Below are 57,671 nucleotides of genomic sequence, written 5' to 3' on the forward strand. Positions count from 1 at the left end.
CTTCCGTTACGAACCGCCGCCCGCCCTCACCCGGACGCTGGTCCGGCGCGCGGTGTGGCTGCGAGGGCGTGCGGTGCGTCTGCTGCCGCCGCGCACCACCCCGCACTACGCCCGGCAGAACCGTGAGATCAAGGGCTACCCGGACGGCTACCGGGTCGACGAGCTGGGCACGCGCCCGGTGCCGGGCGTGCGCGGCTGCCCGGTGCGGCACGAGGGGCTGTCGACGGACTGACCGCGGCGCGGGAGGCGTCAGCCGAGTGACGCCAACGTCTTGCGCAGCCAGGCGAGTTCCGCCCGGCTCGTGGCGCGCGCGATGGTGAGGATGCCCTGGCGGAAGGGATCGTCCAGCTCTTCCGCGCGCAGCGGGCGGTCGCCTTCGTAGAAGAAGCTGGCCGGTTCCTGGAGGAAGTCGAGACGGCGCCGCAACACGGCGGCCTGGGCGGACGCCTCGTCCAGGTGGCGCAGGAAGGCGAGCACCGTGAACCAGCGGTTCTCGTCGGTGATGTCCGCCCGCGCGGGCTCCGCGAGACGACGGCGCAGCTCGTTTCTGCCGGCGTCGGTGAGGCTCAGGACGTGGCGAGGAGCGGCGACGGCGCCCGGCTGGGTCTCACGGGCCAGCAGACCGGCCTTCTCGAGACGCTTGATGGCGGGGTAGAGCGTGCTCTCCGCGACCGGGCGCACGTGCCCGGTCAGGGCGGTGATGCGCTTGCGCAACTCGTAGCCGTGCAGCGAGTGGTCGTAGAGGAATCCAAGGATGGCGAGCTCCAGCATGCCCGTATTCTGCCGCACGCACGGAGTACATCGTTGTCGTAGTACTTCGAGTCCGATGTATTGTGTGACGGAATGCGGGACAAAGACGCGGCACACGGCACTCAGGGGGAGCGGAACATGACGATCCGGGACGCGCGGTTCGACGCGGAGGGCAGTCTGATCCGGTGGACCGAGTTCGAGGGCGAAGGGCCCGCGCGTGTGTACGTGCACGGTCTCGGGGCGGCGTCGGCGCCCTACCACGCGCACATCGCCGCCCGGCCCGAACTGGCGGGGCGCAGATCGCTGTTCGTGGACCTGCCCGGTCATGGACTGAGTGACCGCCCCAGTGGCTTCGGCTACACCCTGGAAGACCACGCGGACGCGTTGGCGGCGGCCCTGGACGAGGCGGGCGTGCGCGAAGCGGAGATCGTCGCGCACAGCATGGGCGGCTCCGTGGCCATCGTGCTGGCCCACCGCAGGGCCGACCTGGTGGCACGCCTGGTCCTCACGGAGGCCAACCTCGACCCGCACCCGCCGAAGACGGCGGGCAGCAGCGGAATCGCGGACTACGAAGAGGACGCTTTCGTCACCGAGGGCCACGCGCGCGTGCTGGAGAAGGTCGGACCGGAATGGGCCGCGACCATGCGCCTCACCGACCCGCGTGCCCTGCACCGCAGCGCCACCGGGCTCGTGCGCGGGACGCACCCCACGATGCGCGCGATGCTGACGGCGCTCTCCGTGGAGCGTGTCTATGTGCAGGGCGCGCGGAGCGGGGACGTCCCGGGTGGGGACGGCCTGGAGGCGTCCGGCGTGCGGGTCGTCACCGTGCCGCACGCCGGGCACAACGTCATGCTGGACAACCCGGCCGCCTTCGCCGCAGTGCTCGCGGGACGCTCCTGAACGACGCCCGCGTATGCCCGCGTGTGCCCGCGGGGCGTCAGCCCTGCCGTACGGCCAGGGCGAGGAAGCGGGCGTCCTCGTCGACGTACGACGTCATCTGCCAGCCCGACCCGGCAAGCAGTGGACGGAGGTTGTCCTCGGCGCGCAGGTCGTCCGGAGTGATCTGACGGCCCTGGCGGGCCGCCAGGGCCGCGCGCCCGATGGGGTGGAACAGCGCGAGCAGCCCTCCCGGGCGCACCACCCGTGCCAACTCCCGCAGGTTCTCGGCCGGGTCGGGCAGGTGCGAGATGAGGCCCGCACCGAACACGGCGTCGAGCGTCTGCGCGCGCACGGGCAGCCGCGCCACATCCGCGAGCAGGAGCCGGCCGCAGGACTGCCTGCCCGCCCGTACGGCGGCCTCCAGCATGGCCGGAGTGAGATCCACCCCCAGGACCGTCCCGGAGGACGTCACCGTGTCCCTCAGCGCTGGCAGGGCGCGGCCCGTGCCGCAGCCGGCGTCCAGGACCCGGGCGCCCGGCCGCAGGCCGAGTTCGGCCACGGCGGCACGGTAGGCCGGGCCGTCGTCGGGGAAGCGGCTGTCCCAGTCGGCGGCACGTGCCGCGAAGAACTCCTGGACGTGTGTGTGGTCGTCAGTCATGGGCTCATGATCCCGCAAGCATCCGGAAAGGGCCGGGGTCGTCCGTCCCCGCCCGGGGTGCCCTTCAGGCTCAGGAATCCCGCGCCAGTTCCTGCGGCCGTACGGGCTGCTCGACCGGTTCGCCCCAGCTCTGCGGCGAACCGAAGTGCCGCTCCACCCACGCGGGGTCGTACACGGAGTCGAGATAGCGCTCGCCCTGGTCGGGGGCGAGTGCCACGGCGGTGAGGGCGTGCGCGTCCGCGCGCGCGGCCAGCCAGCGCAGCGCACCGCTGACCACCGTGCCCGTCGAACCACCGAACAGGAACCCCTGCCGCGCCATCGCGTGACAGCTGTCGACGGTGTCCCGCTCGGGCACCATCACCACGTCGTCCACCAGGCTCGCGTCGAGCAGCGGAGGCCGCACCCCCGCGCCGAGGCCCGGAATCATCCGGGGCAGCGCGGGACCGCCGAAGGTCACGGAGCCGACGCTGTCGACGGCCACGATCGTCACGGGCCTGCTCCGCTCACGGAAGTAGCGGGCGCAGCCCATCAGCGTGCCGCCGGTGCCCGCTCCCACGAAGAGGACGTCGAGCTCCGGGAACTCGGCCGCTATGGCGGGCGCCGTACTGCGGTAGTGCGCCCGCCAGTTGTTCGGGTTCGCGTACTGGTTCAGCCAGACGTACCGCGAGTCCTCCTCGCACATCCGCTGCACCAGGTCGATCCGCGCGCCCAGCAGGCCGCGGCTCTCGTCCGCCTGCGTGACCACGCGCACCTCCGCGCCGAGCGACTCCATCAGACGGCGGCTCGCCCGGTTGCACCGGGAGTCCGTGACGCAGACGAAGCCGTAACCCCGGTGCGCCGCGATCATGCTCAGCGCGATGCCGAGGTTGCCCGAGGACGACTCGACGATCACGGACCCAGGAGTGAGAACACCGTCCCGCTCGGCCGCACGCACCATCTCCAGGGCGGCCTTGAGCTTGATGGAGCCCGCGAGGTTGAAGCCCTCGCACTTGAGATGGAGCGGCACCCCGAAGACCGACGCGAGATTCACGAACACGTCATCCGCGTTGATCTCGTAGGGGGCTGAGACAACCGGCACTTCATCACCCCTTTCGCTCGCGCGCCGACTAGGCGCCGGTACGTCCGTAGCGGTCGAGCTCGTGGAAGAAGCCCTCCACGACTCCGAGCCGGCCCGCCTCCCGCAGCTGGTCGTGGACATGCCTGCCGAGAGCGATGTCGAGGACACCCAGGCCGAACGGGGAGAAGATCACCGGCCGGTCCGTCGGCACCTGGGCCCGGCCCTCCAGGACGTCGTACAGAGTGCCGTCGATGAAGTCCCGGTTGCCCGTCCGCTGTTCGGTGAGGTGGACGGAGGTGTCGGCCTTGAGGCAGTGCTCCACGTCGTCGACGAAGTTCGCCGCGGCCAGGACCACGTCCGGGGCCACGTCCCGCAGCGACACGTTGAGCACCAGCGGGTTGTGCGCGAACCACGCGGGGTCGTGCACGTGCGGAGTCGCCGCGACGGTGGCGAAGACCACCAGGTCGCTGTCCCGGATCACGTCCTCGGCGGTACGGCCGACGGTGACGCGGGCGCTGCCCGGACGGCCGTTCAGGTACTGCGCGAACGCCGCCGCGTGGTCGTCGGACAGGTCGTGGACGCCCACCTCGTCGAAGGTCCAGCCGGTGGCCTCGAAGTAGTGGTGGATGTAGCGGGCGATGAGCCCGGTGCCGATGAAGCCGATGCGGCGCGGCCGCTCACCCGGGCTGAGCCGGCCGGCCGCGAGCACCGCCGAAGCCGCGGTCCTGGAGGCGCTGATGATCGAGCTCTCCAGACACGCGAACGGGTAGCCCGTGGCGTGGTCGTTGAGGATGAGGACCGCGGACGCGCGCGGGATGCCGGACGCGACGTTGTCGGGGAAGCTGGAGATCCACTTCAGGCCGTCCGTCGGCTGCTCGCCGCCCACGGACGCGGGCAGGGCGATGATCCGGGACTTGGGCCGGTCCGGGAACCGCAGGAAGTACGACGGGGGATTGACCGTGGAGTTCCGGCCGTGCAGCCGGTAGACCTCCTCGACCAGATCCACCACCTGCGTCTCGCCGCCGGTGAGCACCTGGGCGACCTGCTCGCCGGTGATCACGGCGAATGACGGCACGACGGGCTCGTGGGACAAGGCTGACTCCAACTGTGAGGGATGCGTGGACTTGGGGACTGCTGGGTGTTCGGTATTCGGCGAGGCTGAGGCGCACGCCGCCGCCGTGGCGGTAGGGCGCGCGGCAGCCCGGAAGCACCCCGGTGTCAGGACTGCGCCGGGCCGGGGAAGGCCGGCAGCGCCACGGGGTCACCGAGGACGACCGCGACCTCACGGCTCCCCTCGTACGGCTCCCGGCTGTGGGCCATCCGCAGGTTGTCGACGATCATGAGGTCCCCGGCCCGCCACGGCTCACGCAGCGTGCGCTTCTCGTACACCTCGTTGATGGCGAGCACGGTGGCCTCGTCGATGGCGGCGCCGCTGCCGTAGCGGGTGTTGAAGGGCAGGCCGTCGTCGCCGAACTCGAACTTCAGGTACTCGCGGATCGCCGCGTCGAGCGTCCACTCGCTGAGGAACGAGACCTGGTTGAACCAGGCCCGGCGGCCGGTCACCGGGTGGCGCAGCAGGGCCGCGGAGCGCTGGCGCGTGCGCAGGCCGCCGTCGCCGGCCCAGTGGGTCTCGATGCCGCGGGCGGCGCAGTACGCGTCCACGGCCGCACGGTCCCCGGTGCCGAACGCCGCCGCGAGACCGATGCCGGTGAGGTCGGTGTAGTTGCGGTCGAGCAGCCACCCCTCGCTCTCGAACCGCTCCACGAGGCCGGCGGGCAGCGCCTCCAGTACGTCGTGGGAGTCCGCCACGGCCGTCACGCCGCCGGAGGACGGCGCCGTCAGACAGGCGAACATCAGGGTGCCCGGCACCTCACGGGCGTAGCTCAGCTCGTGGTGCATGCACATCGGCTGCTCGGCGGGCCACTCCGAGGACGAGTACACGCCGTCCGCGAGGACGCTCCGCGCCGCGAAACCCTCCCGCTCGGTCATCACCTCGTGCAGCAGCTCCCGGCCCACCCGCCCGACCGTCCGCGCGTCCCGCAGGCCCAGGCCGCGCACCAGCAGGGCGCCATGCTGGGCGACGGTCACGTGCAGCCGTGCGCGGTGTTCGGCGGCCCAGGCGACGGGGTCGGACGGGGCGGCGGGGCCGAGGTCGAGGACGGCAGGCCGTCCCTCGGTCCGGACCACGTCGAACGGCGCGTTCGCGGCGGGGATCGACGTCGGTGTCATGGTGTGCTCGGATCCTTCGTCTCGCTGGCCGTCCCGGGCTGCTGACGGCGTACTGGCATCGGATGCGGGCGTACTGACGTCGGATGCGGGGGAGGGGGAGTCAGCCGCGGCAGAACGGTCCTCCGCAGTGCCCCGCAGAGCGGTGAGGCCGGCGAGCGTGGGGTGCTCGCGCACGTCCCGCAGGGTGAAGGCCCGCTCCGTCCGTACGACGAGCCGGATCGCCGACAGGGAGGTCCCGCCCAGGGCGAAGAAGTCGCTCTCGCGGCCGATCCTCTCGACGGGCACCCGCAGCACCTCTGCCCACGCCTCGGCCATCCGGCGTTCCTCATCGGTCCGCGGCGCGTCCTGCGCCTCCTGCTCGGTGGCCGCGAGGAGTTCCTGGGCGAGCGCCCTGAGGGCCCGCTTGTCGGTCTTGCCGTTCGACGTCAGCGGCAGCGCGTCCAGACGGACGACCGTGCGCGGCACCATGTACACCGGCAGGCTCCGCGCCAGGCCGTCGAGCAGCGTTTCGGTGGGCAGTTCGGAGCCGGTCTGGAAACCGACCAGCTCACGGCCCCCGTCGGCGTTGTCGACGACCACGACGGCGCCGTCCCGGACACCGGGCAGCCGCAGCAGTTGGTTCTCGATCTCGCCCATCTCGATGCGGAAGCCCCGGATCTTGATCTGCGCGTCACGCCGTCCGAGGAACTCGAGCGAGCCGTCCGGCAGCCAGCGCCCGAAGTCACCCGAGCGGTACAGCCGATGGCCCGGACGGTGCGGGTCCTCGCCGAACGCCTGGTCCGTACGCGCGGGATCGTTGACGTAGCCGCGCCCCACGCACACCCCGGAGAAGACGATCTCACCGGGCGCGCCGAGGGGGACCGGGCGCAGTTCGTCGTCGACCACGTAGACCGTCACGTTGCGCACCGGCGGGCCGAGCGGCACGGAGTCCCGCTCCGGGACCGCGGTCAGCACCGCGTGGTTGGTGTCGTCCGACGTCTCGGTGAGCCCGTAGGCGTTCACCAGGGCGATGTCGGGGAACCGCGCGAACCAGCGTACGGTCAGCTCCTTCTTGAGCGCCTCGCCCGTGACCGACACGCAGCGCAGCCGGGAAAGGCGCCCTGGCGCGTCCTCAAGGCGGGACAGCAGCACCTCCAGATACGACGGCACGATCTGGAGCACGGTGACCCCGCCCCGCTCCACCGTCTCCAGGAAGCGGTCGACGTCGAGGACCGCGTCCTGCTCGACGATCAGTGTGCGTCCACCGACCACGAGCGCGGCGACGAGCTGCCACAGGGAGATGTCGAAGGACTGCGGCGCGGTCTGCGCGACGACCTGCCCCTCCTCGATGCCCAGGTCGTCGATCTTCGCGTACAGGTGGTTGACGAATCCCTCGTGCTCGCACATGGCGCCCTTGGGTTCGCCGGTGGAGCCCGAGGTGAAGTACAGATAGGCCAGTTGGCCGGGGGCGACCTGGATCGCGGGGTTGTGCTCGGAGCGGTCTTCGGCGACGGCGGCCGCGACGGTCAGCACGTCCAGGTCCGCAGGAGCGGCCTGCGTCAGCTGCCCGGAGCTGCCTTCCTCTGTCAGGACGAGGCGACAGCCGCTGCGCTCCAGCATCCGGGCCATCCGCTCGGCCGGGAGACCCGGCTCGACGGGCAGGTAGGCGGCTCCGGCCTTGAAGGTGCCGATCACCGCTGCCTGCCAGTCGAGGTGACGCTCGGTCACGACGGCCACGACCGCTTCCGGACCCAACTCCCGGGCGAGCAACGCGTGAGCGATGCGGTTGGCCTTCGCGTTGAGCTCGCCGTAGGTGTGGCTGTCGCTCCCGTGCACGGCTGCGATCGCGTCCGGCCGCAGCGCCGCCTGCTCCTCGAACAGCTCGTGGAAGCGGCGGTCGGGCAGCTCGCGGGCGGGTCCGGCCATGCCGTGGAGCTGTCGGTGGAGCTCGTCCTCGGACAGCAGGCCGCGGCTGCGGCACGGTGCGTCGGGCGCGGCCGCCATGTGCTCCCATGCGGTCACGTAGTAGCCCGCGATGCGCTCGGCCGCCTCGGCGTCCAGGACGTCGGTGCGGTAGCGGAGGTGCAGCGCCGGTCCTTCCGGGCCGCTGCGCAGGGCGACGGTCAGGGCGGCGTCGGGGCTGCGGTGCGGCTGCCCGGGGCCGAGGTCGAGCACGGTCTCGAAGGCGCCGTCCACGGCGTTCCCGGCGGCGCGCGCGGCCGTGGTCAGGAGCGTCCGCCAGCTTCCGTCGTCCAAGGTGAGGGTGCACGGCCGGACTTCGGCCGACGGGGCTCCGGCGTCGGTGGCGGGGGCCGGGGGGACGTAGCCCGTCACGAAGGCCTGTTCACCGCTGAGCGCGCCGAGGACCGCGGTGTGCGCGGCGAGCGCCGCCGCCTCCCAGGGCGCGGCGGAACGGCGGGCCAGGAGGCGGACGCGAGCGGCCAGGCGCACGGGTATCGCCCGGGACAGCTCCGCGTGTCCGGGGCGGGCACTGGCCGGCGGCGCCCAACGAGGTATCAGCCGCTGCGGTGCTCCAGTGATCGTCATCGCTCTCTCCTGTGGGGCCGGACGCCGACGGGGAGGGGTGAACGGCGCATCGAAATCTGGCTGGAAGAAAGCAGCTTGACGCCCCGTGGAACGGCTACGAATGTCGGGCCCGTGCCCGATCCCCCTGAACTACTCGCAGCCGAAGACGGTCAAACGTTACCTCACCGATCTATGCCGTCGGGAGGGCGTTCCGCACCGCACCGAGTATGCCGCCGGGAGGGCGTTCGGTAGAGCCTTCGGCCCGTGCCCGACAGGGAACTGACGGCATGTCCGGTGCGACCCGAAGCGGCGGCCAATGAATTTTGTCCAGATCGGGTCTTCGTGGCAGTGTCGTGGGGTGCGACCGATGACGTTACGTCAACTGGGCGCGACCAACCTGATGTTGCGAGGCGGCATCGGTGAGTAATCTCACAGGGCCTTGGATCGGCGCTGACCTGCGGGCAGGATCTGCACGCGGTCCGCGGTAGGTGTCGAGGCCGTGAAAACAGGCAAAACGGGGGAAGACTTGATGGGTTTCAGCGATTCGGCGTGTACGGCGACATCGGCTGTCGGAAGGGGAGTCGCCTCTCCATGGGCAGTGTCCCGTTGAGTAAGGCGTCACATCGGGGCAGCCGGACAAGGAATGGCTGTCCCGGCGCTCTCCGTACATCCCAGGCTTATTGAAGAAACCATGGCACATGCTTTGCGATAACGATGCCCTGGCCGACCGCTGGTTCCGGCGAATCACCAAGTGGAGCGGAAGCCCGCGGGCCCGCCTGATTTGCTTTCCCCATGCCGGCGGCACCGCGAGCTATTTTCGGGGCTGGGCCCGCCTTGTCCCGCCCGATATCGAGGTGCTGGCGGTCCGATACCCCGGCCGGGAAGACCGCCTCATGGACCCCTTCGCGGAGTCCATGGAGGAACTGGCCGACGAGGTGTCGTCCGCTGTTCAGTCGTTGTCCGACAGGCCGTTGGCGTTCTTCGGGCACAGCATGGGGGCCTCCGTCGCCTACGAGGTCGCGGCGCGGCTGCACACGAAGCGCGCTCCGTTCCACGGCCCCGCGCCCGTGGCGCTCTTCCTCTCCGGACGCGCGGGCCCCGGGCACGAGCACGTGCGAGATCTGGGCGGCGCCGACGACCGGGAACTGATGGACGAAGTCATCGGCATGGGCGGCACAGAGGCACACGCCTTCAGCGATCCCGAACTCCGTGACCTGGTCCTTCCCGTCATACGCTCGGACTTCCGGCTGGTGGAGCGCTACGGAAGAACAAGCCCCGGCGGCCGCCTCCTGAGCACCCCGGTCTTCACCTACTACGGCGACCACGACGCTCACCTCGACGTGCCGGCGATCAAGGCGTGGTCGGCCGTGACGAGTGGTCCGTTCGCCACGCGGAGCTTCGACGGCGGCCATTTCTACCTGGCGCGGCACGCCGAGGAACTCGTCGGTGACGTCGTCGGCCGCCTCCGGCCCCTCCTGGGCAGACCGGCGCGCTGACCCGCTGCCGTCGACCGGTCGCCAGGCCGTACGGCACCACTTCATCCCGCACACGACGTCGGCGCGGCCCGCCGGCGAAAGCGCCCCGAAGTTTTGCCGCGCCTTGACCGGTGCCCGGTGCATCGGATTCCCGGACCGCCGACGCGCCACGAATTCCGCACAAGATCACACGCAGGCCCCACGCAAGTCCGGTGCAAGCCCCACTCAAGATCCCACGCAAGAGGAGAAATCGATGAGCAACCCGTTCGAAGACGCCGACGGTACGTACGTCGTTCTCGTCAACGACGAGGGCCAGCACTCGCTCTGGCCCACTTTCGCTGACGTCCCCGCCGGTTGGACAAAGGCCTTCGGTGAGGCCGGACGTACCGAGTGCCTGGAATTCGTCGAGCAGTCCTGGACCGACATGCGCCCGAAGAGTCTGATCGCCGCCATGGAAGCCGGAGTTGACGCCAAGGGCTGACCGACGTCAACCCTTTCCATGCTTTTCGGGTGCCGACTCCCGATTCCCCGGCAACCCGTCTTCTCGTGACAGTCGGTGTCCAGGAGCGGCCGGCCCCCATTCAGGGCCGCGCCGACTTCCGGCGTGTCACAGGAATGCCCGGACGGCCGCATGCGGACTGCCTACCGTCCGAAGAACTCTTTGAACAGATCGATTAGGGGTATTGGTGTGTCTGAGCAGGACGGCGTCTTCCACGAGTTGATGGCTGCGCAGCTGGGAATCTGGACTGCTCAACATCTGCACCCCGACAACCCCATTTACAACGTCGGCGAATACATGGAGATCAACGGCGAACTGGACGTTGAACTCTTCGAGCGGGCCCTGCGCTCCGCACTGCGCGAAGCGGAGGCCATCCACACCCGTTTCGTCGGCGAGGGCGAATCCGTCCGGCAGCACGTCAAGGTGTCGGACGACTGGCCCTTCCACAAGATCGACCTCAGCGGCGAGCCCGACCCGCGGGCCCGCGCCGAGGAATGGATGCGGACGGACATGCGCCGCCCGGTCGACATGCGCACCGGCGCCCTCTTCACCCAGGCAATGCTCCGGCTCGGCCCGAACCACGTGTACTGGTACCAGCGTTGCCACCACATCCTCGGCGACGGCTTCTCCGGACCGCTGGTCAACAACCGCATCGCGCAGATCTACGCGGCCCTCAGCGAGGGCAACGCCTACGACGAGGGCGCGCTCGCGCCCTTCTCCAACCTGCTCGACGCCGACCGCGCCTACCGCTCGTCGGAGGAGCAGGCGAAGGACCGCGCGTACTGGGGCGAGATCTTCGCCGACCTGCCCACCCCCGTCAGCCTCAGCGGCCGACTCGCCTCCGGCACCCCGCACCACCTGATCCGCGGCACGGCCGCGGTGCGCCCCGAGGACGCCACCGACCTGCGCGCCACGGCACGCTCCCTGCGCACCAGCATCTCCGGCATGGCGATCGCGGCCGCCGCGGTGTACCTGAACCGCGCCACGGGAGCCGAGGACGTCGTCGTCGCCCTCCCCGTCTTCGGCCGGTCCGGCGGCCCGCAGCGCCAGACCCCGGGCATGGCGACCAACCTGCTGCCGATCAGGCTGGCGGTCCGCTCCTCGATGACCGTCCAGGAACTCGTACGACAGGTGTCCGTCCAGGTGCGCGGCGCCCTGCGCCACCAGAAGTACCGCTACGAGGACATGCTCAGGGACCTGCGGCTCATCGGCCGCGGGAACCTCGCCAGCATGGTCGTCAACGTCGTCCCCTACGCCTACGACTTCTCCTTCGGCGACTGCGAGGTCCGCGCCCACGCGCTGAGCAGCGGCCACTTCAACGACGTCGCGTTCTGCGTGTACGACCGGTACGCGGACGGCCGCATCGAGATCGCCACGGACGCCAGCCCCGAGCTGTACTCGCAGGACGAGAACCAGCGCCACACGGACCGCCTCCACAACGTCCTGACCTGGCTCGCGACGGCCGCCCCGGAGGACCACGTCGGCCGCGTCGAGATCCTCGACGAGACCGAGCGCCGACAGGTCCTCCAGGACTGGAACGACACGGACAGGACCGTCCCCGCGACCACGCTGACCGCGCTCCTCGAGGAGCAGGCGACGCGGACCCCCGACGCACCCGCCGTCTCCTCCCGGGGCGTGGAGCGCTCGTACGCGGAGCTGCACGCGAGCGCGAACCGTCTGGCCCGGCTGCTGATCTCCCGCGGTGTGGGTCCTGAGTCCCTGGTCGCCGTGTCCATGGAACGCTCCGTGGACCTGGTGGTGACGCTCCTCGCGGTCCTGAAGGCGGGTGGCGCGTACGTGCCGGTCGACCCGGAGTACCCGGCCGACCGCATCGCCTACATGCTGGAAGACGCGCGGCCCGTCCTCGTGCTCACCAGCGAGGCGGTCGCCGCGTCCCTTCCGGACGTGGCGGGCCTTGAGCGCGTCGTCGTCGACGAGCCGCGCGTCACGGCCGCGCTGAACGACCTCGACACCGCCGCCCTGACCGCGTCCGAGCGACGCGGCACGCAGCTGCCGTCCCACCCCGCGTACGTCATCTACACCTCGGGTTCGACGGGGCGCCCCAAGGGCGTGCTGATCACGCACCAGAACCTCGTCAACTACGTGACCCGGTGCACGGAGGCGTACCCCGACCTCCATGGGACCACCCTGCTGCACGCGTCCATCTCCTTCGACGCCGGCGTGACCGCGCTGTACGGCGCCCTGACGTGCGGCGGCCGCGTGATCGTCGCGCCCATGGACGAAGACCTGCCCGCCACGCTGCGCGCCCAGGAACTGACCTTCCTGAAGGCCACGCCGAGCCACCTCGCGTACATGGACGGATTCGACGAGAGCTGCGCCCCGAGCGGGCAGCTCATGGTCGGCGGAGAGGCCGTCGGCGGTACCCAGATACGTGAATGGCGCCGCCGCCACCCGTCCGTGGCGGTCGTCAACCACTACGGTCCCACCGAGGTGACCGTCGGCTGCACCGACTACGTGGTCACCTCCCAGGACGACACCGAGACCGGCACGCTTCCCATCGGCCGCCCCATGTGGAACACGCGCGCCTATGTGCTGGACGCGGCTCTGCGGCCGGTGCCGGCGGGTGTCCTGGGTGAGCTGTACCTGGCGGGCGACCAGCTCGCGCGCGGCTACCTGGGCCGGCCCGGCCTTTCGGCCGAGCGCTTCATCGCCTGTCCGTTCGGGGCGGCCGGTGAGCGGATGTACCGCACCGGTGACGTGGTGCGCTGGCGTGCGGACGGGAACCTGGAGTTCCTCGGCCGCGCCGACGACCAGGTGAAGATCCGGGGATACCGGATCGAGCTCGGTGAGATCGAGGCGGCCCTCGAGGCACACGCGGATGTCGCCCAGGCGGCGGTGCTCGTACGCGAGGACGTGCCGGGGGACAAGCGCCTCGTCGGGTACGTGGTTCCGGCCGAGTCCGGCGACACGCTGGATGTGGCGGCGCTGCGGGCGCAGGTGGGCCGGGTGCTGCCGGAGTACATGGTGCCGTCGGCGATGGTCGTGCTCGACGTGCTGCCGCTGACGGTCAACGGCAAGCTCGACCGCCGCGCACTGCCCGCACCCGAACACACGGCTACAGAAGGCGGCCGGGGACCCGCCTCCCTCCAGGAGGAGATCCTCTGCGCGGTGTTCGCCGACGTCCTGGGCGTTGCCGGAGTGGGCGTGGACGACAACTTCTTCGAGCTGGGCGGTCACTCCCTCCTCGCGGTGTCGCTGATCGAGCGGCTGCGGGAGCGGGGCGTGTCCGTGAGCGTGCGGGATCTGTTCGCCGCTCCGACGGCGGCCGGTCTGGCCGCTGCCTCGTCGGCCGCCGGCGCCGTCTCGGTGCCGGAGAATCTGATTCCGGCGGGTGCCGAGGCGATCTCGCCGGAGATGCTGCCGCTGGTGGAGCTGACGGCGGAGGAGATCGGGCGGATCTCGGCCCGGGTTGAGGGCGGGGCGGCGAACATCGCCGACATCTACCCCCTCGCCCCCCTCCAGGAGGGCATCTTCTTCCACTCCGTGCTGGGCGGTGAGTCCGGCGCGGACGTCTACGTACTGCCGACGGTGCTCGGCTTCGATTCGCGTGACCGTGCCGAGCGATTCCTTGGGGCGTTGCAGGCGGTCGTGGACCGGCACGACATCCTCCGCACGGGCTTCGCATGGGAAGGCCTGCGCGAGCCGGTGCAGGTAGTGCTGCGCAAGGCAGCCATTCCTGTCGAGGAACTCCAGCTCCACCCGCAGTCGGACACCGACGCCGTGCAGCAGCTCCTTGACCTGTGCAGCCCGTCCATGGACATCCGGCGTGCTCCGCTGCTGCGAGCCACTCTCGCGGCGGAGCCCGGCAGCGACCGCTGGCTCCTCGCCCTGCAGGCGCATCACCTCATCCGCGACCACACCACCCTTGAGGTACTGCTGGGCGAGGTGCGTGCGTTGCTCGGCGGTGACGCGGAGGCTCTGCCTGCGCCTGTTCCGTTCCGTGAGTTCGTGGCGCAGGCGCGTCTTGGTGTGTCGCGTGCGGAGCATGAGCGGTTCTTCGGTGAGCTGCTTGGTGGTGTGAGTGAGCCGACGGCGCCGTTCGGGTTGTTGGATGTGCATGGTGACGGTTCGGATGTCGCGGAGGCGGCGGCGCCGTTGGATGCGGGTCTTGCTGCTCGTCTTCGGGAGCAGGCGCGGCGTTTGGGCGTCAGCCCGGCCACGCTGTTCCACCTGGTGTGGGCGCGGGTCGTCGCGGTGACGTCGGGCCGGGATGACGTGGTGTTCGGCAGTGTGCTGTTCGGTCGTATGCAGGCGGGCGCGGGTGCGGATCGTACGCCGGGTCTGTTCATCAACACGCTCCCGGTACGTGTGCCCACGGGCCGGGTGGCGGTGGGCGATGCGGTGCGGGGGATGCAGAAGCAGCTCGCCGACCTCCTCGTCCACGAGCACGCGTCACTGGGACTGGCTCAGCAGGCCGCTGATCTCGCGGCGGAAACCCCGCTGTTCACCTCCCTGCTCAACTACCGCCACAGCGCCGGCACACCGGGCGACGAGCCGAGCATCGACCTGGACGGGGCCGAGCTGCTGTCGGCTCGCGAGCGCACGAACTACCCCGTGACGGTGTCGATCGACGACACGGGTGACGGCTTTGGCCTGACGGTTCAGACGGCTGCTCCGATTGATGCCGAGTCGGTGTGCGGCCTGCTGGGCGCTGCGGCCGAGGGCATCGTCGCGGCGCTGGAGGAGGAGTCCGAGGATCTGCTTCTGGACCGGGTGCCGGTTCTGGGCGAGGCGGAGCAGGACCAAATGGTTCAGGAGTGGAGTGGTGCTTCCCGCCCGGTCGCCGAGGCGTCGCTGACGGAGCTGTTCGCGGCTCAGGTGGGTCGTACGCCTGACGCGACTGCGGTCACCTTCGGTGGCACTGAGTGGTCGTACGCCGAGTTGGACGCGCGGGCGAATCGCCTGGCGAGGCTGCTGATTTCGCGTGGTGTGGGTGCGGAGTCGTTGGTTGCGGTCTGTATGGAGCGTTCCGCTGATCTGGTGGTGGCGCTGCTTGCGGTGTTGAAGGCCGGTGGTGCGTACGTTCCGATCGACCCGGAGTATCCGGCTGACCGCATCACGTACGTCCTGGAGGACGCACAGCCGGTCCTGGTGCTGACCAGCCAGGCGGTCGTGCCGGTGGTGGACGTTGTGGCGCGCGTGGTGGTGGATGCGCCTGAGGTGGTGGCGCAGTTGGAGGCGCTGTCTTCTGAGCCTGTCAGCTCTGTGGAGGTCTCGCCGTCGCATGTGGCGTATGTGATTTATACGTCGGGTTCGACGGGGCGTCCGAAGGGTGTGGCGGTTCCGCATGGGAATGTGGTGGCGCTGTTCGGTGGTACGGATGGCTGGTTCGCCTTCGGGGCGGGGGATGTGTGGGCGTGGTTCCACTCGTTCGCGTTCGACTTCTCGGTGTGGGAGCTGTGGGGTGCGCTGCTGCATGGCGGGCGTCTTGTGGTGGTGCCGCGTGAGGTGTCGCGCAATCCGCACGAGTTCTTGGAGTTGCTGGTCGCTGAGCGTGTGACGGTTTTGAACCAGACGCCGTCGGCGTTCTATCAGTTGATGGCGGCGGAAGCGCGGGAGCCGTCGTTGGGTGAGCGGTTGGCGTTGCGGTGTGTGGTGTTCGGTGGTGAGGCGCTGGATCTGTCGCGGCTGCGGGAGTGGTATGTGCGGCATGCGGCGGATGCGCCGGTGCTGGTGAACATGTATGGCATCACCGAGACCACGGTCCATGTGAGTTACATGGCCTTGGATGAGGCTGTCGTCGCGGGTGGTGCGGGCAGTGTGATCGGTGTGGGCATCCCGAACTTGCGGGTGTTCGTGCTGGGTTCGGATCTGCGGCCGGTGCCGGTGGGTGTCGCGGGTGAGTTGTATGTCGCGGGCGCGCAGTTGGCCCGCGGTTATCTGGGTCGCCCGACGCTGTCCGCGGAGCGGTTCGTCGCCTGCCCGTTCGGGGATGCCGGTGAGCGGATGTACCGGACCGGTGATGTGGTGCGTTGGCGTGCGGACGGGAACCTGGAGTTCCTGGGCCGTGCGGATGACCAGGTAAAGGTCCGAGGCTTCCGGATCGAGCTGGGCGAGATCGAGGCGGCGCTGGAATCGCATGCGGATGTCGCGCAGGCCGCAGTGTTGGTGCGTGAGGACGTGCCGGGGGACAAGCGTCTCGTCGGGTACGTCGTTCCGACTGCTGCTGGCGACATGGTGGACACGGCGGTACTGAGGGCACATGTCGGTGGTCTGCTGCCGGAGTACATGGTTCCGGCGGCGATGGTGGTCCTTGAGACGCTGCCGCTGACGGTCAACGGCAAGCTTGACCGCCGAGCGCTGCCCGCACCGGAGTACACCGTGTCGGTGGGGCGGGCTCCGTCGGGTGTGCGGGAGGAGATCCTGTGCGCGGTGTTCGCCGAGGTTCTGGGCGTTCCCAGCGTGGGTGTCGACGACAACTTCTTCGAGCTGGGCGGTCATTCGCTCCTCGCGGTGTCGCTCATCGAGCGGCTGCGTGAGCGGGGCGTATCGGTCAGCGTGCGGGACTTGTTCGCTGCCCCGACGGTGGCCGGCCTGGCCGCTGCTTCGGCCGACGGCGAGTTGGTCTCGGTACCGGAGAATCTGATTCCGGCGGGCGCTGAGGTGATTTCGCCGGAGATGCTGCCGCTGGTGGAGCTGACGGCGGAGGAGATCGGGCGAATCTCGGCCGGGGTGCAGGGTGGGGCGGCGAACATCGCCGATGTCTATCCGCTTGCTCCGTTGCAAGAAGGCATCTTCTTCCATTCCGTGCTGGGTGGTGAGTCCGGCGCGGACGTGTATGTACTGCCGACGGTCCTGGGCTTTGACTCGCGTGAGCGTGTCGAGCGGTTCCTTGAGGCACTGCAGGCCGTGGTGGACCGGCACGACATCCTCAGGACGGGCTTCGCGTGGGACGGCCTGCGCGAGCCGGTGCAGGTCGTGGTGCGTCACGCCGACATCCCCGTACGCGAGGTGGACCTCGAGGACTTCGACGGGGACCTGGTTCAGGGACTGCTTGGCCTGTGCAGCCCGTCCATGGACATCCGGCGTGCTCCGCTGCTGCGAGCCACTCTCGCGGCGGAGCCCGGCAGCGACCGCTGGCTGCTCGCCCTGCAGGTCCATCACCTGGTCCAGGACCACACCGCCCTGGCTGTGCTTCTGGGCGAGGTGCGTGCTCTGCTGCGCGGTGAGGCAGAGGAACTCCCTACCCCGGTTCCGTTCCGTGAGTTTGTGGCGCAGGCGCGTCTTGGTGTGTCGCGTGCGGAGCATGAGCGGTTCTTCGGTGAGCTGCTTGGTGGTGTGAGTGAGCCGACGGCGCCGTTCGGGTTGTTGGATGTGCATGGTGACGGTTCGGACGTCGTGGAAGCGGCGGTCATGCTGGATGCGGGTCTTGCTGCTCGTCTGCGGGAGCAGGCACGGCGCTTGGGCGTGAGCCCGGCGACGTTGTTCCACCTGGTGTGGGCGCGGGTTGCTGCGGTGACCTCGGGTCGCGATGACGTGGTGTTCGGCAGTGTGCTGTTCGGTCGTATGCAGGCGGGCGCGGGTGCGGATCGTACGCCGGGTCTGTTCATCAACACGCTGCCGGTACGTGTGCCGACTGGGCGGGTGGCGGTGGGCGATGCGGTGCGGGGGATGCAGAAGCAGCTCGCCGACCTCCTCGTCCACGAGCATGCCCCGCTCACGCTTGCCCAGCAGGCGGCCGATCTCGCGGCGGAGACCCCGCTGTTCACCTCCCTCCTCAACTACCGGCACAACGACCGTCCGCGTGAGGAGATGGGCCTCGACCTCGGAGGCGTAGAAATCGCCTACACGCGTGAGCGCACGAACTACCCGCTCACGCTGTCAGTGGATGACACCGGCGAAGGCTTTGGCCTCACGGTCCAGGCGAGTGCTCCGATTGACGCGGATTCGGTGTGTGGCCTGGTCGATGCTGCGGCCGAGAGCATCGTCGCGGCACTGGAAGACGAGGCCGAAGGCCTGCGTCTGCACCAGGTTTCGGTCCTGCCCGAGGTGGAGCGGGATCGGTTGGTGTGTGGGTGGAATGACACGGGTCGGTCTGTTCCTGAGGTGTCGCTGACGGAGTTGTTGGCGGAGCAGGTGCGTGAGACGCCGGATGCGGTCGCGGTGGTCTTCGAGGGCACTGAGTGGTCGTATGCGGAACTGGATGCGCGGGCGAATCGCCTTGCCCGGCTGCTGATTTCGCGTGGTGTGGGTGCGGAGTCGCTGGTTGCGGTCTGTATGGAGCGTTCCGCTGATCTGGTGGTGGCGCTGCTTGCGGTGTTGAAGGCCGGTGGTGCGTACGTACCCATCGATCCGGAGTACCCGGCTGACCGCATTGCGTACGTGTTGGAGGATGCGCAGCCGGTCCTGGTGCTGACCAGCGAGGTCGTCCAGGCGGTCGTGCCGGTGGTGGACGTTCCGGCGCGTGTGGTGGTGGATGCGCCTGAGGTGGTGGCGCAATTGGAGGCGCTGTCTGCTGAGCCTGTTAGCTCTGTGGAGGTCTCGCCGTCGCATGTGGCGTATGTGATTTATACGTCGGGTTCGACGGGGCGTCCGAAGGGTGTGGCGGTTCCGCATCGGGGTGTGGTGAACCGTCTGTTGTGGATGCAGGGCGCGTTTGGTCTGGGTGGGTCGGACCGGGTGGTGCAGAAGACGCCGTTCGGGTTTGACGTGTCGGTGTGGGAGTTCTTCTGGCCGTTGATCACGGGTGCGGGTCTGGTGGTGGCGCGGCCTGGTGGTCATCGGGACGCGGGCTATCTCGCGGAGTTGATCCGGCGGGAGAGGGTGACGGTTGCGCATTTCGTGCCGTCGATGCTGCGGGTGTTCCTGCGTGAGCCGAGTGTGGGGGCTTGTGCGGGGCTGCGGTGGGTGGTGTGCAGTGGTGAGGCGCTTGCCGGGGAGTTGAGGGATCAGTTCTTCGACGTGCTGGCGGGTGTGGAGCTGCACAATCTGTACGGTCCGACCGAGGCGTCGGTCGATGTGACGGCCTGGGCCTGCGATGCGGGTGAGGGTCCGGTCGTGCCGATCGGCCGCCCGGTGTGGAACACGCGTGTCTATGTGCTGGATGCGGGTCTGCGGCCGGTGCCTGTGGGTGTTGCGGGCGAGTTGTATCTGGCGGGCGACCAGCTCGCGCGCGGCTACCTGGGTCGCCCCGGCCTTTCGGCGGAGCGCTTCATCGCGTGCCCGTTCGGGGCCGCCGGTGAGCGGATGTACCGGACCGGGGATGTGGTGCGCTGGCGTGCGGACGGGAACCTGGAGTACCTCGGGCGCGCGGATGACCAGGTGAAGCTGCGCGGCTTCCGCATCGAACTCGGCGAGATCGAAGCGGCGTTGGAATCCCACGCCGCCGTGGCCGAGTCCGCGGTGCTCGTACGTGAGGACACCCCGGGCGACAAGCGTCTGGTCGCGTACGTGGTTCCCACCGAGGGCTCAATGGACACTGCGGCTCTGCGCGCGCATGTGAGCCGAGTGCTCCCGGAGTACATGGTCCCCTCAGCGATGGTCGTGTTGGAGGCGCTGCCGGTCACGGTCAACGGCAAGCTCGACCGCCGCGCACTCCCCGCACCCGAATACTCGGTGTCGGCGGGCCGGGCACCGGCGAACGCGCAGGAGGAGATCCTGTGCGCGGTGTTCGCCGAGGTGCTCGGTGTCCCCAACGTCGGTGTCGACGACAACTTCTTCGAGCTGGGCGGTCACTCCCTCCTCGCGGTTCGTTTGGTGAGTCGTGTGCGGTCGGTGCTGGGTGTGGAGATTGGTGTGCGGGCGGTGTTCGAGGCACCGTCGGTGGGCCTGCTCGTGGAGCGGCTGGAGGGCGCCGACAAGGCACGGCCGGCTCTCTCGGCGCGGGTGCGGCCGGAGTTGGTGCCGTTGTCGTTCGCGCAGCAGCGGTTGTGGTTCCTGGGTGAGCTGGAGGGGCCGAACGCCACGTACAACATTCCCGCGGGCATCCGGCTGCGCGGAGAGCTGGACGTCGAAGCGCTGGGCGCGGCGCTCAATGATGTGGTGGCGCGGCATGAAGTGCTGCGCACCGTGTTCCCGACGGTGGCAGGCACGGCCCAGCAGCAGGTACTGGACATCGGCTCGGCCGGCTGTGAGCTGACGGTCGTCGACGTCGCCCCGGAGAACCTGACAGCGGAGATGGCTGAGGCGGCCGGGTGTGTGTTTGACCTGTCCGTCGACGTTCCCTTGCGTGCGTGGTTGTTCGTGACGGGTCCGGACGAGCACGTGTTGATGTTGGTGCTGCATCACGTGGCGGGTGATGGCTGGTCGATGGCGCCGCTGGCGCGTGACGTGTCGGTGGCGTACGCGGCCCGCACCGCCGGGCAGGCGCCGGATTGGGAACCGCTTCCCGTGCAGTACGCGGACTACGCGCTGTGGCAGCGGGAACTCCTCGGTGAGGAGAGCGACCCCGACAGCGTGATGGCCCGCCAGCTCGCGTACTGGCGCCACATGTTGGCGGACGTACCGGACGAGCTGGTGCTTCCGGTGGACCGGCCGCGCCCGGCCGTCGCCTCGCACCGCGGTGACATCGTGGAACTCGGCGTGGACGCCGGGGTGCATGCGCGGCTCGTGGAAATCGCGCGGGCACACGGTGTCACCCTGTTCATGGTGTTGCAGGCGGGCATGGCGGCGCTGTTGAGCCGTCTGGGCGCGGGCCGCGACATTCCGCTGGGTGTTCCTGTGGCCGGGCGTTCGGATGAGGCGTTGGAGGAGCTGGTCGGGTTCTTCGTGAACACGCTGGTGATCCGCACCGACGTGAGCGGGGACCCGTCCTTCGCGGAGTTGTTGGAGCGGGTGCGGGAGACGGGGCTCGGTGCGTACGCGCATGAGGACGTCCCCTTCGAGCGGCTTGTCGAAGAGCTGGCGCCGACGCGGTCCATGGCACGCCACCCCCTCTTCCAGATCATGCTCGGTCTGGACACGCATGCGGATGCGGTCGTGGACCTGCCCGGACTCGACGCCGAAGTGCTCGCGAGCCGGGAGGTGGCCGCCAAGTTCGACCTCGACCTGAACGTGAGGGAGCGCTTCGACGCCTCCGGTGCCCCGGCCGGACTTGAGGGCACGGTCGTCTACGCCGTCGACCTGTTCGACGAGGACACGGTCGCGGAGCTCGTGGAGCGCTTCGTACGCGTACTGGATGCCGTGACGGCCGATCCGCACCAGCCCGTGAGCCGGATCCAGATCCTCGGCGACGCGGAGCGGGACCGGATCCTGACCGAATGGAAGGACTCCGCAGCGGGCGTTCCGGCCCGTACGCTGCCGGTGCTGGACTCTGCCCCCCAAAGCGGAGCGGACACCGGACGGAAGGTGTTCGTTCTCGATGCGGCGCTCCAACTGGTCCCTGCTGGTGTCGCGGGCGACCTGTACGTCGCGGGCGGCCTCAAGGATCACGGCTACGAGGGCCGTCCCGGGCTGACGGCGGAACGCTTCGTGGCGTGCCCGTTCGGAGCCACCGGCGAGCGGATGTACCGCACGGGCGACGTGGTGCGCCGGCGCGCGGACGGCAGCCTGGAACTCGTGGGCGGTACGCACGAGGAGCAGGAGCCGAGCGCGTCGACGGCTTCCGGCAAGGGACAGCCCGCTCGACGCGGCCCCTCGTCCGTGCAGGAGGAGATCCTGTGCGCGGTGTTCGCCGAGGTGCTGGGCGTCCCCGACGTCGGTGTCGACGACAACTTCTTCGAACGCGGCGGGCACTCCCTCATGGCTGTCAAGCTCGTCGTACGCCTGCGTGAGCTGGGTCTTCCCGTGAGCGTGCGGAGTCTGTTCGCGACGCCGACGGTGGCCGGGCTCGCGGCCGCCGCCGGTGCGGGCGGCCAGGGCGCGGTGGCCGTGCCGGAGAACCTGATCCCGGCGGGTGCCGAGGTGATCACGCCGGAGATGCTGCCGCTGGTGGAGCTGACGACGGAGGAGATCGGGCGGATCACGACCCGGGTTGAGGGCGGGGCGGCGAACATCGCCGACATCTACCCCCTCGCCCCCCTCCAGGAAGGCATCTTCTTCCACTCCGTCATCGGCAACGAGAACGGCGCGGACGTGTACGTGCTGCCGACGGTGCTGCGGTTCGACTCCCGGGAACGGCTCGACCAGTTCCTGAACGTGCTCCAAACGGCCGTGGACCGGCACGACACCCTGCGGACGGGCTTCGCATGGGAAGGCCTGCGCGAGCCGGTACAGGTGGTGGTGCGTCACGCCGACATCCCCGTGGACGAGGTCGAGTTCGGGGACTTCGACGGGGACCTGGTGCAGGGGCTCCTTGACCGGTGCAGCCCGTCCATGGACATCCGTCAGGCTCCGCTGCTGCGCGCCACTGTCGCGGCGGAGCCCGACAGCGACCGCTGGCTGATGGTCATGCAGGCCCACCACCTGGTCCAGGACCACACGGCGATGGGTGTCCTCTTCGCAGAGGTCAGTGCGCTGCTGCGCGGAGAGGCGGAGGAACTCCCTACCCCTGTTCCGTTCCGTGAGTTTGTGGCGCAGGCGCGTCTTGGTGTGTCGCGTGCGGAGCATGAGCGGTTCTTCGGTGAGCTGCTTGGTGGTGTGAGTGAGCCGACGGCGCCGTTCGGGTTGTTGGATGTGCATGGTGACGGTTCGGATGTCGCGGAGGCGGCGGTCATGCTGGATGCGGGTCTCGCGGCCCGTCTTCGGGAGCAGGCGCGGCGTCTGGGTGTGAGCCCGGCGACGTTGTTCCACTTGGTGTGGGCCCGTGTGGCTGCGGTGACTTCGGGTCGTGACGATGTGGTGTTCGGCAGTGTGCTGTTCGGTCGTATGCAGGCGGGCGCGGGTGCGGATCGTACGCCGGGTCTGTTCATCAACACGCTGCCGGTACGTGTGCCGACTGGGCGGGTGGCGGTGGGCGATGCGGTGCGGGGGATGCAGAAGCAGCTCGCCGACCTCCTCGTCCACGAGCATGCCCCGCTCACGCTTGCCCAGCAGGCGGCCGATCTCGCGGCGGAGACCCCGCTGTTCACCTCCCTCCTCAACTACCGGCAGAACGCCAATGCCGCCGAGCGGATGGGCAGGTCGATCGAAGACCTCAACACCGGCTTGGACGGCGTCGAGCTGCTGTCGGCCCACGAGCGGACGAACTACCCGCTGACGGTGTCGGTGGACGACACGGGTGAGGGCTTTGGCCTGACGGTTCAGGCGGCTGCTCCGATTGCCGCGGAGGCGGTGTGTGGCCTGGTCAGCGCTGCGGCTGAAGGAATCGTCGCGGCATTGGAGGCGGAGTCCGAGGACCTGCCTCTGGGCCGCGTGCCGGTTCTCGGTGAGGCGGAGCAGGACCAGCTGGTGCGGGACTGGAGCGGTGCTTCCCGCCCGGTTGCCGAAGCCTCGCTGACGGAGCTGTTCGCGGCTCAGGCGGCAGGCACACCTGACGCGACTGCGGTCACCTTCGGTGGTACGGAGTGGTCGTACGCCGAGTTGGACGCGCGGGCGAACCGTCTGGCCCGGCTGCTGATTTCGCGTGGCGTGGGTGCGGAGTCGCTGGTTGCGGTCTGCATGGAGCGCTCCGCTGACCTGGTGGTGGCACTCCTGGCGGTGTTGAAGGCCGGTGGTGCGTACGTACCCATCGATCCGCAGTACCCGGCTGAGCGCATCGCGTACGTGCTGGAAGACGCACGTCCGGCCCTGGTGCTGACCAACGCAGCGGTCCAGTCGGTGGTGCCGGCCGTGGAGGACGTGGCGCGGGTCGTCGTCGACGAGCCGCAGACGGTCTCCGCGCTGGCTGCCTTGGACGCGAGCGCCGTGACCGATGCCGAGCGTGGTGCACCGGTGCTGCCGTCGCATGTGGCGTATGTGATTTATACGTCGGGTTCGACGGGGCGTCCGAAGGGTGTGGCGGTTCCGCATGGGAATGTGGTGGCGCTGTTCGGTGGTACGGATGGCTGGTTCGCCTTCGGGGCGGGGGATGTGTGGGCGTGGTTCCACTCGTTCGCGTTCGACTTCTCGGTGTGGGAGCTGTGGGGTGCGCTGCTGCATGGCGGGCGTCTTGTGGTGGTGCCGCGTGAGGTGTCGCGCAATCCGCACGAGTTCCTGGAGTTGCTGGTCGCGGAGCGTGTGACGGTTTTGAACCAGACGCCGTCGGCGTTCTATCAGTTGATGGCGGCGGAAGCGCGCGAACCCTCGTTGGGTGAGCGGTTGGCGCTGCGGTATGTGGTGTTCGGTGGTGAGGCGCTGGATCTGTCGCGCCTGCGGGAGTGGTATGTGCGGCATGCGGCGGATGCGCCGGTGCTGGTGAACATGTACGGCATCACCGAGACCACCGTGCACGTCAGTTACATGGCCCTGGATGAGGCTGTCGTTGCTGGTGGTGCGGGCAGTGTGATCGGTGTGGGCATCCCGAACTTGCGGGTGTTCGTGCTGGGTTCGGATCTGCGGCCGGTGCCGGTGGGTGTCGCGGGTGAGTTGTATGTCGCGGGCGCGCAGTTGGCGCGCGGATACCTGGGTCGGCCGGGTCTTTCGGCCGAGCGCTTCGTGGCGTGCCCGTTCGGGGATGCCGGTGAGCGGATGTACCGGACCGGAGATGTGGTGCGTTGGCGTGCGGACGGGAACCTGGAGTTCCTGGGCCGTGCGGATGACCAGGTCAAGGTCCGAGGTTTCCGTATCGAGCTGGGTGAGATCGAGGCGGCGTTGGAGTCTCACCCCGCTGTCGCCCAGACCGCGGTGCTGGTGCGCGAGGACGTGCCGGGGGACAAGCGCTTGGTCGCGTACGTGGTTGCGGCTGAGTCCGGCGGCACGGTGGACACGGCGGTGCTGCGGACGCATGTCGGTGGCCTGCTGCCCGAGTACATGGTCCCCGCGGCGATGGTCGTGCTCGATGCGCTGCCGCTGACGGTCAACGGCAAGCTCGACCGCCGCGCACTGCCCGCACCTGAGTACACGGCTGCTGGTGGTGGCCGGGGACCCGCCTCCCTCCAGGAGGAGATCCTGTGCGCGGTGTTCGCCGACGTACTCGGTCTTCCCGGCGTCGGTGTCGACGACAACTTCTTCGAGCTGGGCGGTCACTCCCTCCTCGCGGTCTCGCTCATCGAGCGCCTGCGTGAGCGGGGTCTGCCGGTGAGCGTGCGGAGTCTGTTCGCGACGCCGACGGTGGCCGGGCTCGCGGCCGCTGTCGGTGCGGGCGGCCAGGGTGCGGTGGCCGTGCCGGAGAACCTGATTCCGGCGGGTGCCGAAGCCATCACGCCGGAGATGCTGCCGCTGGTGGAACTGACGGCGGAGGAGATCGACCGAATCGTCGGCCGGGTGCAGGGCGGAGCGGCGAACATCGCCGACATCTACCCTCTCGCCCCTCTCCAGGAAGGCCTGTTCTTCCACCACCTGATGACCGGTGAGGGCGAAACGGACGTCTACCTCCAGCAGACAGTGCTGCGGTTCGACGCCCGGCAGCGCGTCGACCGGTTCGTCGAGGCGCTCCAAGCCGTGATGGAACGGCACGACATCCTTCGCACGGGCTTCGCGTGGGACGGCCTGCGCGAGCCGGTGCAGGTCGTGGTCCGGCACGCCGAAATGCCGGTCCATGAGGTCGCACTCGATGAGGCCCCCGAGGGCCAGGGCGCGGTCCAGCAACTGCTGGACGCCGCGGACAAGGCCATGGACGTCGGCCGTGCCCCGCTGCTGCGTGCGTACATCGGCGCGGAACCGGACAGCGACCGCTGGCTGATGGTCCTCCAGAACCACCACCTCGTCGAGGACCACACCGCTCTGGAACTGCTCCTCGCCGAGGTGCGTGCCCACCTGGAGGGCCAGGAAGACGCGTTGCCCACGCCGGTTCCCTTCCGGGAGTTCGTGGCGCAGGCGCGCCTCGGCGTGACGCGGGCGGAGCACGAGCGGTTCTTCGGTGAGCTGCTCGACGGCGTGACCGAGCCGACGGCGCCGTACGGCCTCCTTGACGTGCGTGGCGACGGCAGCGAGGTCGACGAGGTCATGAGCACCCTCGACGCGGACGTGGCCGCCCGACTGCGGGAGCAGGCACGCCGCCTGGGCGTCAGCCCGGCGACGCTGTTCCACCTGGTGTGGGCGCGGGTCGCCGCGGTGACCTCGGACCGCGACGATGTCGTGTTCGGCAGCGTGCTGTTCGGCCGCATGCAGGCCGGTACGGGCGCGGACCGGACGCCGGGTCTGTTCATCAACACGCTGCCGGTACGTGTGCCGACCGGGCGGGTCTCGGTGGGCGAGGCCGTGCGAGGCATGCAGAAGCAGCTCGCCGACCTCCTCGTCCACGAACACGCACCCCTCACCCTCGCCCAGCAGGCCGCAGGCCTGCCCGCGCAGACCCCGCTGTTCACCTCCCTGCTCAACTTCCGGCACAACACCGCCGGCAGTACGGGCCCGGACGACACGATGAGCGGTGCCCTCGAAGGCGTCGAACTGCTCTCGGCCCACGAGCGCAGCAACTACCCCCTCACGGTGTCCGTCGACGATTCCGGTACCCGCTTCGACGTCGTCGTCCAGGCCGCCGCGCCCCTCTCCCCGCAGGCAGTGACCGGCCTGATCCACGCGGCCGCGGCGAACCTCGTCACCGCGCTCGAAGAGGAGACCGGCGCCACCGGCCTCCACGAGGTGCAGGTCCTCGACGAGACGGACCAGCGACAGCTCCTCACGCAGTGGAACGACACCGCGCACGAGGTTCCCGTCACGACGCTTCCCCGACTGTTCGCGGACCAGGTGGCGCGAACCCCGGACGCCGTCGCCGTCACCTTCGACGGCACGGAGCTGTCGTACGCGGAGCTGGACGCGCGCACCAACCGCCTGGCCCGGCTGCTGATCTCCCGTGGTGTGGGCCCGGAGTCCGTGGTCGCCGTGTCCATGGAGCGGTCCGCGGACCTGGTGGTGGCGCTGCTCGCGGTGCTGAAGACGGGTGGCGCGTACGTGCCGGTGGATCCGGAGTACCCGGCCGACCGCATCGCGTACATGTTCAACGACGCCCGACCGGTCCTCGTCCTCACCAGCCAGTCCGCGGCGAGTGGCCTGCCCGTCGTGGCCGGCCTCGAACGGGTCGTCCTCGACGAGCCGCAGACGGTCTCCGCCCTGGCGGGACTGGACGCCGGTGAAGTCGCCGACACCGAGCGGCGGAGCACGCTGGTGCCGGACCACCCCGCGTACGTCATCTACACGTCGGGCTCCACCGGCAACCCCAAGGGGGTGGCCGTCCCGCACCGCAACGTGGTCCAGCTGTTCGAGGCGGCGAAGAGCAGGTACGACTTCGGCGCGGACGACGTGTGGACCTGGTTCCACTCCTTCTCCTTCGACTTCTCGGTCTGGGAGATGTGGGGCGCCCTGCTCCACGGCGGCCGCCTGGTGGTCGTGCCGCACGGGATCTCCCGGTCGCCCGGAGGATTCCTCGACCTGCTCGTCCGCGAGCGGGTGACCGTGCTCAACCAGACGCCGTCGGCGTTCTACCAGCTCGCCCAGGCCGACGCCGAGGCCCCCGAACCGGGCTCCCGGCTCGCGCTGCGCTTCGTGATCTTCGGTGGCGAGGCGCTGGACCACGGGCGCCTCACCGAGTGGTTCGCACGTCACCCCGAGAACGCCCCGGCCCTGGTGAACATGTACGCGCCGACCGAGGCGACCGTGGTCTGCACGGCGTACCCCGTGAGCGCGCGGGAAGAGGAAAGCGCCGGGGTCCTGCCCATCGGCAGCCCCATGTGGAACACCCGGACGTACGTGCTCGACGACAGCCTGCGCCCCGTCCCGGTCGGCGTCGCCGGTGAGCTGTACCTCGCCGGGGCCCAGCTCTCGCGCGGCTACACGAACCGGCCCGGCCTCACGGCGGAGCGCTTCGTGGCGTGCCCGTTCGGCACGGCCGGTGAGCGGATGTACCGCACGGGCGACGTGGTGCGCCGACGTGCCGACGGACACCTGGACTACGTGGGACGCGCCGACGACCAGGTGAAGGTCCGGGGATTCCGCATCGAACTCGGCGAGATCGAGGCCGTCCTGGCCTCGCACCCGCTCGTCGGCCAGGCGGCCGTGGTCGTACGCGAGGACACGCCGGGGGACAAGCGCCTCGTCGGTTACGTGGTCGCGGATCCGACGGCGCAGGACAGCGGGGCGGCCGCGGACCTGTCCGCCTCCGCGCTGTCCGCGGCCGTGCGCGGGTACGTGCGCGAGCAACTCCCGGACCACATGGTGCCCTCCGCCGTCACGCGTCTCGACGCCCTCCCGCTGACCGTCAACGGGAAGCTGGACCGCCGGGCGCTGCCCGCGCCGGACTACCGGGCCGTCGCCGGTTCGAACCGGGCTCCGAGCACGCCGCGCGAGAAGGAGCTCTGCGACCTGTTCACGGAGGTCCTGGGGCTGCCGGAAGTGGGAGTCGACGACTCCTTCTTCGACCTCGGCGGGCACTCACTCCTTGCGACCCGACTGGTGAGCCGCATCCGCACCGCCCTGGGTGTGGAGCTGCCGATCAGGACGCTGTTCGAGACACCGACCGTGGCCGGACTCGCGAGTCGGCTCGAAACACAGACGAACACGAAGCGAGCACGGCCTGCACTGCGGCCGCGGCCGAGGCCGACGCAGGAGGAAAACTGATGATCCCGCTGTCGTTCGCCCAGAGGCGCCTGTGGTTCCTGGCGCAGCTCGAGGGCCCGAACCCCACGTACAACATCCCCGCCGCCCTGCGGCTCAGGGGCGAGCTGAACGTGGCCGCCCTGCACGCCGCGCTGCGGGACGTGGTGGAGCGGCACGAGGTGCTGCGGACCGTGTTCCCCGCCGCCGACGGAACTCCGCACCAGCGGATCCTCGACGCGGGCGCGGTGCCCCTCGACCTGCCGGTGATCCCGACGGCGGGGGAGGACGCCCTGGCCCCGGCCCTCGCCGAGGCCACGGCCCAGCCGTTCGACCTGGCATCGGACATCCCGATCCGTGCCCGGCTCCACGAACTGGCGCCGCAGGAGCACGTCCTGCTCCTCGTCCTCCACCACATCGCCAGCGACGGCTGGTCCATGGGGCTGCTCGCACGGGACATCTCCGAGGCGTACGCCGCGCGCCGCGCGGGTCACGCCCCGCAGTGGGAGCCGCTCCCGGTCCAGTACGCCGACTACACGATGTGGCAGCTCGACCTCCTCGGGGACGAGAGCGACCCGGAGAGCGTGCTCGCCGAGCAGCTCGCCTACTGGCGGACCACGCTGGCGGGCGTGCCGGAGGAACTCCGGCTGCCCGCAGCCCGGACACGTCCGGCGATGGCCTCCTACCGGGGCGACCAGGTGCAGCTCCGCATCGACGCGGAGCTGCACCAGCGGCTGACCGAACTGGCCCGTGCGGAGGGCGCCACCCTCTACATGGTTCTCCAGGCCGGCCTCGCGGTGCTGCTCTCCCGGCTCGGCGCGGGCGACGACATCCCGGTCGGCACGCCCATCGCCGGCCGCATGGACGACGCGCTCGACGACCTCGTCGGCTTCTTCATCAACTCGCTCGTCATGCGCACGGACCTGAGCGGGGACCCGTCGTTCGCGGAACTGGTGTCGCGGGTGCGGGACGCCGACCTCGGCGCGTTCGCCCACCAGGACGTGCCGTTCGAGCGCCTCGTCGAGGAGCTGGTACCGACCCGCTCCATGGGACGCCACCCCCTGTTCCAGGTGATGCTGGCCGTCCAGAACAACGCCCCGGCCGTACTCGACCTCCCCGGACTCCAAGTCGGCCCGCTGCCCGGCGGCAGGGCCCCGGCCAAGTTCGACCTGTCCTTCGACCTGAGCGAGGAGTTCGACGCGCAGGGTCGCCCCGCCGGTCTGAAGGGGTCGATCACCTATGCCCTTGACCTGTTCGACCGGGAGACGGTGGACGACCTCCGCACCCGATTCGTACGCGTACTGGACGCGTGCACCACTGACCCGTCGGTACGCGTCGCCCAAGTCCCTGTCCTCGATGAGGCGGAGCGGGATCGGCTGGTGCGTGGCTGGAATGACACGGGTCGTTCCGTCCCTGAGGTGTCGCTGACGGAGTTGTTGGCGGAGCAGGTGCGTGAGACGCCGGATGCGGTCGCGGTGGTCTTCGAGGGCACTGAGTGGTCGTATGCGGAACTGGATGGGCGGGCGAATCGCCTTGCCCGGCTGCTGATTTCGCGCGGTGTGGGTGCGGAGTCGCTGGTTGCGGTCTGTATGGAGCGTTCCGCTGATCTGGTGGTGGCGCTGCTTGCGGTGTTGAAGGCCGGTGGTGCGTACGTTCCGGTGGATCCGGAGTACCCGGCTGAGCGCATTGCGTACGTCCTGGAGGATGCGCAGCCGGTCCTGGTGCTGACCAGCGAGGCCGTCGAGTCGGTCGTGCCGGTGGTGTCGGGTCTGGAGCGGGTCGTCGTCGATGGTGCGCGGACGGTCTCCGTGCTGGCTGCCCTGGACGTGGGTGCTGTCACCGATGCCGAGCGTGGTGCACCGGTGCTGGCGTCGCATGTGGCGTATGTGATTTATACGTCGGGTTCGACGGGGCGTCCGAAGGGTGTGGCGGTTGCGCATCGGGGTGTGGTGAACCGTCTGTTGTGGATGCAGGGCGTGTTCGGTCTGGGTGGGGCGGACCGGGTGGTGCAGAAGACGCCGTTCGGGTTCGACGTGTCGGTGTGGGAGTTCTTCTGGCCGTTGATCACGGGTGCGGGTCTGGTGGTGGCGCGGCCTGGTGGTCATCGGGACGCGGGCTATCTCGCGGAGTTGATCCGGCGGGAGGGGGTGACGGTTGCGCATTTCGTGCCGTCGATGTTGCGGGTGTTCTTGCGTGAGCCGGGTGTGGGGGCTTGTGCGGGGCTGCGTTGGGTGGTGTGCAGTGGTGAGGCGCTTGCCGGGGAGTTGAGGGATCAGTTCTTCGATGTGTTGGCGGGTGTGGAGCTGCACAATCTGTACGGTCCGACGGAGGCATCGGTCGATGTGACGGCTTGGGCCTGCGATGCGGGTGAGGGTCCGGTGGTGCCGATTGGCCGTCCGGTGTGGAACACGCGTGTCTATGTGCTGGATGCGGGTCTGCGGCCGGTGCCTGTGGGTGTTGCGGGTGAGTTGTATCTGGCGGGCGACCAGCTCGCGCGCGGCTACCTGGGCCGCCCCGGCCTTTCGGCGGAGCGCTTCATCGCGTGCCCGTTCGGGGCCGCCGGTGAGCGGATGTACCGGACCGGGGATGTGGTGCGCTGGCGTGCGGACGGGAACCTGGAGTATCTCGGGCGCGCGGATGACCAGGTGAAGCTGCGTGGCTTCCGTATCGAACTCGGCGAGATCGAAGCGGCGTTGGAGTCCCACTCCGCTGTGGCCGAGTCCGCGGTGCTGGTGCGTGAGGACGTGCCGGGGGACAAGCGTCTGGTCGCGTACGTCGTCCCGGCTGCTTCCGGCAACACGGTGGACACGGCGGCTCTGCGGGCACACGTGGGCCGAGTCCTGCCGGAGTACATGGTCCCGTCGGCCACGGTCGTGTTGGAGGCGCTGCCGGTAACGGTCAACGGCAAGCTCGACCGCCGCGCACTCCCCGCACCCGAATACACGGCTGCAGGTAGCGGCCGTGGCCCCGCTTCGCTCCAGGAGGAGATCCTGTGCGCGGTGTTCGCCGAGGTGCTGGGTGTCCCCAGCGTCGGTGTCGACGACAACTTCTTCGAGTTGGGCGGCCATTCCCTCCTCGCGGTGTCGCTGGTGGAGCGGTTGAGGGCACGCGGTGTGCCGGTCAGTGTGCGGGCGCTCTTCGCCGCTCCGACGGTGGCCGGGCTGGTTGCCGCCTCGATGGACCGTGAAGCCGTATCGGTGCCGGAGAACCTGATTCCGGCGGGTGCCGAAGCCATCACGCCGGAGATGCTGCCGCTGGTGGACCTGACGGCGGAGGAGATCGAGCGGATCACGGCCGGGATGCCGGGCGGGGCGGCGAACATCGCCGACGTCTACCCCCTCGCTCCCCTCCAGGAGGGCTTGTTCTTCCACCACTTGATGACCGGTGAGGGCGGAGCGGACGTCTACCTCCAGCAGACGGCGCTGCGGTTCGACTCCCGGGGACGGCTCGACCAGTTCCTGGACGCGCTGCAGAAGGTGGTCGACCGGCACGACATCCTGCGGACAGGTTTCGCGTGGGAGGGTCTGCGTGAGCCGGTGCAAGTAGTGGCGCGCGAGGCTGCCGTCCCTGTCGACGAGATCCACCTCGACGTGCAGGCCGAAGGGGACGCGGTCGAGCAGCTTCTCGCTTCGTGTGCTGCCTCGATGGACGTCGGGCGAGCTCCGCTGCTGCGTGCGTACATCGCTGCCGAACCGGGCGGCGACCGCTGGCTGATGGCCCTCCAGAACCACCACCTCGTACTGGACCACACCACCTTCGACGTCCTCCTGGACGAGGTGCGCGCTCTGCTGCGCGGTGACGGAGAGGGGTTGGCCACGCCGGTTCCGTTCCGGGAGTTCGTGGCGCAGGCGCGTCTTGGTGTGTCGCGTGCGGAGCATGAGCGGTTCTTCGGTGAGCTGTTGAGCGGTGTGACCGAGCCGACGGCGCCGTACGGTCTCCTCGACCTGCGCAGGGAAGGCTCCGTCGGCATCACCGACGTGAGCACGACGTTGGACGAGGGTCTTGCCGCCCGGCTGCGGGAGCAGGCGCGGCGCTTGGGCGTGAGCCCGGCGACGCTGTTCCACCTGGTGTGGGCGCGGGTCGTCGCGGTGACGTCGGGTCGCGATGACGTGGTGTTCGGCAGTGTGCTGTTCGGTCGTATGCAGGCGGGCGCGGGTGCGGATCGTACGCCAGGTCTGTTCATCAACACGCTGCCGGTACGTGTGCCCACGGGCCGGGTGGCGGTGGGCGAGGCGGTGCGGGGCATGCAGAAGCAGCTCGCCGACCTCCTCGTCCACGAGCACGCCTCGCTCACGCTTGCCCAGCAGGCGGCCGATCTCGCGGCGGAAACCCCGCTGTTCACCTCCCTGCTCAACTACCGGCACGACATGGCCAGTAGCGCAGGACCGGACGACGCCCTGAGCGGCGCCCTCGAAGGGGTCGAGCTGCTCTCGGCCCACGAGCGCACCAACTACCCCCTCGCCGTGTCCATCGACGACGCGGGCACCGACTTCGGCGTCACCGTCCAAGCGGCCGATCCGATCGCGCCGCAGGATGTCTGCGCGCTGATCCACACCGTGACCGCGGAGCTCGTCCGCGTACTCGAAGAGGAGAGCGCCACCGAGCTGTGCCGCATCGAGGCCCTCGGCGCGACCGAGCAGCACCGCGTTCTCACAGCCTGGAACGACACGGCGCGGGACACGCGCCCGACGACGCTGACCGAACTGTGGCACGCACAGGTGGCCGGGACCCCCGAGGCCGTCGCCCTCGTCCACGAAGGCGCGGAACTGACCTACGCCGAACTCGACGCGCGAGCCGGTCGATGGGCCGACGCGCTCGTCGACCGGGGCGTCGGTCCTGAGCAGCTCGTGGCGATCGCCCTGCCGCGCTCCGCGGACACGGTGGTCGCGCTCCTTGCGGTACTGAAGGCCGGTGGCGCCTATCTGCCGCTGGACCCGAGCCACCCTGCCGAGCGCACGGCCCACGTACTGAAGGACGCCCGCCCCGCCGTGCTGATCACGGCGAGGGCGCTGGCGGAGGGCTTCGCCGGCGACGACACGGTCGTGCCCCGCCTCCTCGTCGAGGACCTGGACGCTGTCGAGCCGTCCGCCGGTCGTGCGGCTCGGGCAGCGGAAGCTCTGGCGTCCCACCCGGCGTACGTCATCTACACCTCGGGCTCGACGGGCCGCCCCAAGGGCGTCGTCGTCAGCCACGGCTCCGCCGCCGAGTTCGCCACCGGCATCGCTTCGGCCTACGGGATCGGCGACCAGGACCGCGTACTCGGCTTCGCGGCCTTCACCTTCGACGTGTCCGTCTTCGAGGTGTTCACCACCCTGCTCGTCGGGGCCACACTGGTCCTGGCAGGGGACGAGGACCGGCTCAACGCCGACCGGCTCCAAGCCCTCATGGCCGGGCAGGGCGTGACCGTCGCCGAACTGCCGCCCGCCCTGATGCCGTTGCTGCGTCCCGAGGGGCTGCCGGCGCTGCGCCTGGTGTCCACGGGAGGCGAGCTGCCCGCCGGTCGACTTGTCGACCAGTGGGCAGGCTCTGGACGGGAGTTCTGGAACGGCTACGGGCCGACCGAGACGACCGTCGCCGTCACGCTCATGCGATGCGTCCCCCCGTCCCACGGCCAGGCCCCGCCGATCGGCGGCCCCATGCCGAACACGCGCGTCTTCGTGCTGGACGCGGGGCTGCGGCCGGTGCCGGTGGGTGTCGCGGGTGAGTTGTACGTCGCGGGTGCTCAGCTGGCGCGCGGCTACCTGGGCCGCCCCGGCCTTTCGGCGGAGCGCTTCATCGCGTGCCCGTTCGGGGCCGCCGGCGAGCGGATGTACCGCACCGGTGACGTGGTGCGCTGGCGCGCGGACGGGAACCTGGAGTTCCTCGGCCGCGCCGACGACCAGGTCAAGGTCCGCGGCTTCCGCATCGAACTCGGCGAAGTCGAGACCGCGTTGGTGTCACACGCGGATGTCGCGCAGGTGGCGGTGCTGGTGCGCGAGGACATACCGGGCGACAAGCGTCTGGTCGCGTACGTCGTCCCGGCCGAGGCCGCGGTGGATGCCGCCGCGCTGCGGACGCACGTGGGCCGCGTGCTGCCGGAGTACATGGTGCCGTCGGCGGTCGTCGCGCTTGAGGCGCTGCCGCTGACCGCGCACGGCAAGCTGGACCGTCGCGCGCTGCCCGCTCCGGAGTACACGGCTGCTGGTGGCGGCCGTGGTCCCGTCTCCCTCCAAGAAGAGATCCTGTGTTCGGTGTTCGCCGAGGTGCTTGGCGTGCCGAATGTGGGAGTGGATGACAACTTCTTCGAGTTGGGCGGTCACTCTCTGCTTGCGGTTCGTTTGGTGAGTCGTGTGCGGTCGGTGCTGGGTGTGGAGATTGGTGTGCGGGCGGTGTTCGAGGCGCCGTCGGTGGGCTTGTTGGTGGAGCGGTTGGAGGGTGCTGAGGGGGCGCGGCCGGCGTTGTCGGCGCGGGTGCGGCCGGAGTTGGTGCCGTTGTCGTTCGCGCAGCAGCGGTTGTGGTTCCTGGGCGAGTTGGAGGGGCCGAACGCCACGTACAACATTCCCGCGGGCATCCGGCTGCGCGGGGAGCTGGACGTGCAGGCCCTGGGTGCGGCGCTGAACGATGTGGTGGCGCGGCACGAGGTGCTGCGCACGGTGTTCCCGATGGTGGGAGGCCAGCCTCAGCAGCAGGTTCTCGACAGCGACTCGGTCGGCTGTGACTTGAAGGTTGTGGACGTCTCCTCGGCCGACCTGGGTGAGGAGATCGCTGAGGCGGCCGGGTCTGTGTTTGACCTGTCGGTCGATGCTCCGCTGCGTGCGTGGTTGTTCGTGACGGGTGCGGATGAGTACGTGTTGATGTTGGTGCTGCATCACGTGGCGGGTGATGGCTGGTCGATGGCGCCGCTGGCGCGTGATGTGTCGGTGGCGTACGCGGCCCGCACCGCCGGGCAGGCGCCGGTTTGGGAGCCGCTTCCCGTGCAGTACGCGGACTACGCGCTGTGGCAGCGGGAACTCCTCGGTGAGGAGAGCGACCCCGACAGCGTGATGGCCCGCCAGCTCGCGTACTGGCGCCACATGTTGGCGGACGTACCGGACGAGCTGGTGCTTCCGGTGGACCGGCCGCGCCCGGCCGTCGCCTCGCACCGCGGTGACATCGTGGAACTCGGCGTGGACGCCGGGGTGCATGCGCGGCTCGTAGAAATCGCGCGGGCACACGGTGTCACCCTGTTCATGGTGTTGCAGGCGGGCATGGCGGCGCTGTTGAGCCGTCTGGGCGCGGGCCGCGACATTCCGTTCGGTGTTCCTGTGGCCGGGCGTTCGGATGAGGCGTTGGAGGAGCTGGTCGGGTTCTTCGTGAACACGCTGGTGATCCGCACCGACGTGAGCGGCGACCCGTCCTTCGCCGAGTTGCTGGAGCGGGTGCGGGAGACCGGTCTGGGTGCCTACGCGCATCAGGACATCCCGTTCGAGCGGCTCGTGGAGGAGCTGGCGCCGACGCGGTCCATGGCACGCCACCCCCTCTTCCAAGTCATGCTGGCCCTGCAGAACAACGCCCGGGCCGACCTGGACTTCCCCGGCCTTCGGGCCGAGGCCGTACCCGCGGGCCACGTCTCGGCCAAGTTCGACCTGGAGATCGGCCTCAGCGAGCAGTTCGGCCCCGGCGGCGAGCCCACCGGGCTGCACGGCAGCATCATCTACGCCACGGACCTGTTCGACCGTGCGACGGCCGAGTGGATGGCCAAGCTCTACACCCGGGTCCTGGACGCCGTGACGGCCGATACGGCGACGCCGCTCAGCAGGGTGGAGATCCTCGAAGAGACCGAGCGCAGGACGATCCTCGAGGAGTGGAACGACACCGAGCACCACACCCCCGGGCGGAACCTGCCGGAGCTGTTGCAGCACCAGGCGGAACACACCCCTGACGCGGTCGCCGTGCTCTTCCAGGACGTCGAGGACGGCCTCGGGCACGACCGCGACGAACTGACCTACGCACAGCTGCACGCCAGGGCCAATCGCCTCGCACGGCTGCTCATGGCGCACGGCGTGGGACCCGAGACGCTCGTCGCCGTCTGCATGGAGCGTTCGCCGGACCTGGTCGTGACGCTCCTCGCGGTCCTGAAGGCAGGGGGCGCGTACGTACCGATCGACCCGGAGTACCCGGCCGACCGCATCGCCCACGTCCTGGACGACGCCCGGCCCGCGGTCGTCCTCACCAGCCGTGCCACCGAAGCGGCACTGGAAACGGGCAACGGCACCAACCGGATCGTGGTCGACGAGCAGCGGACCGCGTCCGCGCTTGCCGACCTCGACGCCGCGGCGATCGACGACAGGGAGCGCACGTCCGCGCTGCTGCCCACCCATCCCGCGTACGTCATCTACACCTCGGGCTCCACGGGCCGCCCCAAGGGCGTCGCCGTGCCGCACCGGGCCGTGACGAACTTCCTCGCGGCGATGGGCGACCGCTGCCCGCTGGACGAGCGGGACCGCCTGCTCGCGGTCACCACCGTGGCCTTCGACATCCACGTCCTGGAGCTCTACCTGCCGCTGCTCGCGGGCGCGTCCGTGGTGGTCGCACCGCGTACGGCGGTACGGGACCCGCGCCTGCTCGTGGCCCTTGCCGAACGCCTCGACGTCACCGTCATGCAGGCCACGCCGACGCTGTGGCAGGCCGTACTCGACGAGGACGCCACGGCCATGAAGCGGGCACGCGTCCTGGTGGGCGGCGAGGCGCTGCCGTCCTCCCTCGCCGACCGGATGCTGGAGACCTCCGGGGACGTCACGAACCTGTACGGCCCGACCGAGGCGACCGTGTGGGCGACCACCGCCGAGCTGACCGCGGGCGAGCAGGGCTCGGTCCCCTCGATCGGGCGCCCCCTGTGGAACACCCGGGCGTACGTTCTCGACGACAGGATGCAGCCGGTGCCCGCGGGCGTCGCGGGCGAGCTGTACCTGGCCGGCGACCAGCTGGCGCGCGGCTACCAGGGCCGCCCTGACCTGACGGCGGAGCGCTTCGTGGCATGCCCGTTCGGGGCTCCCGGCGCGCGCATGTACCGCACGGGCGACCTGGTGCGCTGGAGCGCCGACGGCAGCCTGGAGTACCTCACCCGCGTCGACGACCAGGTCAAGATCCGGGGCTTCCGGATCGAGCTCGGCGAGATCGAGGCGGGGCTCACGGCCCACGCCGACGTGGCCCAGGCCGTGGTGGTCGCCCGCGACGACGCCCACGGCTCGCGGCAACTCGTCGCCTACGTAGTCCCGGGCTCCCGCGCGGAGGAACGGAACCAGGAGCGCGAGGACCGCCAGGTCGAGGACTGGCAGAGCGTGTACGACTCCCTGTACCGGGACATGGCACCGGACGACGGCACCGAGCTCGGTGAGAACTTCGACGTCTGGGTCAGCGTCTACGACGGCAGCCGCATCCCCGAGAGCCACCTCCAGGAGTGGCGGTCCGTCATCGTGGACCGCATCCTCGACCTGGAGCCCCGCCGCATCCTCGAACTCGGCGTCGGCAACGGCCCGCTCCTGGCCCGTCTCGCGCCCCGGTGCGAGGAGTACTGGGGCACCGACCTCTCGGTCGAGGGCATCGAGGTGCTCCGCCGAGGAGTGGAGCAGCGGCCGGAGCTGCGCGACCGGGTCCACCTGCGCGCGCAGGGAGCCGACGTCACCGACGGTCTGCCGCGGGACTACTTCGACACCATCGTGCTCAACTCCGTCGTCCAGTACTTCCCGAACACGGAGTACCTCCTGGAGGTCCTGCGCAACGCCGTGGACCTCCTCGCCCCCGGCGGGCGGATCTTCGTCGGTGACGTGCGCAACCTGCGCCTGCACCGCTGTCTGTCCGCCGCGGTCGCGCTGCGCAGGCACGGGCCGGGGAGCGAGGCGGACGCGGTGCGCCGGGCCGTCGAGCAGATGCTCCTGAGCGAGCAGGAACTGCTCGTCGACCCCGACTTCTTCCCCGCGCTGTGCGCCGCGTCGAAGGAGCTGGAGCACGCCGACATCCTGGTCAAGCGGGGTGTGCACCACCACGAGATGTCCCGGCACCGCTACGACGTGGTCCTGCACAAAAAGTCCGCCGCACAGCCCTTCGCACAGTCCTCCCGAGAGTCCTCCGCACAGCCCTACGGAGAGTCCTCCGCGCAGCCCGTCACACGCGCCGAGGAGACGGCGCTGCGCTGGGGCACGGACGTGACCGACCTCGCCGGGCTCGCCGACCTGCTGCGCACCGACCGGCCCGCCGTGCTCCGCGTGGCCCGCGTACCCCATCGCGGCCTCGCCGGTGAGATCGCCGCGCTGCGCCTCCTGGACGCGGGAGAACCCGTGGACACGGCGCTCGCCGCGCTCGGCGGCGACGGCTCGGCGGCCGGGGCACTGGACGCCGAGGACCTCCACCTGCTGGGCGAACGCCTCGGCTACCGGACCGCGGTCACCTGGACCGGCGCCGCCGACGACGGCTCGATGGACGCCGTCTTCGAGGCGCTGGAGTCCGGCGACCAGCGAGAGGCGCCGGAGTCCGGCGACCGGCGACCGGGCGGACCCGCCGACGCGTACCGGCCCGCGGGACCCCGCAGGTCCGATCTCGCCTCGTACACCAACAACCCCGTGGCCAGGAGCCGGAGCGGGGCGGCCCTGACCGGCACGCTCCGCGACCACCTGCGCGACCGGCTGCCCGAGTACATGGTCCCCGCGGCCTTCGTGGTCCTCGACGCCCTGCCCCAGACGGCCAACGGCAAGCTGGACCGGCGAGCGCTGCCCGCGCCCGGCCACACCCCGGGCGTGGCCGGGCGGGCCCCCGCGTCGGTGCAGGAAGAGGTCCTCTGCGGAGTCTTCGCCGAGGTGCTCGGGCTTCCCCAAGTCGGCGTCGACGGCAACTTCTTCGAGCTGGGCGGCCACTCCCTCCTCGGGGTGCGCCTCGCCGACCGGATCCGGTCCGTGCTGGGCGTCGAGATCGGCATCCGCGACCTGTTCGAGGCGGCGACCCCCGAAGCGCTTGCCGCCCGCCTCGCGGACGCCGGCATGACCCAGGAAGCACTCGGGGGCCTCCTCCCCATCCGCGCCAAGGGCAGCAGGCCGCCGTACTTCTGCGTCCACCCGGCCGGCGGGGCGGGCTGGTGCTACGTCCCGCTGACGCGCCACATGCCCCAGGACCAGCCGCTGTACGCCCTTCAGGCCCGCGGCCTCGGCCCGGTGCCGGAGGAACTGCCGCCCTCGGTGCGGGACATGGCGGCGGACTACGTCGCACAGATCCGCGCGGTCCAGGAGACGGGTCCGTACCACCTCCTTGGCTGGTCCTTCGGCGGAATCGTGGCGCACGAGATGGCCGTACTGCTCCGGGCCGAAGGGCACGAGGTCGCCGCTCTGGTGATCATGGACGCCTATCCGATGCCGGAAGAAGAGAACGCCGACGACAGCGCCGAGCCGGTGGACCTCACGGAGGTCGTGGTGCAGGGCGCAGGCCGGTTCGGAGCCGAGCTGTCACCGGAGGAGATCGACCGCTTCGCGCGGGTCATCGACAACAACGCCCGCATCCAGCGCGCCCACGTGCCAGGCGTGTTCGACGGCGACGCACTCGTCGTCGTGGCAGCCGAGGACCGCGAGGAGAGCGGCGCCGACGCCGGACTGTGGGCCCCCCACGTCTCCGGCGTCACGGCCGAGACCGAAGTGCCCTGCCGGCACGACGACATGGCACACCCGGACATGCTGCGGCGGGTCTGGGACGCCGTGACAGAGCACGCGCGCCCCTCCCAAGAGCCCGTGCGCCCGACCCAAGAGCACACGCGCCCGACCCAGGGGCAGTGAACCCGCCATCCCACGGAATTGGAATCAAGTGAGAAAATCAGAGATGCGCCATTATTCTCTGGTCTGTCCGGTATGCGGGCTGAAGCAGACGGATGACGGGCTGACGCTGTCCTGCGTTAGCGACCACGCGCCGGCGCTGTTGCAGACGGAGTACGAGACGCGGACGTTCGAGCCGCTGCGGGACGTCGAAGGGATCTTCCGGTACCGCCCGTGGCTTCCGGTCGTCCGCACCTTCGCCGGTGCGGGGCGTACGACGGTGCTGCGCAGCGAACGCCTGTGCCGCTTCCTCGGCATGCCCGGCCTCCGCATCGCCTTCAACGGCTACTGGCCGGAGCGGGGCGGATTCCTGGAGACCGGCACCTTCAAGGAGTTGGAGGCGTACACGGTCCTCGGCCGGATGCCGGAGAAGTCGCCGGTCCTCGTCGTCGCGTCCGCGGGCAACACCGCGGCCGCGTTCGCCGCGGTCTGCTCCCGGTACGCCGTACCGTGCCTCCTGATCATTCCCGAGACGGGGCTCGACCGGCTCAAGCTGCGCGAGGAACTGCACCCCGCGGTGCGCCTCGTCGTGGTGGAGGACGCCGACTACGCGGACGCGATCGCGCTGTCCGAAGAGGCCGCGAAGTGGCCGGGATTCGTCCTGGAGGGAGGCGTGCGGAACGTCGCCCGCCGCGACGGTCTCGGCACCGTGATGTACGCGGCGGCGGAAGAGACGGGCGAGCTGCCCGAGTACTACTTCCAGGCGGTCGGCAGCGCCGCGGGTGCGATCGCCGTGCACGAGGCCGCCAAGCGCGTACGGGGGACGACGTCCGCGCCCACGGCCGCCCTGCCCCGCCTCATGCTCTCGCAGAACGCCGGGTTCGCGCCGATCCACCGGGCCTGGCAGGGGCGGACGCGGGCCTTCACCCCTGAGGGAGGGGGCCAGCACTCCCTCCGGGACGTGTTCGCGGACGAGCTGACCAACAGGCGGCCGCCCTACGCGGTGCACTCGGGCGTGTTCGACGTGCTCACCGAGAGCGGCGGCGATGTGGTCACCGTCGACAGGGAAGCCGCTGTGGCGGCCCGGGAGGTCTTCGACGAGCTGGAGTCGATCGACCTCGAACCGGCCGCGGCGGTTGCGGCGGCGTCACTCTTCACCGCGGTCACGGAAGGAAGGATTCCGCGGGATGCCTCCGTGCTCCTGAACATCACGGGCGGCGGCCGGGCACGGATGGCCCGGGACCACGCGTTGCGGCAGGCCGAACCTCATCTCCGGGTGCGGGTGGACGGATCCCACGACGCGGCACTCGACTCCATCAGGGAGCTGTTCGACGCTGCCGACGCCCACTCCGCGGGGAGTGAGTGCCGGTGACGACGACGGTCACCGCCCGTATGGCGGAGATGCTGTCCGAACTGCGGGACCGGATAGGCGCCCCGGCCCTGGCCGAGGGCGAGGACCCGGAACCGTGGACCACCGCGGGGGACGTCCTGGCGTCCTTCCTCGGTGACCCCGAACTGCTGACCCCGGCGCAGTGGGAAGCCGACCCGCACGCCTACCGGCAGCACCTGTTGCACGCCGAACCGGACGGCTCCTTCTCCGTGGTGGCGCTGGTCTGGCTGCCGGGCCAGGAGACCCCGGTCCATGACCATGTGGCCTGGTGCGTGGTGGGCGTGCACCGCGGCGAGGAGGTCGAGGAGCACTTCCGCGTCGCCACGGACGACCACGGGCCCCACCTGGTCCCGGTGGCGCGCAGCGTGAACGCCGAGGGGTCGGTGACGTCCGTCTGCCCGCCGGGCGACATCCATCTCGTACGCAACGGGACGAGCGACAAGGTGGTGTCCCTGCACATCTACGGAGCGAACGTCGCGGCGCGGGGGACGAGCATCCGGCGCAGCTACGACGACTTGCCGGTCCGTGACCTTCCGGTCCACGACTTGCCGGTCCGCGACCTTTCCGTCCGCACGTGAGGTCGGGCGCCGGGTCGGTTCCGCCGATCCGACGCCTCCTCAAGGGGGGACCAGTGCGCGCACGTTCGAGCGTGGCGCGATCGTTCAGGGACATCTCCGCGACAGATCCCAGCAGCTTTCGAAATGCGCCCCTGCCGTGCGCCCCCTGTGGGGCTAGCGTCCCTGGGTCATGGGACACCTGGACCACGCGACCTTCGGCTGGCTGACGCCTGCGCTGTCGTACGTGATGGCGTGCGTCGGCGCCGCGCTCGGCCTGCAGTGCACCGTGCGTGCCCTGGGCACGACGGGACGCTCACGGCGCAACTGGCTCCTCACCGCGGCCTCGGCGATCGGTACCGGCATCTGGACGATGCACTTCGTGGCGATGCTCGGCTTCGGCGTCAGCGGCACACAGATCCGCTACGACGTGCCGCTGACGCTCCTGAGCCTGCTCGTCGCCATGGCCGTCGTCGGCGCCGGAGTCTTCGCCGTCGGCTACGGCCGCGACCGCGGGCGCTCGCTCGCCCTCGGCGGCCTCACCACGGGGCTCGGCGTCGCGAGCATGCACTACCTGGGCATGGCCGCACTGCGCCTGCACGGAGACGTCGGCTACGACCCGGTCCTCGTCGCCCTGTCCGTGGTGATCGCCGTGGTCGCGGCGACCGCCGCCCTCTGGGCGGCGCTGAACATCAAGTCGACGCTCGCGGTGGCCGTCGCCTCGCTCGTCATGGGCGGCGCGGTGAGCAGCATGCACTACACCGGCATGCTCGCCGTGAGCGTGCGCGTCGCCCCCTCCGGGGCGGCACTGCCCGGGGCCACGACGATGCAGTTCATCTTCCCCCTCGCCGTGGGCCTGGGCTCTTATCTATTCCTGACCTCGGCGTTCGTCGCACTGTCCCCCAGCGCGGGCGAACGCGCGGCCTCCGCGTCGGCTCAACGCCCCGTCGAGCGCACAGCTCCGTAGCGGCCGCTCAGGCTCCGGCGACGAGCGAGCGGTACGCGACCCCGACCCTGCCGAGCGAGGAGGCCATGCGCATACCCCGGAACACCCCCGACACCGGCACACCGGCCCAAGCCACCCCCGCGGCCCGTGGCCGCCGAGCACACGCGGGCCCGCCCGCCGACGAACACCTGACCGCGGAGGGCGAGGCCCCTCCCACCGGACCAGGGCCCACCGACAACGGGCTCCCGCGCGGGGGGCTCCGGTGGTTCCGCCCCCGCACCGTGCGCGCCAAGGTCGTGTGCCTGCTGATGGTGCCGGTCGTCTCCCTCCTCGCCCTGTGGGCGTACGCGACCGTCAGCACCGCCCAGGACGTCGCGTCGCTGCGGCAGACCCAGCGCGTCGACACCGCCGTGCGGGCCCCGGTCGCCGCAGCCGTCACCGCGCTCCAGGCCGAACGGGCCGCGGCCGTGCGCCACGCGACGAAACCCACCGCCGACCGGGCCGCCGCCCTGCGGAGGCAGGCGGACCAGACCGACCGGGCCGTGGCGAAGCTGCGCCTCGGCGAGGACCACACGGTCGCCGACGGAGCGGGGCTGCCCGCGGCCGTGGGGAACCGGCTCGAGCAGTTCGCCACCGGTGCCGAGCGGCTGCGTACCGTGCGCAGGGCCGTCCTCGACCGCAGCACCGGGTGGGACGACGCCTTCGGGCAGTACACGCAGACGATCACGACCGCCTTCGGAGTCGACGGCGCGCTGTCCGGGCTCCGGAGCGCCGAACCGGGCTCCCACGCGCGCGTGCTGCTCGAGTTCTCCAGGGCGGGCGAAATGCTCGCGCGCGAGGACACGCTGCTGGCCGGCGCCCGTCTCGCGGGCTCCCTCGACGGAGAACGGCTGCGCCGGTTCACCGGAGCCGTGGACACCCGGCAGACCCTTACGGAAGCGGCCGTGGCGGATCTGCGCGGTCCCGAACGAGGGGCATGGCAACGCCTCACCAGGGAACGCGCGTACGCCGACGTCCGTGCCGTGGAGGACAAGGTGCTCGCCGCCCGGCCCGGCAAGCAGGCCATGGAGGCGGCCCCTGCTCGCACCTGGGAATCCGCCTACGCGACCGTGCGGGACACCCAGCGGACCATCGCGGAGCGCGCGGCACGCGACGCCGCGGACCGCGCCGACCCGCTCACGCGCGGCGTGTTCACCCTCGCGGGCGCCGCCGTGCTCTGTGGTCTGGCCGCCGTCGTGGCCTCACTCGTGATCTCCGTACGCATCGGCCGCGGTCTCGTCGTCGAGCTCGTCGGACTGCGCAACCGCGCCCTGGAGATCGCTCGCCGCCAACTCCCGCACGCCATGCGGAAACTGCGCGCGGGCGAGGAGGTCGACATCGCCGCTGAAGCCCCTGAGGGGCCGCCCGCCGAGGACGAGGCGGGGCAGGTGGCGGAGGCCCTCGGCACGGTGCACCGCGCCGCGCTGCGCGCCGCCGTGGAACGCGCGGAGCTGGCGAGCGGCATCTCCGGCGTCTTCGTGAACCTCGCGCGGCGCAGCCAGGTGCTCGTCCACCGGCAGCTCGGCCTCCTGGACACGATGGAGCGACGGGCCGACGACCCGAACGAGCTCGGCGACCTCTTCCGGCTCGACCACCTCACGACCCGCATGCGCCGCCACGCCGAGAGCCTGATCATCCTCTCCGGGGCCGCGCCGGGCCGCGCCTGGCGCATGCCGGTGCCCCTGGCGAACGTCGTACGCGCCGCGGTGTCCGAAATCGAGGACTACGCGCGCGTGGAGGTACGCCCCCTGCCCGAGGCCTCCGTCGTGGGCGGTGCCGTCGCCGACCTCACCCATCTGCTGGCCGAACTGGTCGAGAACGCCGCCCAGTTCTCGCCCCCGCACACCAAGGTGCGGGTCACCGGCGAACCCGTAGGCAACGGCTACGCCCTGGAGGTCGAGGACAGAGGCCTCGGCATGAGCCCCGACGCCCTCGCCGAGGCCAACGGGAGAGTCGAGGAGTCCGAGGCGCTCGACCTGTTCGACAGCGACCAACTGGGCCTCTTCGTAGTGAGCAGGCTCGCCGCACGACACGGCATCAGGGTGCGACTGCTCACCTCCCCGTACGGCGGCATCACCGCCGTCGTCCTGCTGCCCACAACACTGCTGCAGAACGACGACTCCGCGCGCGTGCCGAGCCATGAACAGAGAGAGCAACAGGAGGTGTTGGCGTCCGCCCGCCTCCCCGGCGCGCCGGCTCTGCGCGGCGCCGCCGTCGCCCCGCAGGGCGACCACCGGGCGCTGGGCCCGTCCGTCGAACGGCCCGCGCCGTCACCTCCCGGTGTCACGGCACTGCGCCTGCGCAAGCCCGCGGACTCGGCACTCCCTGGGGAAGCGCCCGCGGACTCGGCACCCCCTGGGGACGCGCCCGCGGACTCGGCGCCTTCTGGGGGCGCGCCCGACCCTGAGCCCGCCCCGCAACCGTCGGACGAACTGCCGCGCCGCGTCCGCCAGGCGAGCCTCGCCCCGCAACTGCGGGAGCGCCCGCTGGCGACCGAGGGCCCCGACTCCGCCCACGAGCGCAGCCCCGAGCGCGTACGGACCCAACTGGCCGCCTATCGGGACGGCTGGGCCCGCGGCGGCGGGCGCCCACCCGGCAGCGACAGCAGTGAAGGAGACCCCGCATGACCCAGGAAACCAGCCTCACCGCGGACCGGTCCGGCGAACTCGACTGGCTCCTCGACGACCTGGTGGCACGCGTCGGCGACGTGCGGCACGCGGTCGTGCTGTCCAACGACGGGCTCGCGGTCGGCGCCTCGAAGGCCCTCACTCGCGAGGACGCCGAGCACCTGGCTGCCGTCGCCTCGGGGTTCCACAGCCTGGCCAAGGGCGCGGGGCGGTACTTCGGAGCGGGCGGTGTGCGCCAGACGATGGTGGAGATGGACGACGCCTTCTTGTTCGTGGCCGCGGCGGGCGACGGCTCCTGCCTCGCCGTCCTCAGCACGGTCACCGCTGACATCGGCCTCGTCGCGTACGAGATGGCACGCATGGTCAAGCGTGTCGGGGCGCATCTGACGACTCCCGTGCGCTTCTCCGAGCCGCCACCGAGTGCCGGATGACCGAGGCGGCGGCAGGCGATGACCGACAACAGCGACGGCGCCGAGCGACGGCACGGCAGCCAGTGGTACGACGGCGAAGCGGGACCCCTGGTCCGTCCGTACGCGATGACGGGCGGACGCACCAGACCGGCGTCCAGCGGTGTGCGGTTCGACCTGATCGCTCTGGTCAGCCCCACCCAGGGCGCCACACAGCCGGGCGACGACGTGGCGCTCGGCCCCGAACACCGGGTGCTGCTCGACCTGTGCCGCGCCGAAACCCAGTCCGTCGCCGAGCTCGCCGCCGGTGCCGACCTGCCCGTGGGCGTGGTCAGGGTGCTGCTCGGCGACCTCCTGGAGGAGGGCCGCGTTCAGGTGCGACGGCCCGTGCCTCCCGCCCAGCTACCTGACGAGACGATTCTGCGAGAGGTGATCGATGGGCTCCGAGCGCTCTGACGCCACGTCCGACGAGACCGGTGACGACACGGCCCTGGCGTTGAAGATCCTGGTCGCCGGAGGCTTCGGCGTCGGCAAGACCACGCTGGTCGGCGCGGTGAGTGAGATCCGGCCCCTGCGTACCGAAGAACTCCTCAGCGAGGTCGGCCAGTCGGTCGACGACATCGAGGGGGTGGACCGGAAGGTCACGACGACGGTCGCGATGGACTTCGGCCGCATCACCATCAGATCCGGCCTTTCCCTGTACCTCTTCGGGACGCCGGGGCAGGACCGCTTCTGGTTCCTGTGGGACGAGCTGTCACAGGGGGCCCTCGGCGCCGTCGTCCTCGCGGACACCCGGCGGCTCGAGGACTGCTTCCCCGCCGTGGACTACTTCGAGCACCGCCGGATTCCGTTCGTCGTGGCCGTCAACTGCTTCGCCGACGCGCGGACCTTCGGCGCACACGAAGTGTCACGGGCCCTTGACCTCGACCGTGGGACTCCCGTGGTGCTGTGTGACGCACGGGACCGGGACTCGGGAAAGGAGGTGCTGATTCGTCTGGTCGAGTACGCCGGGCGGCGGCATACCGCCCGGCTGCTCGACTCGGTGGGATGACGTGTCCGGCGGCGCATGACGTGTCCGGCGGCGCGCGGAGTCTCAGTCGGCGACCGCGTCGTGCGCCAGCACCTTGCCGATCCTGACCCGGACCAGCAGCTCACCGGGCACGCCGTTGCGCGCGCCGAACTCCTCGGCCCGGTCCTCACCCATGTACCGGCCACCGATGCGGGCCGCCCAGTGCCGCAACTGGTCAAGGTCCTCGATCAGTTCGGCGCGGCCCTGCAGGACGACGAAGGCGAACGGCGGCCGGTCGTCGTCCACGCACAGCGCCACGCGCCCGTCGCGCGCCAGATTGCGCCCCTTGACGGTGTCCTTCCCGGTGTTGAACACCAGGTCGTCCCCGTCCAGGACGAACCAGATCGGCGCCACGTGCGGGCTGCCGTCCGCCCGGACGGTCGAGAGCTTTGCGGTGCGGGTGCCGTGCGAGACGAAGGCCCGCCATTGTTCATCGGTCATCTTCTGTGCCATGTCCCCATCATGCTTGCCGGGACGCCGGAGGTGGGGAAGGCTGGCAGGTCAGATCCTCCAGCCAGGGGGAGCGAGGTACGGGGGAAGGGACCATGGCGCAGAACACGGGGCTCGGCTGGTTGCTCGACGACCTGACGAAGCGAGTGGAGCATGTACAGCACGCGCTGGTGCTGTCCAACGACGGACTTGTGACGGGGGCGAGCTCGGAACTCCAGCGTGAGGACGCCGAGCATCTGGCGGCGGTGTCGTCCGGGCTGCACAGCCTGGCGAAGGGGTCCGGCCGCCATTTCCACGCGGGCGCCGTCCGGCAGACCATGATCGAGTTCGATGACGCCGTCCTGTTCGTGACGGCGGCGGGCGACGGCAGTTGTCTGTGTGTCCTGAGCTCGGCGCAGGCCGACATCGGCCAGGTCGCGTACGAGATGACGCTGCTGGTGAACCGCGTCGGCGAACACCTCGGCGTGGGCGCGCGTCATCCGGATCGGACACCGGTCGTAGACCTCTGACCTGTGAGAACGGCTAAGCAGCCAGAGTTATCCACAGGCCGAGCGGGATCGGGTGCGGCCGGGCTACGGTTTTTCCACGAGCAATGACCACGCACGGGGGAGAACCGCCATGACCGGCGAGACACAGACCATCGCGCAGCCCGCGTCCGCATCCCGATTCGCATCCGGATCCGCATTCGGCCTTGGGCCATCCGCCCCATCGAGTCGTCCGCCGGCTTCGTCGGCCGGGCCGCCGCCCACGGTTGCGTGCAGTCGCGCCATGCGTGAACTGGGGCTGAAACGGGGGGAGTTCGACCTGGCCGTGATGCTGGGCCGGATCCGCACCGTGTCAGATCCGTCGGGCGGTCGGCGGCGCGTCAGGCGCGAGGAGCTCGATCGAGTGCGGGAGGCGCCGGGATTCCCGGAGTCCTTGCGGGAGCGCATCAAGGCGGTGGGAACCGCGGAGGGCGCCGCCCTCATGGACATCACACCTGCGAGGTTCACGCGCCTCGCCCGCGCCGGCTTCCTGACGCCCGTGAAGTTCTATCTGAACCGTTACAGGGCGATCGTCTGGCTCTATCTCGCCGAAGAACTACGGCAGTTCGCGGCGATCGAGGCCAACACCGCCCTTCTCACCGGCCGCGCACCGCAGGTGCTCCGTGACCGCCTTGGAGACGGCGTGGACCTGCGGGCGCGCAACTGGCGGGGCCGGCACGCGGGGTTCCTGCTGCGCCAGTCGGAGGACCCGTGGGAGCGTGCCGCCGCAGGCGCGTCGCTGCTCGACCCCGTCCAACTCGCGGAGGTGGTCAGGGACCCCTACGAACGCGCCTATCTGAACCGCCTCAAGCCCGAGCCGTTGACGCACGCCCCGCCCGAGTCACCCACGACGCTCATCGTCGGACGCATCACGACCGCGGACGACCCGGACGAGTTGAGCTGGCTGCGGGCGAACCTGACCCTCGCCCTGGAGGAGGCCCGGCGGCTGCGGCCCGCACCCCGGCCGGGCCGCCCGCCCATCGTGGCCACACCCCGTCCGCACCCGCCGCTGGATCCGCTGCCGTGGCCCGCCCCGCACGCCGCCCCTGCGACGGCCGAGCGGCGCGACGAGCCACGAGGACTGTTCAAGTGGCTGCGCCGCAGGCGGAAGTAGCTAGACCGTCTCGTCGAGATCCTTGGCGTAGTACTCGATGGCGGGGCGGTAGCCGGCGATGTCCGGGTCCCGGCTCGTCGCGGCAAGGAGCCGCAGCAGGGTCCCCATCGCTTCGTGGGCATGGCCCGTGTTGTACAGCGCCATGGCCAGGAAGGTCTTGAGGGCTCCGTCATCCGGATACTCCTCCGAGGCCTCGCGCAGGGCGGTCACGGCCTCCTCGTACCGGCCGAGGACGCGGTAGGTACTGCCGAGGCCGAGGAGCGCTCCGCGTCGGTCGTCGTCCGACAGACCGCCCGCGCCGTCGGCCCGCTGGATCGCGCGCAGGTAGTACGGCAGGGCCTCGGCTTCGAGACCGAGCGTGTCGTGCACCCACGCGGTCTGGTACGCCACTTCGGCATCGTCGGGGAAGCGCTCGCTGAGGGGGACCAGGAGTGCGCGCGCCTCCTCACGGCTGCCGCTCTCGCGGAGTCGTACGGCCTCGGCGAGCACCTGGTCCCGGTCGTCACCCGCGCCCACGCCGGCGCTCATGCCCGGTGCCGTGGTGCCGCCTTCGTCCGATCCGCCGCCGCTGGTGCTCATGTCGCGCTCCCGTCCCCTCGGCGTCCCCCTCCGTGGGGGAGCCCCTTGCAAGTCACCTGGGCGGACCGCCTGTTGAGGCAGACCGCCGTCCTGCACACCTGGAGGCTCTCATGTCCCGTCGACCGAACCTTCCGCCCGCCCCACCGGCCCGGGACGCGCCCCGCGGCTCAGGAGTCCGGAGTCGGCGTGCCCACGTGCCGGGGTGTGTGCGGACGGAAGAGTCCCTCCTGGACGACCGAGACGAGGAGCCGGCCCTCGATGTCGTAGATGCGGCCCCGCGCCAGGCCGCGGCCCCCCGTCGCGATCGGTGACTCCTGGTCGTACAGGAACCACTCGTCGGCGCGGAAGGGGCGGTGGAACCACATGGCGTGGTCGAGCGAGGCCATGTCGAAGCCGCGCGGGCCCCACAGCGGCTCCACGGGGATGCGGACGGCGTCGAGGAGGGTCATGTCGCTGGCGTACGTGAGCGCGCAGGTGTGCACCAGCGGGTCGTCGCCCAGTGGGCCGACGGCGCGCATCCACACCGCGCTGCGCGGCTCGGCGTCCTTGATCTCCTCGGCGGTCCAGCGCAGCCGGTCCACGTAGCGGATGTCGAAGGGCTGCCGCCGTGCCATCCGCTCCCACTGCTCAGGGAGCGCGCCCAGGTGCTCCTTGATCTCCTCGGCGACCGTCGGCAGCGACTCCGGGGCGGGTGCCTCGATGCGGGGCGGCAGCTGGTGCTCGAAGGCGCCCTGTTCGGGCTGATGGAAGGAAGCGGTGAGATTGAAGATGGTGCGACCCTGCTGGATCGCCGTGACACGGCGCGTGGTGAAGGAACGGCCGTCGCGCACCCGCTCCACCTGGTACACGATGGGCACCCCCGGCCGGCCGGGGCGCAGGAAGTACGCGTGCAGCGAATGCACCGGCCGGTCGCCCTCGGTGGTGCGCCCTGCCGCGACCAGCGCCTGTCCGGCGACCTGCCCGCCGAAGACGCGCTGGAGGGACTCCTGCGGGCTGCGGCCGCGGAAGATGTTGACCTCGATCTGTTCCAGGTCCAGCAGATCGACCAGGCGGTCGGCGGGATTGTTCATGACGGTTCTTCGACTCCTGTCCAGGGGCTGCGGGCGCTCAGAGCTGCCCGACGTCCGTGACGCGGACGACGGCGCGGCCCTCCTCGTCGGAGGCCGCGAGGTCGACCTCCGCGCTGATGCCCCAGTCATGGTCGCCGTTCGGGTCGGCGAACGTCTGGCGGACGCGCCAGAGACCGTGCTCCGCGTCCTCCTCGATGCGCAGCAGCTTGGGACCGCGCGCGTCGGGACCGGTGCCGAGGTCCTCGTACTCGTCCCAGTATTTGTCCATGGCAGCGCCCCAGGCGTCCGCGTCCCAGCCGGAGTCACCGTCCAGCTCGCCCAGCTCCTCGACGTGGTCGAGGGCGGCGAGCTCGACGCGGCGGAAGAGCGCGTTGCGGACGAGGACGCGGAAGGCGCGGGCGTTGGCCGTCACCGGCTTCACCTGGTCGGCCTTCTCCTGGGCCTCCTCGGCCGTCATGACCTCGGGGTTGGCGAGCTGCTCCCACTCGTCCAGGAGGCTGGAGTCGACCTGGCGGACCATCTCGCCGAGCCAGGCGATCAGATCCTCCAGGTCCTCGGACTTCAGGTCGTCCGGGATGGTGTGCTCCAGCGCCTTGTACGCGCCCGCGAGGTAGCGCAGGACGATGCCCTCGGTGCGGGCGAGCTCGTAGAACGAGGTGAACTCGGTGAAGGACAGCGCCCGTTCGTACATGTCGCGGATCACGGACTTCGGGGACAGCGGGTGGTCGCCGACCCACGGGTGACTGGTGCGGTAGGTGTCGTAGGCGTGGAAGAGGAGCTCCTCCAGAGGCTTCGGGTACGTGATGTCCTGAAGGCGCTCCATCCGGTCCTCGTACTCGACGCCGTCGGCCTTCATCAGCGCCACCGCCTCGCCGCGCGCCTTGTTCTGCTGGGCGGCGAGGATCTGGCGGGGGTCGTCGAGGGTGGACTCGACGACGGAGACCATGTCGAGGGCGTACGGGGGCGAATCGGGGTCGAGGAGTTCGAACGCGGCGAGGGCGAAGGTCGACAGCGGCTGGTTGAGCGCGAAGTCCTGCTGGAGGTCGACCGTCAGGCGCACGATGCGGCCGGTGGCGTCCGGCTCGTCGAGCTTCTCGACGACGCCTCCGGCGAGCAGGGAGCGGTAGATGGCGATGGCGCGGCGGATGTGGCGGAGCTGCTGCTTGCGCGGCTCGTGGTTGTCCTCCAGGAGGCGGCGCATGGCCTCGAAGGCGTTGCCGGGCCGCGCGATCACCGAGAGCAGCATGGTGTGGGTGACGCGGAACCGCGACGTGAGCGGCTCGGGATCGGAGGTGATGAGCTTGTCGAAGGTGGTCTCGCTCCAGCCCACGAAGCCCTCGGGAGCCTTCTTGCGCACCACCTTGCGGCGCTTCTTCGCGTCGTCGCCAGCCTTGGCGAGCGCCTTCTCGTTCTCGATGACGTGCTCGGGCGCCTGCGCGACGACGAAGCCCGCCGTGTCGAAGCCGGCGCGCCCGGCGCGGCCGGCGATCTGGTGGAACTCCCGCGCGCGCAGGGTGCGCACACGACTGCCGTCGTACTTGGTGAGGGCGGTGAAGAGCACCGTGCGGATGGGCACGTTCACGCCGACGCCGAGGGTGTCCGTGCCGCAGATGACCTTGAGGAGACCGGCCTGGGCGAGCTTCTCCACGAGGCGGCGGTACTTGGGCAGCATGCCGGCGTGGTGCACGCCGATGCCGTGCCGGACGTAGCGCGAGAGGTTGCGGCCGAACTTGGTGGTGAAGCGGAAGTTGCCGATCAGCTCGGCGATCTGGTCCTTCTCGGCGCGCGTGCACATGTTGATGCTCATCAGCGACTGCGCCCGCTCCACGGCCTGCGCCTGCGTGAAGTGCACGATGTAGACCGGCGCCTGCTTGGTCTCCAGGAGCTCGGTGAGCGTCTCCGTGATGGGAGTCAGGCGGTACTCGTACGAGAGCGGCACGGGGCGGGTCGCGGAGCGGACGACCGACGTGGGGCGGCCGGTGCGGCGGGTGAGGTCCTTCTCGAACATCGAGACGTCGCCGAGCGTGGCGGACATGAGGACGAACTGCGCCTGCGGCAGTTCAAGCAGCGGAATCTGCCAGGCCCAGCCGCGGTCCGGCTCCGCGTAGAAGTGGAACTCGTCCATCACGACCTGGCCGATGTCGGCGTCCTTGCCGTCGCGCAGCGCGATGGAGGCGAGGACCTCGGCGGTGCAGCAGATCACCGGGGCGTCGGCGTTCACGGAGGCGTCGCCGGTCAGCATGCCGACGTTCTCGGTGCCGAAGAGCTTGCAGAGGTCGAAGAACTTCTCCGACACCAGCGCCTTGATCGGAGCCGTGTAGAAGGTGACCTTGTCCTGGGCGAGGGCGGTGAAGTGCGCGCCGGCCGCGACCAGGCTCTTGCCGGAGCCGGTGGGCGTCGACAAGATCACATTTGCCCCGGAGACCACCTCGATCAGCGCCTCCTCCTGGGCCGGATAGAGAGTGATCCCCTGGTCCTCGGCCCACGACGAGAAGGCTTCGAAGAGGGCATCGGGGTCGGCATCCGGCGGCAACTGATCGATAAGGGTCACACCCCCATCTTGCCTGCCTTCCCGCCGGATCAGGGAACCGGACGAACGCACGAAGATCACGAACGCTACGCTGTTCCGCCAACGGGGCGTCAGGTCAACGGAAATGGGGCGGGCAACAGCAATGATGGGACCGGCACACTCACTGTCGGGGGCGGCGGCCTGGTTGGGCGTCGGCGCCGCCGCGGCGGCCGCGGGGCACTCGATGCCCTGGCCGGTCCTCCTCGTAGGGGCGCTGATCTGCGCCGGGGCCGCACTCGCGCCGGACCTGGACCACAAGTCGGCGACCATCTCGCGCGCCTTCGGGCCCATCTCGCGCGGCCTGTGCGAGATCGTCGACAAGCTGTCGTACGCGGTCTACCGCTCGACCCGCAAGCCGGGCGACCCGCGCCGCTCCGGCGGACACCGCACGCTCACGCACACCTGGGTCTGGGCGGTCATGATCGGCGTGGGCTCCTCGGTGCTTGCGGTCGCCGGTGGCCGGTGGGCGGTGCTCGCGCTGCTGTTCGTGCACATGGTGCTCGCCATCGAAGGCTTGTTGTGGCGGGCCGCCCGCGGGTCGAGCAGCGATGTGCTGGTGTGGCTCCTCGCGGCGACCAGCGCGTGGATCATGGCGGGTGTGCTGGACAAGCCGGGCAACGGTTCGGACTGGCTGTTCACGGCGCCGGGCCAGGAGTACCTGTGGCTGGGTCTGCCGGTGGTGCTCGGGGCGCTGGTGCACGACATCGGGGACGCGCTGACCGTCTCCGGCTGCCCGATCCTGTGGCCCATCCCGATCGGCCGCAGGCGCTGGTACCCGATCGGTCCGCCGCGGATGTTGCGGTTCCGCGCCGGGAGCTGGATCGAGCTGAAGGTGCTGATGCCGGTGTTCATGCTCCTCGGGGGAGCAGGCGGCGTGGTCGCGCTCAACGTCATCTGAGGCGGTGCAGCGGCTGGCTGCGGGGATGGCGAGTCCGGTCGTGGTGGACGGGCGGGGGTGACTCAGGCGCTGTCCGGGGTGGCCGAGGTCGCGGAGTCCTCCGGGAGGCGCGGTGCGGGCGGGGAGCCGGCTGGGTGCTCGCCGTGCCAGGAGTGCCACAGCGCGGCGTAGGCGCCATCCGCAGCCACGAGTGCGTCGTGGGTGCCGAGCTCCGTGACACGCCCGTCCTCCATGACCGCGACCCGGTCCGCGTCGTGAGCGGTGTGCAGACGGTGCGCGACGGCGATGACGGTACGGCCCGAGAGGACCGCGGCCAGGGCACGCTCGGTGTCGCGGGCGGTCGTGGGGTCCAGGAGCGCGGTGGCCTCGTCCAGGATCACCGTGTGCGGGTCGGCGAGGACGACGCGGGCGAGAGCGAGCTGCTGGGCCCGTGCGCCGTGGAGCTGCTGCCCGCCGGGGCCGAGGGCGGTGTCCAGGCCATCTGGCAGGTCAGCCAGGTCGGTGGCCCAGTGGGCGCCGACCGCGGTCAGAGCGGTGTGCAGGTCGGTGTCGGTGGCGGACTGGGCGGCGATGAGGAGGTTGTCGCGCAGGGTGCCGATGAAGACGTGGTGCTCCTGGGTGACGAGGACGACCTGGGTGCGCAGCCGCTCGGGTGTGAGGCCTGCCATGGGTACGCCGCCGACGGTCACGGAGCCGGTCTGGGGCGCGTCGATCCCGGCGAGGAGACGGCTGAGCGTGGTCTTGCCCGCGCCGGAGGGGCCGACGACGGCGAGGCGTTCGCCAGGGCGTACGGACAGGTCGACGCCGCGCAGCACGTCGCGGCCGCCGGGGTAGGCGAAGTGGACGCCGGTCATGTCGATGCGGTCGTCGGCCGGTTCGGTGGCGGGCGCGGTCGTCCGGCCGCGCGGGGCCTCGGCCAGGCCCTCGATGCGGGCGAAGGACGCGCCGCTGCTCTGCAGCTCCTCGACCCGCTGCAGAATCGTGTCCAGGGGCTGGGAGAGCTGCCGCATGTACAGGGCGCAGGCGATCACCGTGCCGAGACTCACCGCGCCGTGGTCCAGGAGGACTCCGCCGACGAGCAGGACGGCGGCCACGGGAACCACGTACGAGATGTCGATGGCGGGGAAGAGGACGCTGCGCAGGAACAGGGTCCGCTCCCGGGTCGCGACGCAGGACGCGATCGCCGCTTCGCTCGCCTCGATGCGCCGCGGCCGCAGTCGGAAGGCCTCGACCGTACGGGCGCCGGACGCCGTGGCGGCGAGGACGTCGGCGAGCTCCGAATGGGCCGCGCCCTGGTCGAGGTAGGCGGTGCGGGCCCGGCGCAGGTACCAGCGGACGGCGAACCAGACACCGGTGAGGCCGAGCACGCCGCACAGGCCGAGCAGCGGGTCCAGTACGAGGACGGCGCCGAGGATGAACAGTGCCTGGACGGCCGCGACGAACACGTCGGGCCCGGTGTCGCGCAGTGTCTCGCCGGTGGCCGCGACGTCCGTGGTGCCCCTGGCGGTCAGGTCGCCCGTGCCCGCGTGCTCCACGACGGAGGTCGGCAGGGCGAGGGCACGGTCGACGAACTGTTCGCGCAGGCGGGCCATGGTGCGTTCGCCGAAGCGGTGGCCGAGGTGACGGGCGTATCGCGCGAGGGCGAGCTGGGCGAGGGCGCCGGCCACGATGGCGAGCGCGAGGCGGTCGACGGTCGCGACGCCGCCCCCGTCCTTGACCGTGTCGATGATGCGGCCCACGAGCCAGGGGCCGAGGAGCCCGGCGGCAGCGGCGAGGGCGTTGAGGACGAGCATGGCGGCAAAGGTGCGGGCGTCCAGCCGGACGAGTCGGAACGCGGCCCGCCGCACTTGGGTCGGAGTGGCGACGGGGAGTTGGCCGGTGGGGTCGGGTGCGTCGGTGTCGGTGCCGTCGGTGCCGTCGGCGAGGGTGGGCGGAGGACCGGGTCGGCTTGGCGGGGGCGCCTGGTGCGGGGTCATCGGGTGGCCTGCCGGGGCGTGGAGGTGGACGGGACCGGAGCGGACTCGGAGGGTGCGGTGCCGGGGGACGGAGGGGGCGTCGGGGAGTCGTCTGCGCCACGGGTGACGAGGCGGCGGTAGCCGGGCTGGGTGGCGAGGAGCTGGGGGTGGGTGCCGGTCGCGTGGACCTTGCCGTCGACTAGGTAGTGGACGGTGTCCGCCTGGTCCAGGAGGAGTGGGGAGGTGGTGGTGACGACGGTCGTGCGGCCTGCGCGGGCGGTGCGCAGGCGGGTGGCGATGGTCGCCTCGGTGTGGGCGTCGACGGCGGAGGTGGGTTCCGGGGCGAGGAGGACTTCGGGGTCGGCGTGCAGTGCGCGGGCCAGACGGATGCGTTGGCGCTGGCCGCCGGAGAGGTTGCGGCCCTCGGGGGTGAGCGCCGAGTCGAGGCCGTGGGGGAGGGCCTGGACGATGTCTCGGGCCAGGGCGGCGTCGATGGCGGGGGCGAGGGAGGCGTCTCGGTGGTGGTCGGTTCGTGGGTGCCCTGACTCCGTGATGTCGGCGTCGGGTGAGGCGGGCCGTTCGATGTGGGTGCCAAGTTCTGCGGGCGCGGCTGTGTGGGCGCCAGGCCAGGTGGGTTCGGCGGTTCCGCCGTCAGGCCTCGGCGCCCCGGCGTCGTCCCCCCGCTGCCCAGCGCATGTCTCTCGACCCGAGCCGTCGTCCTGGGGCCCCGGCTGTTTCGCCCCCCGACCCGCGATCACCTCGCGCAACGTCCCGGAGAACAAGTGCGCCTCGTTGTCCGCGACGAGGATGCGGGCGCGGACGTCTGGCAAGGGTATGGAGTCGAGGCGGGTCGATCCCCAGGTGGCGTCGGTCGGGGCGAAGCGGCCGAGGCGGTCGATGATGGCGGTGCTGTCGGCGGGGTGGGCGCTGACCAGGGCGGTGAGTGTTCCGGGTGCCACCTCTACGCCGGAGGTGGGGTCGCGGAGGACGGATGGTTCGCCGGGGGCGGGCGAGGGGTTGGAGGTGGGCACGGAGTGGGAGGTGAGTTCGGTGTCGGAGGTCTCGGGTTCCAGGTCCAGGAAGCCGACGACGCGGCGGGCGGCGACCAGGCCGCGGCTGATGTCGTAGCCGCCCTCGATGAGGGCGTTGACGGGGACGACGAGTACGGCGACGT

At 70.6% G+C, this 57,671-nt stretch carries 27 protein-coding genes (2 of these 27 only partly in view); 16 read left to right on the forward strand and 11 right to left on the reverse strand.

Features of this window, described 5'->3' with window-relative positions:
- On the forward strand, window positions 1-232 hold the 3' portion of the coding sequence (locus IEY91_RS21555) for an oxygenase MpaB family protein (protein WP_189175276.1). 668 nt of this gene lie to the left of the window's left edge; only the last 232 of its 900 coding nucleotides appear in the window; the start codon falls outside the window, past its left edge; the stop codon is at window positions 230-232.
- 17 nt (window positions 233-249) lie between these two features.
- Here the strand turns inward: IEY91_RS21555 and IEY91_RS21560 are convergent, their stop codons facing one another.
- A complete protein-coding gene (locus tag IEY91_RS21560; RefSeq protein ID WP_189175277.1) occupies window positions 250-771 on the reverse strand; it encodes a PadR family transcriptional regulator in 522 nt (173 codons plus the stop codon).
- A 123-nt stretch (window positions 772-894) separates the two neighbouring features.
- On the opposite strand from IEY91_RS21560, the gene IEY91_RS21565 reads away from it, so the two are divergent.
- Window positions 895-1,650 carry an alpha/beta fold hydrolase gene (locus IEY91_RS21565; RefSeq protein WP_189175334.1) on the forward strand — a complete coding sequence of 252 codons (756 nt, stop codon included), beginning with the start codon at window positions 895-897 and terminating at the stop codon, window positions 1,648-1,650.
- Between the two features lie 37 nt (window positions 1,651-1,687).
- Here the strand turns inward: IEY91_RS21565 and IEY91_RS21570 are convergent, their stop codons facing one another.
- The 4 genes from IEY91_RS21570 to IEY91_RS21585 all read right to left on the reverse strand — a co-directional run bounded on the left by IEY91_RS21570 (window position 1,688) and on the right by IEY91_RS21585 (window position 8,099).
- A complete protein-coding gene (locus IEY91_RS21570; RefSeq protein ID WP_189175278.1) occupies window positions 1,688-2,287 on the reverse strand; it encodes a class I SAM-dependent methyltransferase in 600 nt (199 codons plus the stop codon).
- Window positions 2,288-2,357: 70 nt separating this feature from the next.
- Complete coding sequence (gene sbnA, locus IEY91_RS21575; RefSeq protein ID WP_189175279.1) at window positions 2,358-3,365, reverse strand: 2,3-diaminopropionate biosynthesis protein SbnA; 1,008 nt, start codon at window positions 3,363-3,365, stop codon at window positions 2,358-2,360.
- A gap of 28 nt (window positions 3,366-3,393) precedes the next feature.
- Window positions 3,394-4,437 carry a 2,3-diaminopropionate biosynthesis protein SbnB gene (gene sbnB, locus IEY91_RS21580; protein ID WP_189175280.1) on the reverse strand — a complete coding sequence of 348 codons (1,044 nt, stop codon included), beginning with the start codon at window positions 4,435-4,437 and terminating at the stop codon, window positions 3,394-3,396.
- A 125-nt stretch (window positions 4,438-4,562) separates the two neighbouring features.
- A complete protein-coding gene (locus IEY91_RS21585; protein ID WP_189175281.1) occupies window positions 4,563-8,099 on the reverse strand; it encodes a non-ribosomal peptide synthetase in 3,537 nt (1,178 codons plus the stop codon).
- Between the two features lie 677 nt (window positions 8,100-8,776).
- Here IEY91_RS21585 and IEY91_RS21590 point away from each other — a divergent pair.
- From IEY91_RS21590 to IEY91_RS21640, 11 genes are all read left to right on the forward strand, one after another.
- Complete coding sequence (locus tag IEY91_RS21590) at window positions 8,777-9,574, forward strand: thioesterase II family protein (protein ID WP_189175282.1); 798 nt, start codon at window positions 8,777-8,779, stop codon at window positions 9,572-9,574.
- 232 nt (window positions 9,575-9,806) lie between these two features.
- On the forward strand, window positions 9,807-10,034 hold the full coding sequence (locus IEY91_RS21595; protein ID WP_164317555.1) for an MbtH family protein: 228 nt from the start codon (window positions 9,807-9,809) through the stop codon (window positions 10,032-10,034).
- A gap of 207 nt (window positions 10,035-10,241) precedes the next feature.
- Complete coding sequence (locus tag IEY91_RS21600) at window positions 10,242-28,580, forward strand: non-ribosomal peptide synthetase (RefSeq protein ID WP_189175283.1); 18,339 nt, start codon at window positions 10,242-10,244, stop codon at window positions 28,578-28,580.
- Window positions 28,580-40,330: a non-ribosomal peptide synthetase gene (locus IEY91_RS21605; RefSeq protein ID WP_189175284.1), complete on the forward strand. Its 11,751-nt coding sequence runs from the start codon at window positions 28,580-28,582 to the stop codon at window positions 40,328-40,330. Before IEY91_RS21600 ends, IEY91_RS21605 begins: the two co-directional genes overlap by 1 nt.
- Window positions 40,331-40,373: 43 nt before the next feature.
- Window positions 40,374-41,678, forward strand: a complete 1,305-nt coding sequence (locus tag IEY91_RS21610) for a cysteate synthase (protein ID WP_189175285.1) — start codon at window positions 40,374-40,376, stop codon at window positions 41,676-41,678.
- On the forward strand, window positions 41,675-42,274 hold the full coding sequence (locus IEY91_RS21615; protein WP_229697132.1) for a cysteine dioxygenase family protein: 600 nt from the start codon (window positions 41,675-41,677) through the stop codon (window positions 42,272-42,274). Before IEY91_RS21610 ends, IEY91_RS21615 begins: the two co-directional genes overlap by 4 nt.
- 169 nt (window positions 42,275-42,443) lie before the next feature.
- On the forward strand, window positions 42,444-43,217 hold the full coding sequence (locus IEY91_RS21620) for an MHYT domain-containing protein (RefSeq protein WP_164317547.1): 774 nt from the start codon (window positions 42,444-42,446) through the stop codon (window positions 43,215-43,217).
- A gap of 65 nt (window positions 43,218-43,282) precedes the next feature.
- Complete coding sequence (locus IEY91_RS21625; RefSeq protein ID WP_189175286.1) at window positions 43,283-45,862, forward strand: sensor histidine kinase; 2,580 nt, start codon at window positions 43,283-43,285, stop codon at window positions 45,860-45,862.
- Complete coding sequence (locus IEY91_RS21630; RefSeq protein WP_189175287.1) at window positions 45,859-46,293, forward strand: roadblock/LC7 domain-containing protein; 435 nt, start codon at window positions 45,859-45,861, stop codon at window positions 46,291-46,293. The genes IEY91_RS21625 and IEY91_RS21630 overlap by 4 nt, the downstream gene beginning before the upstream one ends.
- Before the next feature lie 18 nt (window positions 46,294-46,311).
- Window positions 46,312-46,725, forward strand: a complete 414-nt coding sequence (locus IEY91_RS21635) for a DUF742 domain-containing protein (protein WP_164317541.1) — start codon at window positions 46,312-46,314, stop codon at window positions 46,723-46,725.
- Window positions 46,706-47,320, forward strand: coding sequence for a GTP-binding protein (locus IEY91_RS21640; protein WP_164317539.1), 615 nt, complete (start codon window positions 46,706-46,708; stop codon window positions 47,318-47,320). The genes IEY91_RS21635 and IEY91_RS21640 overlap by 20 nt, the downstream gene beginning before the upstream one ends.
- Window positions 47,321-47,362: 42 nt before the next feature.
- On the opposite strand, the gene IEY91_RS21645 is transcribed toward IEY91_RS21640, so the two are convergent.
- Window positions 47,363-47,791, reverse strand: a complete 429-nt coding sequence (locus IEY91_RS21645; RefSeq protein WP_164317537.1) for a PPOX class F420-dependent oxidoreductase — start codon at window positions 47,789-47,791, stop codon at window positions 47,363-47,365.
- A 92-nt stretch (window positions 47,792-47,883) separates the two neighbouring features.
- Here IEY91_RS21645 and IEY91_RS21650 point away from each other — a divergent pair, with 92 nt between their 5' ends.
- Window positions 47,884-48,297: a roadblock/LC7 domain-containing protein gene (locus tag IEY91_RS21650; protein WP_164317535.1), complete on the forward strand. Its 414-nt coding sequence runs from the start codon at window positions 47,884-47,886 to the stop codon at window positions 48,295-48,297.
- A gap of 259 nt (window positions 48,298-48,556) precedes the next feature.
- Complete coding sequence (locus IEY91_RS21655) at window positions 48,557-49,426, forward strand: DUF6397 family protein (RefSeq protein WP_189175288.1); 870 nt, start codon at window positions 48,557-48,559, stop codon at window positions 49,424-49,426.
- Here IEY91_RS21655 and IEY91_RS21660 read toward each other — a convergent pair whose 3' ends face one another.
- The 3 genes from IEY91_RS21660 to IEY91_RS21670 all read right to left on the reverse strand — a co-directional run bounded on the left by IEY91_RS21660 (window position 49,427) and on the right by IEY91_RS21670 (window position 53,686).
- Complete coding sequence (locus IEY91_RS21660; protein WP_229697144.1) at window positions 49,427-49,954, reverse strand: tetratricopeptide repeat protein; 528 nt, start codon at window positions 49,952-49,954, stop codon at window positions 49,427-49,429.
- Window positions 49,955-50,172: 218 nt separating this feature from the next.
- Window positions 50,173-51,075, reverse strand: a complete 903-nt coding sequence (locus IEY91_RS21665) for an acyl-CoA thioesterase (protein WP_164317531.1) — start codon at window positions 51,073-51,075, stop codon at window positions 50,173-50,175.
- A gap of 37 nt (window positions 51,076-51,112) precedes the next feature.
- Window positions 51,113-53,686 (reverse strand): DEAD/DEAH box helicase, encoded by a 2,574-nt coding sequence (locus IEY91_RS21670; protein WP_189175290.1) that lies wholly within the window; start codon window positions 53,684-53,686, stop codon window positions 51,113-51,115.
- A gap of 61 nt (window positions 53,687-53,747) precedes the next feature.
- On the opposite strand from IEY91_RS21670, the gene IEY91_RS21675 reads away from it, so the two are divergent.
- Window positions 53,748-54,542, forward strand: coding sequence for a metal-dependent hydrolase (locus IEY91_RS21675; RefSeq protein ID WP_189175291.1), 795 nt, complete (start codon window positions 53,748-53,750; stop codon window positions 54,540-54,542).
- A gap of 62 nt (window positions 54,543-54,604) precedes the next feature.
- On the opposite strand, the gene IEY91_RS21680 is transcribed toward IEY91_RS21675, so the two are convergent.
- Together IEY91_RS21680 and IEY91_RS21685 are read right to left on the reverse strand one after the other, a co-directional pair.
- On the reverse strand, window positions 54,605-56,518 hold the full coding sequence (locus IEY91_RS21680; RefSeq protein ID WP_189175292.1) for an ABC transporter ATP-binding protein: 1,914 nt from the start codon (window positions 56,516-56,518) through the stop codon (window positions 54,605-54,607).
- Window positions 56,515-57,671: the 3' portion of an ABC transporter transmembrane domain-containing protein gene (locus IEY91_RS21685; RefSeq protein WP_189175293.1), read on the reverse strand. The gene runs 892 nt beyond the window's last position; 1,157 of the gene's 2,049 nt are visible here — the last part of the coding sequence; its start codon lies beyond the right edge, outside the window — the gene reads right to left on this strand; it ends in the stop codon at window positions 56,515-56,517. Before IEY91_RS21685 ends, IEY91_RS21680 begins: the two co-directional genes overlap by 4 nt.

The organism is Streptomyces lasiicapitis, assembly GCF_014646335.1.
In the GTDB taxonomy this organism is placed as follows: Bacteria; Actinomycetota; Actinomycetes; order Streptomycetales; family Streptomycetaceae; genus Streptomyces; species Streptomyces lasiicapitis.

Coding starts and splice junctions, on each gene's coding strand:
- IEY91_RS21620 (WP_164317547.1), top strand. CDS start 42,444: ATGGGACACCTGGACCACGCGACCTTCGGCTGGCTGACGCCTGCGCTG.
- IEY91_RS21640 (WP_164317539.1), top strand. CDS start 46,706: ATGGGCTCCGAGCGCTCTGACGCCACGTCCGACGAGACCGGTGACGAC.
- IEY91_RS21660 (WP_229697144.1), bottom strand. CDS start 49,954: ATGAGCGCCGGCGTGGGCGCGGGTGACGACCGGGACCAGGTGCTCGCC.
- IEY91_RS21665 (WP_164317531.1), bottom strand. CDS start 51,075: ATGAACAATCCCGCCGACCGCCTGGTCGATCTGCTGGACCTGGAACAG.
- IEY91_RS21605 (WP_189175284.1), top strand. CDS start 28,580: ATGATCCCGCTGTCGTTCGCCCAGAGGCGCCTGTGGTTCCTGGCGCAG.
- IEY91_RS21680 (WP_189175292.1), bottom strand. CDS start 56,518: ATGACCCCGCACCAGGCGCCCCCGCCAAGCCGACCCGGTCCTCCGCCC.
- IEY91_RS21645 (WP_164317537.1), bottom strand. CDS start 47,791: ATGGCACAGAAGATGACCGATGAACAATGGCGGGCCTTCGTCTCGCAC.
- IEY91_RS21610 (WP_189175285.1), top strand. CDS start 40,374: ATGCGCCATTATTCTCTGGTCTGTCCGGTATGCGGGCTGAAGCAGACG.
- IEY91_RS21650 (WP_164317535.1), top strand. CDS start 47,884: ATGGCGCAGAACACGGGGCTCGGCTGGTTGCTCGACGACCTGACGAAG.
- IEY91_RS21585 (WP_189175281.1), bottom strand. CDS start 8,099: ATGACGATCACTGGAGCACCGCAGCGGCTGATACCTCGTTGGGCGCCG.
- IEY91_RS21590 (WP_189175282.1), top strand. CDS start 8,777: ATGCTTTGCGATAACGATGCCCTGGCCGACCGCTGGTTCCGGCGAATC.
- IEY91_RS21560 (WP_189175277.1), bottom strand. CDS start 771: ATGCTGGAGCTCGCCATCCTTGGATTCCTCTACGACCACTCGCTGCAC.
- IEY91_RS21625 (WP_189175286.1), top strand. CDS start 43,283: ATGCGCATACCCCGGAACACCCCCGACACCGGCACACCGGCCCAAGCC.
- IEY91_RS21635 (WP_164317541.1), top strand. CDS start 46,312: ATGACCGACAACAGCGACGGCGCCGAGCGACGGCACGGCAGCCAGTGG.
- IEY91_RS21570 (WP_189175278.1), bottom strand. CDS start 2,287: ATGACTGACGACCACACACACGTCCAGGAGTTCTTCGCGGCACGTGCC.
- IEY91_RS21655 (WP_189175288.1), top strand. CDS start 48,557: ATGCGTGAACTGGGGCTGAAACGGGGGGAGTTCGACCTGGCCGTGATG.
- IEY91_RS21595 (WP_164317555.1), top strand. CDS start 9,807: ATGAGCAACCCGTTCGAAGACGCCGACGGTACGTACGTCGTTCTCGTC.
- IEY91_RS21675 (WP_189175291.1), top strand. CDS start 53,748: ATGATGGGACCGGCACACTCACTGTCGGGGGCGGCGGCCTGGTTGGGC.
- IEY91_RS21630 (WP_189175287.1), top strand. CDS start 45,859: ATGACCCAGGAAACCAGCCTCACCGCGGACCGGTCCGGCGAACTCGAC.